Below are 57,202 nucleotides of genomic sequence, written 5' to 3'. Positions count from 1 at the left end.
CTTCCTCACGGTAGGAGGATGCCCGCCCGCCTCCTTCGGCCACGAGGATGGAATCGCCCTCGGCTTCGAGCCAGACGCGGATCGCCTCCGGGTCGAGATCGTCGATGCCGGCGTAGCCAATGGCGGCGAGGATGCGGCCCAGGTTGGGGTCGGAAGCAAAGAAGGCGGTCTTCACCAAAGGAGAATGGGCGATGGCGTAGGCGACCTTGCGGCATTCCTCGCGCGACGTTCCGCTCTCCACCCGCACCGTGATGAATTTGGTGGCCCCTTCGCCGTCGCGCACGATGGCCTGGGCGAGCCAGCGCGAGACTTCGATCACGGCGGCGCGCACCTTGCGGTAGTCTTCGTCGTCGCTCGCGGCGAGCTCGCGCGACATCGCCGCGCCGGTGGCGATCAACACGAAGGAATCGTTGGTGGAGGTGTCGCCATCGACGGTGATGGCATTGAACGATTCATCGGCCGCCTCGCGCACCAAGGCATCGAGCAAAGGTTTGGCGAGCTTGGCGTCGGTGGCGACGAATCCGAGCATGGTGGCCATGTTGGGGCGGATCATACCGGCGCCCTTGCTGATGCCGGTAATGGTGACGACGGTGCCGTCGGAGAGCCGCACCTGGCGCGAGCAGGCCTTGGGCACGGTGTCGGTGGTCATGATGGCGTAGGCGGCATCCAGCCAGGCGTCCGGGCGCAGGTTGGTGACGAGCGCCGGCAGCGCGGCCTCGATCTTCTCCACCGGCAGCGGCTCGAGAATGACGCCGGTGGAAAACGGCAGCACTTCCTGCGGCTCGACCCCCAGCACCTGCGATACGGCCTTGCAGGTGCGGTGCGCTGCCTCCAGCCCCTCGGCGCCGGTACCGGCGTTGGCCACCCCCGTATTGATGACGAGCGCACGGGGCGCGGCCTCGCCCGCCAGGTGTTCGCGGCAGACCTGCACCGGCGCGGCGCAGAAGCGGTTCTGCGTGAAGACGCCGGCCACGCGGCTGCCGGGGGCGAGCGAGATCACGGTGAGATCGCGCCGGCCGGCCTTGCGGATGCCGGCCTCGGCCACGCCGAGACGCACGCCGGCGACGGGGCGAAGGTCCTTGGGATCGGGGGCGGAGAGATTGACGGCCATCGCGGGACTCCGTTCAGCTCAATTTACCGTGACAATGTTTGTATTTCTTGCCGGAACCGCAGGGACAGGGATCGTTGCGGCCGACCTTGGGCAGCACATTGGTCTGCGGCCGCGCCTTGACGGCCGTCTCACCCCCCTCTTCGGCAGCACCGGGTTCGGCGTGGTGGTACTGCACTTGCTGCACTTCGGGAGGGCGTTCGACGACTTCTTCGACCGCGGCCTCGGTGCGCACCTGCACCGAAAGGAGGATACGGCTGACATCGCGCCGGATGGCGTCGAGCATGGCCTCGAAGAGCTCGAAGGCTTCACGCTTGTATTCTTGCTTCGGGTTCTTCTGCGCATAGCCCCGCAGATGGATGCCTTGACGCAGGTGATCGAGCGCCGAGAGGTGTTCGCGCCAGTGCGTGTCGATGCTCTGCAGCAGGATGCTGCGCTCGAACTGTTTCCAGGCTTGCGGATCGACGAGGATCGCCTTGGCCCGGTAAGACTCCTCGGCCGCGGCGAGGATGCGCTCGAGCAATTGCTCGTCGCTGAGCTCCGGTTCGGCTTCGAGCCACTGGCGCAGCGGCAACTGCAGGTTGAATTCGCCGGCGAGCGTCTGCTCCAGCCCGGCGAGATCCCACTGTTCTTCGACGCTGTCGGCCGGAACATAGGTACGGAAGGTATCGACGAGCACGCCGGCGCGCATGTCGGCGACGAGTTCGCTCACGTCCTCGGCATCGACCACTTCGTTTCGCTGGGCGTAGATGACCTTGCGCTGCTCGTTGGCGACGTCGTCGTATTCGAGCAGCTGCTTGCGGATGTCGAAGTTGTGCTGCTCGACGCGCCGCTGGGCCGATTCGAGCGAGCGCGTCACCATGGGATGCTCGATCGCCTCGCCCTCGGGCATCTTCAGGCGCACCATGATGGCGTTGAGCCGGTCGCCGGCGAAGATGCGCAGCAGTGGGTCTTCCAGCGAGAGGTAGAAGCGCGAGGAGCCGGGGTCGCCCTGGCGGCCGGCACGGCCACGCAGCTGGTTGTCGATGCGGCGCGATTCGTGCCGTTCGGTGCCGATGATGCGCAAGCCGCCGGCGGCGATCACCGCGTCGTGCGCTTTCTGCCAGTCGGCGCGCAGCGCCTCGATGCGCTTTTCCTTTTCCTCGTCGGAGAGCGAGGGGTCGTTCCGGATCTCCTCGATCTGCGGCGCGATGTTACCGCCGAGCACGATGTCGGTACCGCGGCCGGCCATGTTGGTGGCGATCGTCACCATGCCGGGGCGCCCCGCCTGGGCGATGATGTGCGCCTCGCGCTCGTGTTGCTTGGCGTTCAGGACCTGGTGCGGGATCTTCTCCTTGGTGAGGAGCTTGGAGAGGAACTCGTTGACCTCGATCGAGGTGGTGCCGACCAGCACGGGCTGGCCGCGCTCACGGCACTCCTTGATGTCCTCGATCACCGCCTGCCACTTCTCCTTGGCGGTACGATAGACGCGATCGTTCTCGTCGCGACGCACGAGCGGCCGGTTGGTGGGGATGATGACGGTCTCGAGGCCGTAGATCTGCTGAAATTCGTACGCCTCCGTGTCGGCCGTCCCCGTCATGCCCGCCAGCTTCTCGTACATGCGGAAGTAATTTTGGAAGGTGATGGAGGCGAGCGTCTGGTTCTCGGCCTGGATGCGCACGCCCTCCTTGGCCTCGATCGCCTGGTGCAGACCTTCCGACCAGCGCCGGCCGGGCATGAGCCGGCCGGTGAATTCGTCGACGATGATGACTTCATCGTCCTGCACCACGTAGTGCTGATCGCGGTGAAAGAGCGCATGCGCCCGTAGCGCCGCATAGAGGTGGTGCAGCAAGGTGATGTGGCGCGGATCGTAGAGATTGCCGCCCTCGGGCAGCAGACCCATGCGCATGAGGATACCCTCGACCTTTTCGTGCCCCTGCTCGGTGAGCAGCACCTGGCGCGCTTTGAGGTCGATGGTGTAATCCCCGGGCTCGAGCACTTCCTCGCCCTGCATCTTCTGCTCGGTGAGGAGCGGCACCACCTCGTTCATTTTCAGATAGAGGTCGGTGTTGTCCTCGGCCTGCCCCGAGATGATGAGGGGGGTGCGCGCCTCGTCGATGAGAATGGAGTCGACCTCGTCGACGATGGCGTAATGTAGCCCCCGCTGCACGCGATCGACCGGGGCGTAGACCATGTTGTCGCGCAGGTAGTCGAAGCCGAATTCGTTGTTCGTGCCGTAGGTGATGTCGGCCACGTAGGCTTCCTGCTTTTCGGTGTGCGACAGACCGGGGACGTTGCAGCCCACCGTCAACCCCAGGAAGCGGTAGATGCGCCCCATCCAATCGGAGTCGCGCCGGGCGAGGTAGTCGTTGACCGTGACGACGTGCACCCCTTTGCCCGTGATCGCGTTGAGGTAGGCCGGCAGCGTCGCCACCAGGGTCTTGCCCTCGCCGGTGCGCATCTCGGCGATCTTGCCCTCGTGCAGCACGATGCCGCCGATGAGCTGTACGTCGAAGTGGCGCATGCCATGCACGCGCTTGCCCGCCTCGCGCACCACGGCGAAGGCCTCGGGCAGCAAGGCATCGAGCGATTCGCCATTGGCATGGCGCTGTTTGAATTCCGCCGTCTTCGCGCGCAGGGCCTCGTCCGAGAGCGCGGCCACGCTCGGTTCGAGTTCGTTGATGCGGGCGACGGTGGCGCGGTAGCGCCGCAGCAGGCGGTCATTGCGGCTGCCGAAGAGTTTCTTGAGGACGCGGGTGATCATTACGTACGGTCGGCTTGTCGGAGCGAATGGTGAAGTTTATCATGCCCCATCGGACGAGGCACGGGAAAGGACGATGACACGGAAACTGGAAGAAGTCTTCCGTCTCAGCGAGGAACTGGAGCCGCTGCGTCATCATGCCATGACGTTACTTCGGCTTCAGGAAAAAATCGACCGTCTGCTGGAGAAGGAGTTCCAGGGACGCATGTTCGTCGCCAATCTGCGGGAAGATACCCTCTATTTGCACACGCCCTCGGCCCTCGCGGCAGCAAAACTGCGGAATCGGCTACCAAGCCTCATGGCGGCACTCGGGGATTCGGCCCCCATCACGGCGATCAAGCTGAAGGTACGTCCCGCCCCCCTTCCCGCCTCCGGCATGGCGGCCCCCCGACCGCCGCGAATGCGCACCCTAGGGTCAGGGGCGCGCGCGGCGATCGCCGGGCTGTGCGCGGAAATTCCGCCGGATTCGCCCCTGCGTCAGGCGCTGGAGCGGCTGCTCGAGCACGCGGCGATGGCGTCAGAGCAGGGGCAAAAGCGCGATGCGCTCGAGTATCAAGAGACCAAGATAGATGAGGACGATGCCGAGCGCAAGCCTCAGGATGCGTTTGGCGTACCGTAGCCAGCGTCGTTCGCCGCTCCAGAGATAAGCGGCAACGCAGACTCCGGCGCCGAGCAGAACGAAAACGAGGAGGAGACGGAATCCCAGCACGGCATGCGCTTACGCCGTCACGGCGCCGGCAGCGAACGCGGGCAGGAGAGACGGCGCCTCATCCTGTTCCAGGGTGGTGAGTTCCCAGGCACCGCGATCGGCCATGAGGGCGCGCAGGAGCTGATTGTTGAGCGCATGGCCGGATTTGTGGGCCACGTAGCGCGCGAGCAGCGGGTGCCCGGCGAGGTACAGGTCGCCGATGGCATCCAGTATCTTGTGCCGCACGAATTCGTCGGGGAACCGCAAGCCCTCGGGATTGAGGATGCGGTATTCGTCGAGCACGATGGCGTTGTCGAGGCTACCGCCTTGCGCCAGACCCATCTCCCGCAGCAGCTCCACTTCGTGGACGAACCCGAAGGTACGGGCCCGGGCCACGAAGCGCGGGTAGGCGTGCTCGGAGAAGTCCACCACGGCGCGGGTTTGCGAGGCGCTGATCGCCGGATGGTCGAAAGCGATGGAAAATTCGAGACGGAACCCGGCATGAGGCTCGAGACGGACCCATTTGTCGCCCTCACGCACTTCGACGGGGCGAAGAACGCGCACGAAACGACGCGGCGCTGGCTGGGCTTCGATCCCCGCCTCGAGCATCATCATGACGAACGGCGCGGCGCTGCCGTCCATGATGGGGATCTCGGGCCCATCGACGTCGATGTGCACGTTGTCGATTCCCAGCCCCGAGAGGGCCGACATGAGGTGCTCGATGGTGGCGATCTTCACGCCGTTGTGCTCGAGCCCGGTGCACAGGCGCGTCTCGCGCACCGCTTCGGGCGACGCGGGAATGGATACCGGCGGATCGAGATCGACGCGATGGAAGACGATACCGGTATCCGGCGCGGCCGGGCGCAGCCACAACTGCACTTTCTCACCGGAGTGCAGACCGACTCCGGTGACGTGCGCGATGGACTTGAGCGTGTGCTGGGAAATCATGCCAATCCAGTACGATCAGTCGTTCTGCTTGCGCAGGAAGGCGGGAATGTCGAGCCGGTCGAGCCCGGGCATGCGATCGGCGAGTGTGCTGCGGCGTCCACGCACGGAACGCTCCACCTGGGGCATGCCGCGTTGCGGGGCCTCGGCGCGCCCTGGCATGGATCCCATGGCGGCGGCACCGCCATAGGTTCCCGTGCCGCGAATCACTTCCATTTGAGGCTGTGGCCGCGAGGAACGCCCTGCCCCGAGGCCGGTCGCGACGACCGTGATGCGGATGCGGTCTTCCATCGTGTCGTCGAAGACGGCACCGTACTTGACGAACGCCTCGGGAGCGGCAAAAGCCTGCACGGTGCGCACGGCATCGCGCACTTCGGAGAGCTTGAGCGAACGGCTGGCAGTAATATTAATAAGGACGCACCGAGCGCCGGAGAGTTCCGTCCCTTCCAGCAGCGGACTCACAGCGGCCTGCTCGGCAGCGACACGCGCACGGTCGATGCCCGAGGCTTCGGCCGAACCCATCATGGCGCGGCCCATCTCACCCATGGCGGTGCGGACGTCCTGGAAGTCGACGTTGACCAGGCCGGGCACGTTGATGATCTCGGCGATACCGGCCACGGCGTTCTTGAGCACGTTGTCGGCGGCCTTGAAGCAGTCTTCGAAGCCGGCGTCGTCGCCGAAGACTTCGAGCAGGCGGTCGTTGAGCACGACGATGAGGGAATCGACGTGGCGTGTGAGCTCTTCGATGCCGCTTTCGGCGACGCGGTCGCGGTTTTCGAAATCGAACGGTTTGGTAACCACCGCCACGGTGAGGATGCCCATCTCCTTGGCGATTTCGGCGATGACCGGCGCGGCGCCGGTGCCCGTGCCGCCCCCCATGCCGGCGGTGAGGAAAGCCATGTGGGCGCCCTCGAGGGCCGCGACGATGCGATCGCGTGACTCCATCGCCGCTTCACGCCCGGCTTCCGGCTTCGAACCCGCCCCGAGTCCGGAAGAGCCGATCTGCACCTTGGTCGGTGCGAGGCAGCGCGTGAGCGCCTGGGCATCGGTATTGACGGCGACGAATTCGACTCCGCCGATGCCTTCGCGAATCATGTGGTCGACGGCGTTGCCACCCGCCCCCCCGATACCGAGCACTTTGATGACCGTGCCCTTGTGGGTGGTGTCGACCAGTTCTTCAATCCCTTTGACCGCCATGATGTTCTCCCGCTTTTGTCGTGCATTCTAACGTAAAGGAATCGTGGTTCAGAAATTTTCCCGGATCCATTGCCACACACGCCGCCACCACAGTCCATTGGCAACACGCCCTCCCCTGCCCGGGATCCCGCGCTGGGACTCTGCCGCCTCGAGTACGAGCCCGACGGCGGCGGCATACTCGGGGTCGGTCAGCCGCTCGCGCAAGCGACCACTGACGAGCGGTGCACCGAGCCGAGCCGGCATGCCCAAGACTTCCTCGGCCAGCTCGACCATGCCGCCGAGTTTGGCCGAACCGCCGGTGAGCACCACGCCGGAGGAGAGCATTTCTTCGTAGCCGCTGCGGCGCAGTTCTTGCTGGACCAGCTCGAAGATTTCTTCGGCGCGAGGGTGGATCACGTCCGCGAGCCGCTGGCGCGACAGTCGTCGCGACGGACGATCGCCCACCGGGGCGACTTCGATCATCTCTTCGGGATCGACCCAGTCGTGCCGTGCCGCCCCATGTTCGAGTTTGATCGTCTCCGCTTCCCCCGTGGGCGTGCGCAGCGCCATGGCGATGTCGTTGGTGATCATGTCGCCCGCCGCCGGTAAAACGGCCGTGTGCCGAATCGCCCCTTGCGTATAGACGGCGAGATCCGTGGTACCCGCACCGATGTCGATGACGCACACACCCAGGCTCTTTTCGTCTTCGGTGAGCACGGCGTGCGCCGCGGCGAGGGGCTGCAGGACGAGCCCGTCGATTTCCAGCCCGGCACGGCGCACGCACTTGATGATGTTTTGGGCGGAGGCTGCCGCCCCCGTGATGATGTGCACTTTGGCCATGAGCTTTACCCCGCTCATGCCGACAGGGTCTTTGATGCCACCCTGGCCGTCGATGATGAATTCCTGGGTGAGCAAGTGCAGCACCTGCTGTTCGGAAGGGATGGGCATGGCGCGGGCGACTTCGATCACCTTGACCACGTCCTCGCGCGTGATCTCGCTGCCCTTGACGGCGATCATCCCCTCGGCATTGGTGCACTGGATGTGGGCCCCTGAGATGCTAGCGTGCACGCGCGGGATGTCGCAGGCGGCCATGCGCTTGGCCTCGTCGACGGCTTGGGCGATCGCTGCCACGCTCGCTTCGATGTTGACCACGACGCCGCGTTTCATACCGGTCATCGGCGCCACACCGAGCCCGACCGGCTCGACGCCGCCGTCCTCGCGCAGGCGGGCAACGAGACACGTCACCTTGGACGTGCCGATGTCGAGCCCCACGAGCAGATCTCGATCTTCCCTCATTTTCTCTTCCCTTTAGAATCCGGCGGTGAAGGCGGCGCAATCATGCCCGCCGGGCCGGCGATCGCGAGCGCCTGCTGGTGGCGAAAATCGACGCGCACGGGGGTATAACCCAGCCGCTCGCGGATCGCATCCCATCGTTGGGCGAGCCAGGTGAGGCGCTGCTCGGCCTGCTGCAGTGAGTCGAGTCGCCCGAGCACGAATTCCGACCCTTGACTCAGGCGCACGACGTAGGAAAGCGTGTGCCCCACCTGGAGCACTTCCAGCCGGCCCAGCGGCTGCAGTACCCGGCTGAGCCCCTCGTAGGCTTCGAGCAAGGACTCTTCCTGACCCGAAGGACCGATGAGGCGAGGCAGATCGTCGGAGGGCGGCGTGGCGCTGAAGACGTGCCCGTTGGCATCGAGCAGCGAGAGCTCGCCGCTGGCGACGTCGATCCAGATCGCGATGGGACGATATTCGGCCAGGCTGACCACCAAGGAATCGGGCCAGACGCGACGCACGTCGGCGCGGCGCACCCAGGGCAGGTCTTCCAGTGCTCGGCGTAAGGCTCCGAGATCGACGTCGAAGAAGGTTTTTCCTTCCACCGCCCGCAACGCCGCATAGCGCAAGCGGTCGGAATCACTATGTTCGAGTTCGCCCTCGATGACCACGGTGCGAATCGACGGTACCCACTGCTCCCCCCAGTAAGACCATGCCGCGGCGGCAAAAAGGAGCAAAGCGAGCAGGCTGAGGCGCCGCGTCCAGCGGGCGAGCAAAAAGGGGTCACGCCACCAGCGTGCTCCCGGGGGCACGGGTGCAACGGAGGACTTGCGAGAGAAACGCTCAGAGCGGCTCATCGCAGCGCGCTTCCTCCAGGATACGCAGGCACAAGGACTCGAACTCGATGCCGAGCGCACGGGCAGCCAATGGCACGAGCGAATGCGAGGTCATGCCAGGGGCGGTATTCATCTCGAGGAGATAAGGCGATTCTCCCTCGAGCAGCAAATCGATGCGTCCCCAACCGCGGCAGCCGAGCGCGCGCGCCGAGCGCATCGTGAGCTCGGCCAGCCGCGCGGCGAGCGCCTCTGACAAAGGGGCGGGACACAGATAACGCGTCTCGTCGCTGAAATATTTGTTGTAATAGTCGTAACGACCCCGGGGGGCGACGATCTCGATGGCAGGCAGCGCTTGCTCACCCAAAAATCCGATCGTGATCTCACGTCCCGCCACGAAACGCTCGACGAGCACTTCACCGTCGAAACGCTTCGCCGCCCCCAAGGCTGGCCATAGTTCTTCTTCGCGGTCGACGCGCGTCGCCCCCATACTGGAGCCTTCGTGCACCGGTTTGACGAACACGGGGAGCGCGAGCGCCTCGAGCACCCGCCGCGACACCTCCCTGGGCCCAGCGGCAAAGTCTTCCTCGGTGAGCCGCAGCGCCGGCGGCGTGGGCAAACCCAACTGCTGCCACAAGAGCTTGGTGCGCCATTTGTCCATGGCCAGGGCGGACGCGAGTACGCCGCTGCCGGTGTAGGGAATGCGCAACCATTCGAGCGCGCCCTGGAGGGTACCGTCCTCACCGCCGCGGCCATGCAGCGCGACGAAGGCGCGGGCAAAACCTTCGCGTTTCAATTCGAAGAGATCGCGTTCTGCAGGATCGAACGGGTGCGCATCCACACCGGCACGACGCAATGCCTCGAGCACGGCGCCCCCCGACATCAAGGACACCTCGCGCTCGGCCGAACGCCCGCCCAAAAGGACCGCCACTTTGCCCAAATCGCTGCTCACGCCGCCCGCTCCTCGTTCGCCGCGCTCACCGTCGCGGCCGATTCCTGCACCAGAAGCGCCGGTAAACGGCCGATCGAGCCTGCCCCCATGGTCACGACCACGTCGCCGTCGCGCACCACCTGCGGCAGTACCGCCGGGACTTCATCGAGCCGCTCGACGAAGAACGGCTCGATCTTGCCGCGCAACCGCAGCGCCCGCGCGAGACTGCGGCCATCGGCCGCCGGGATCGCTTCCTCTCCAGCCGGATAGACCTCGAGCAGCACCAGGGCATCGACCTCGGAGAGCACGCGGACGAAATCCTCGAAGCAGTCGCGCGTGCGGCTGTAGCGGTGCGGCTGGAAAACGACCACCACGCGTCGTCCCGGGAAGGCGAGGCGTACCGCCTCCAGGGTGGCCCGCATCTCCACCGGATGATGTCCATAATCGTCGATGAGGGTATAGGCGCCGCGTACCGTACCGTCATCGCCGGAAATGGGCAGATCCCCGTAGCGCTGGAATCGCCGCCCCACCCCCTGGAATCCCGCCAGTGCACGCACGATCGCCTCATCGGGCACGTGCAGTTCGCTCGCCACGGCGATCGCCGCCAGCGCGTTGCGCACGTTGTGCAGACCGGAAAGATTGAGTTCGATCGGCAAACGTGTCTCGCGCCCGTTACGCCGCACGGCGGTAAACAACATCTTCCCGCGCTCGGCGCGCACGTCTTCGGCGCGCACCGCAGCCTCCGGGTTCAAGCCATAGCCCACCGTGGGGCGCTCGATCCGCGGCACGATGGATGCGACGTGCGGATCGTCCATGCAAAGTACGGCTACGCCCCAGAAAGGCAGGCGGTGCAGGAAATCGACGAAGGCGGTCTTGAGCCGCTCGAAATCATGCCCGTAGGTGGACATGTGATCAGCGTCGATGTTGGTGACCACCGCCATCACGGGCGAGAGATGCAGAAAGGAGGCATCCGACTCGTCGGCCTCGGCCACGAGGTATTCCCCCTGGCCCAGGCGGGCATTGCTGCCGGCAGCGATCAAGCGTCCGCCGATGACGAACGTCGGATCGAGCCCCCCTTCGGCGAGAAGGCTCGCCACCAGCGAGGTCGTCGTCGTCTTGCCGTGGGTGCCGGCGATCGCGATGCCCTGCTTGAAACGCATCAGCTCGGCGAGCATCTGGGCGCGCGGCACCACGGGAATGCCGGCCGCACGGGCGGCGAGCACTTCGGGGTTGTCCGCCGCCACCGCCGAGGAGACCACCACGGCGTCTGCCCCGGCGACGTGTTCGGCTGCATGCCCCACCATCACCCGCACGCCGAGCGCACGCAGGCGCGCGAGCGTGGCACTCTCGGCCAGATCCGAGCCGCTCACTTCGAACCCCAGGTGTGAGAGCACCTCGGCGATGCCGCTCATTCCCACCCCGCCGATGCCGACGAAGTGCACGCGTTTGACGCGGTGTTTCATGTCCTGTCCTTTGCCAATCGTTCGAGTTCGTCGGCGATCGTCACGGTCGCCTCGGGTCGGGCTAGCGCCCGGGCGGCGAGCGCCATCTGCCGGCAACGTTCACGGTCGAACCCCCGCAGCAGTTCGGCCAAGCGCTCGGGTGTGAGCTCGGATTGTGGCAGCAGCCGCGCCGCACCGCCTTCGACGAGAAAGCGTGCGTTCGCCGTTTGGTGATCGTCCACCGCATGAGGGAAAGGCACCAATATCGCCCCCACACCGACGGCGGCAAGCTCCGCCACCGTCATCGCCCCGGCGCGCGAGATGACCAAATCGGCCTCGGCCAAGGCGGCGCCCATGTCCTCGATGAAGGGCAGCAACCGCGCTTCCACGCCGTGGTGCGCATAAGCTTGCTCGAGCGCGGTGAAATGAGCACTACCCGACTGATGCGTCACCACGGGTCGCTCGTGCGGCGCCAACTGCGCGAGCGCCGCCGGCATCCCCTCGTTGAGCGCCTTGGCCCCAAGGCTGCCGCCCACCACCAGCACGCGCAAGGGCCCTTGGCGCCCGGCAAAGCGCGCCTCGGGCGGCGGCACGGTGAGGAGCTCACGGCGCACGGGGTTACCCACCCAGCGTCCGCCCGGCAGCGCTGCGGGAAACCCCGTGAGCGCGGCAGCGGCCAGACGCGACAGCACCCGGTTCGCCAGTCCCGCCACGGCGTTCTGCTCATGCACCACGAGCGGGATACCGCGCAGGCGTGCGGCCACCGCCCCGGGAAAGCTCACGTATCCGCCCATGCCAAGCACCACGTCCGGACGCACTGCTGCCAGCAGACGCAGGGCGCGCGCGATCGCCCCCGTCAAGGAAAACGGCAGCTTCAGTTTGCGCCCCATTCCCTTGCCGCGCAAGGCGCCGAAACCGAGCGAAACGAATTCGAATCCACGAGGCGGCACGAGCCGGGATTCCATTGCCCCCTCGTTGCCGAGCCAGACCACGCGCCAGCCGCGCTCGCGCAAGGATTCGGCTACCGCCAGCGCCGGAAAGATGTGCCCGCCGGTGCCGCCGGCCATCACGAGCGCGGTATGTGTGCTCATACCCGCACCCCTCGTCGCAGACAGCGCAGCTCCCAATCGGCCCGCAGCACCACCGCCATCGCCGCGAGGTTGGCGATGATACCCGAACCGCCATAGCTCATGAAGGGTAGCGTGAGCCCCTTGGTCGGCAATAGCCCCACATTCACCCCCATGTTGATGAGCGCCTGCACGCCGATCCACAGACCGATGCCGAACACCGCCAGACCGGAGAAATACTGCTCGACGCACACCAACCCCCGGCCGATGGTAAAGGTGCGCCAGATGACCACCGCGAAGAGCGCCACCACCGCGCATACCCCCACCCAGCCGAGTTCCTCGCCGACCACCGCGAGCAGGAAATCGGTGTGCGCCTCGGGCAGATAGAAGAGCTTCTCCACGCTGCCGCCCAAACCGACGCCGAACCACTCGCCACGGCCGAAGGCGATGAGCGCGTGCGTGAGCTGGTAGCCCTTGCCCAAGGGATCGGCCCACGGATCGAGAAAGGCGAAGAGGCGCTGGCGACGGTATTCGGAACTCAGGATCAAGCCGGCGAAGGCAAAGCCGGCGAGCACCATCAGCGCGAAGAAGATGCGCAGCCTCAGCCCTCCCAAGAACAGGACGCCGAAGGCGATGGCGCTGATCACGGCAAAAGCCCCGAAGTCCGGCTGCAGCAGCAGCAGCACGCCCACGAGCACCACGACGAAGGCAAGCGGCAGAAACCCGCGCCAGAAACTGGCCATGAAGCGCAGCTTGCGCACCGTGTAATCCGCGGCGTAGAAGGCGACGAAGAGTTTCATGAATTCGGAGGGCTGCAGATTGATCGGCCCCAGCGGGATCCAGCGCCGCGAACCATTGACCACTTTGCCGACCCCGGGCACCAGCACCAGCACCAGCATCGCCACGCCGAGCAGAAAGAGCCAAGGGGTGAGCGATTGCCACACCCGCATCGGCACCCGAAACGCCCCCCAGGCCACCGCGGCCCCCAGGAGGACGAACACCAGCTGGCGCACCAGGAAATAGCTCGCACTGCCGCCGGTGGCACGCGACTCGTCGGCAAAGGCGATGCTGGCCGAATAGACCATCACCAGACCGAAGAGCGTGAGCGCCGTCACCGCCCAGAAGAGCGCCAGATCGAATTCCCCGAAACGCGCCGGCGGCACCTGCCCTGCATGGCGCACCGCCGCCTCGGTGAACCGGTCGGGACCGCGCCCGAACCAACGGCGGATCAGCGCCGTAACCATCGCCCCCCCTCGTCCGGCAAGGACCGGATCGCCGCCAGGAACACTTCCGAGCGATGCGCATAATCGCGGAACATATCCAGGCTCGCGCACGCGGGCGAGAGCAGCACCACCTCGCCCGAACGGGCTGCCGCATCGGCCGCCTCGACGGCCTCGGGCAGCGCAGTGCAACGCCGCGTCGGCACGCCTGCTTGGGCAAAGGCGGTTTCCAGCGCCGGCGCATCGCGCCCGATCAGGAGCGCCAAACGTACCCGATCACGCGCCGCCTGCGCGAGCGGCACGAACGACTGCCCCTTGCCGTCGCCACCGGCGATCAGGATCACCGGCGCATCGAACCCTGCGAGCGCCGCGATCGTCGCCCCCACGTTGGTGCCTTTCGAATCGTCGACGAAACGCACCCCATCGGCGCGCACCGCCACCGTCTCGACCCGATGAGGCAATCCCTCGAACGAGGCAAATGCCTTGATCGCCGCCTCGGGCGCCACCCCAACCGCCTCGGCGAGCGCGAGCGCCGCCAGCGCATCGATCTCGTTGTGCCGCCCGGGCAGAGGCAAGGCCGAGCGGGGCGCGAGCCGCTGGCTGCCGCGCACGAACCAGCCCGATTCCAACCCGAAATCCGTCGCCGCGCCCGGCGCGTCGCTACCCACCGTCACGCGCCGCGGCGCGCTGCGGGCCATGTCGCGCACCAGCGCATCGTCGCGCACCACCACCGCCGTCTCCACGCCCTCATAGACGCGCGCCTTGAGGGCGGCATAGGCTTCGAGCGAGCCATGCCGGTCGAGGTGATCCTCGGTGACGTTCAACACGACCGCGGCATGCGCCGCGAACGGCCCGGCCGTCTCCAGCTGAAAGCTCGATACTTCCAGCACCCACACCTCCGGCCAGGGCAATCCTGCCTCCTCGCGCTCACGTGCGGCGGAGAGGATGGCCGGGGCGATGTTGCCAGCGGCGAGCGCATCGAGCCCGGCGTGCCGCAACAGATGCGCCGTGAGCGCCGTGGTCGTGGTCTTGCCGTTGGTGCCGGTCACCGCCACGAGACGCCCCGGACGACCGCGCGCCTGCCAGGCCTCGTAAAAGAGCGCCAGTTCCCCCTGAACGGGAATGCCGCGCGCCCGCGCCAGCCTGCACAGCGGCAATTCGGGCGACAGCCCCGGCGAGAGCCACACCCGTTCGACCCCCTCGAGCAGCGACGCCTCGAACGGCCGGCCCAGCACCAGGGATTCGGGCGGCAACAGGGCGCGCAAGCCGGCGGCAGCCGGCGGCTGTCCCCGCGTATCGGCGGCGCGCACGACGGCGCCGCGATGCACGAGCCAGCGCACCATCGCCTCACCGCTCAAACCGAGTCCCAGCACCAGATCCATCGCTACTCACCGCAGTTTCAAGGTGGAGAGCCCGAAGAGCACCAACATCAAGGTGACGATCCAGAAACGGATCACCACCTGAGTCTCTTTCCAGCCCCCCAGTTCGAAGTGGTGGTGCAGCGGCGCCATGCGCAGGATGCGCTTTCCTCCAGTCCATTTGAAGTAGCCCACCTGCAGCATCACCGACAGCGCCTCGGCGACGAACAGACCGCCCATGATGAAGAGCACCAGCTCCTGACGCACGATCACGGCGATGGTCCCCATGGCCGCGCCCAGGGCGAGCGCCCCCACGTCCCCCATGAACACCTGCGCCGGATGTGCGTTGAACCACAGGAAACCCAGTCCCGCGCCGCAGAGCGCCCCGCAGAAGACCGCGAGTTCCCCCGCGCCGGGCACGTAAGGCACGCCCAAGTAGCGGGCGAACACGGCGTGTCCTGCCACATAGGAGAAAATCGCCAGCGCGCCGGTCACCATCACGGCCGGCGTCACCGCCAGACCATCGAGTCCGTCGGTGAGATTGACCGCATGCCCCGTGCCGTTGATGACGAAATAGGAGAGCAGCACGAAACCGGCCGTACCCAGAGGGATCGCCACTTCCTTAAAAAACGGCACGATCAGCTGGGTCTGTACCGGCTCGGTGGCGGTGAGCCCCAGGTAGAGGCTCGCCGCGAGCGCGATCGCGGAAGTCCAGAAATATTTCCAGCGGCTGGGCAAACCTTTCGGGTCGCGCCGCACCACTTTGCGCCAGTCGTCGACCCAACCCACGATGCCAAAGCCGAGCGTGACGAGCCAGACGGTCCACACGTAGCGGTTGGTCAGATCCCCCCACAGCAGCACCGTCACCGATACGGCGAGCAGGATCAGAGCTCCGCCCATGGTCGGCGTGCCGGACTTCGCTAGATGCGTCTGCGGCCCGTCGGTACGCACCGTCTGCCCGATCTTTTTCGCCGCGAGCCAGCGGATCAGCCCCGGGCCCAGGGCGAAGGACACGAAAAGCGCCGTCATCGCCGCCAGCACCGTGCGCAGCGTGATGTAGCCGAAGACGTTGAACGCCCGGATGTCCTGCCCCAACCAAAGCGCGAGTTCCAGCAGCATCGAATCACCCTTGAAGCGCCGCGGCCTTGGCCGCGAGCGCGGAAACCACCCGTTCCATGCGCATGAAACGGGACCCTTTGATCAAAACGGCCGTCTCCGGTGAGAGATCCGGGCGCAGCCGCTGCACGAGCGCCTCCACATCGTCGAAGGACTCGGCCTGCCGTCCGAAGGCGCTGGCGGCCTCACGCGCGAGCGCTCCCAACGTGAAGAGCCGCCCGATACCCGCGGCACGGGCATGTGCGCCCAGTTCCGCGTGCAAACGCGGCGCCTCGGGACCGACTTCACCCATGTCTCCGAGCACGAGCAACTTGCGCGCATGCGGCAGCGCGGCGAGGACTTCGATCGCCGCGCGCATGGAGTCCGGATTGGCGTTGTAGGTATCGTCGATGAGCAGCGCCCCCTGTGCCCCGGCCAGCGGTTGCAGCCGCCCGGGCACAGGGACGAACGCGGCAAGCGCACTGGCCGCCGTTGCGAGCGGAACGTCCAGTGCCACGGCACAGGCCATCGCCGCAAGCGCGTTGTGCACGTTGTGCCGCCCCACCAGCGGCAGCGTGAATGCCGCCTCCTCTCCCGGCGCGCGCACCTGCACGCGCCAGCCCCAGGACAAGGGCTCGGCCGTGCCGCACACCTCGCCGCCGCGGCCAAAAGTGAGCACGCGGCGCCCTGCCGCCATCTCTCGCCACAAGGACGCATGAGGATCGTCGGCAGGAATGACCGCCGTCCCGTCGGACGCGAGGAAACGGTAGATCTGCCCTTTCTCGCGCGCCACGGTGTCGAGCGTACCAAACCCTTCGAGGTGGGCACGCTGCGCCGTGGTGACCACGGCGACGTCGGGACGGGCGATGGCGGCGAGCTCCGCCATCTCGCCGGGACGGTTGATGCCCAATTCGCACACCGCCGCGCGCTGCCGCGGTTCGAGTTCGAGGAGCGTGAGCGGCAGACCGATGTCGTTGTTGCGGTTGCCGCGCGTGGCCAGCACCGACTCCGCCCCGAAGTGCTTGCGCAAGATCGCCGCCGTCATCTCCTTGACAGTGGTCTTGCCGTTGCTGCCGGTGATGCCGACCAAACGCCCGGAGAAACACCCCCGCCACCCGGCCGCGAGCCGACCGAGCGCGCGGCGGGTATCCTCGACCAAGAGGAAATTCCCGACCGGCTGCCGTAACGCCCACCAGCGCCGTTCGACCAAGGCGGCAGCCGCCCCGGCAGCGAGCGCAGCGGCGACGAAATCGTGCCCGTCGAAACGCGCCCCGCGCAGGGCCACGAACAGCCTGCCCTCGAGCGGGGCGCGCGAGTCGATCTCGACACCCGTGATCGGCTGCCCCCCTTGCCCGAGGAGTTCGACCGACTCCCCCTGATCGGCGAGCAGGGCGGCAAGCTCTGCCAGCGTTGCGTTCACGGTAGCTCCGCGAAGAGATTGCGTTCGCGCCAGCGTGCCAGCGCCGCCTCGGCTTCGGCCTGATCACTGAAGGGGTGACGTATTCCGGCGATCTCTTGATAAGGTTCGTGCCCTTTGCCGGCGAGCAGAATCACGTCGTCGGCGCCGGCGGTCTCGATCGCGTGGGCGATGGCCTTGGCCCGGTCGGGCTCGACGAGGAGGTCGGTGCGTTCGATGCCGGAAAGGATATCGGCGATGATCGCCTCGGGCGGTTCGGAGCGGGGATTGTCGGAGGTCACGATCAAGCCGTCGGCCCGTGCCGCCACCGTGCCCATGAGCGGTCGCTTGCCCCGATCCCGGTCGCCGCCACAGCCGAAGACGACGATGAGCCGCCCGCCACGGGCGCGGGCCGTGGGCACCAGCGCCGAAATCACTTGTTCGAGGGCATCCGGCGTGTGGGCGTAATCGATCACCACCAAGGGCTCCGCCACGCCCCCGATCCATTGCATCCGCCCCGGCGGCGGCACCACGCGCCCCAGGGCCGCCGCGGCTCGCTCGAGCGCCACGCCGCGAGAGAGCAGCGCCCCCAGCACCAGCAGCGCATTACTGACATTGAAGGTGCCAAAGGCCGGCAAATGCATGGGCAGCATGCGATCCTCGAGCGCGACGGTCAAGCGCTGGCCGCTCGTGCCTTCGCGCGGCGGCTCCGCCAGCCACAAGGGGCGGACGCCCGGCAGCGCCGGCCGCGCCCGCAGGCTCACCGCCCAAGTCTCCAACCCGCGGGCAGCGCACTCGCGGGCGATCGCCTCGCCCACGGGGTCGTCCACGTCGATCACCGCCACGCGCAGTTCCGACCGCTCGAAAAGGCGCCGTTTGGCCGCCGCATAGGCTTCCATACTGCCGTGATAGTCGAGGTGATCGCGCGTGAGGTTGGTGAAGAGCGCCACATCGAAACGCACCCCCGCGACCCGATCCTGTACCAGACCGATGGAGGAAACCTCCATCACCGCCGCCTCGCAGCCGGCATCGACGAAGCGCCGCAGCCAGGCGTGGAGCTGAGGGGCCTCGGGCGTGGTGAATCCCAGGTCCTCCAAACGACCGATGCGCCCACAGCCGAGCGTGCCGATCACCCCGCAAGCGACCCCGAGCGACTCCAACGCTTGCGCGAGCCACTGGCTGGTGGTCGTCTTGCCATTGGTCCCGGTGACACCGGCCACCCACAAAGATTGCGAAGGGGCACCATAGACACGGTCGGCGATGAGCCCGGCGAGCCCGCGCAACCCCTCCACGGCAATCATGGGCACGACATTGGCCAATTCGGCCGGCGGGCTCCAGCCATCTCCCGCCTCGTAGAGCACGGCCTGCGCACCGGCGGCGAGCGCCTGAGCAAGGTAGTTTCTGCCGTCGGTCTTTTCACCCGGCCAGGCAAGGAACACGGTGCCCGGCACCACTTGCCGGGAATCCTGCGTCACTGCGTGCGGATAAATTCCCCGTCGATGCAGTTCCCACCAAATATCTTCGACGTTATGCATGACGTCCATGTCAACCTCGCGGCCGTTCGGCCGCCGCTACCGCCGGCCCTGGCACGTCCGGCGCCACGCCGAGCCCGGGCAACACCTGCCCGACGATCTCGGCGAACACCGGTGCCGCCACGATGCCGCCGTAATAGGATTTCACTTTGGGCTCGTCGATCATCACCGCCACCACCAATCTCGGCTGAGAGGCTGGAGCATAACCAACGAAGGAAGCGACGTATTTATCGACGTAGCGACCATTGTCGAGCTTGTGCGCCGTGCCCGTTTTGCCGGCAGTACGATATCCCCCAACGGCCGCTCGCCTCGCCGTCCCCCCTGCCTGCGTGACGAGCTCCATCATCGCCTTCACCTCCTGCGCCGTCTTGGGCGAGACGAGTCGGCGCTGTTCGGCAGGCGACGACGGCGTATCACGCCGCGTCAGGGACAAGGGTAGCATCACTCCGTCATTGGCGATCGCCTGGTAAGCGTGCGCCAATTGCAAGAGCGAAGTCGAAATGCCATGACCATAAGCCATGGTCGCCACCTCGATGGGTTTAAGGGAATTGGCCGGCAGCATGCGCCCCGGTGCCACGCCCGGCAGCGGCAGATCGGGGCGGACGCCGAAACCGAAAGCACGGTAGTGTTGCCAGATGTCCTTCGGATCGAGGCCGAGCGCGATCTTGGCCACCCCCACGTTGGAAGACTTCTGAATCACCTGAGACACCGTCAGCGCGCGATCTCCGACGTGTGAATCCTTGATCGTGTGGTTGCCCACCTGAAAAACGCCCCCTTGGATGTCGATGAGCGTATCCGGCCGGACCTTGCCGCGCTCCAAGGCCAAAGCAACCAAGACGGGTTTCATTACCGAGCCGGGCTCATAGATATCAGTGACCACGCGGTTACGCACCTCGCTCAAGTCGAGCCCCGTGCGGCGGTTGGGATTGTAGCTGGGCCAATTGGCGAGTGCCAGAATTTCGCCTGTGCGCACATCGATCACCACGGCCCCGCCAGCGCGCGCCTGATGCAATTCCACCGCCCGCTCGAGCGCGCGGTAGGCGATATGCTGGATACGCGCGTCGAGCGAGAGCACCACGTCACGCCCATCGCGGGGTTGCTGCAACCAAACAGAATCCTGGACCACGCGGCCATGTCGGTCTTGGATCACCAAGCGTTTGCCGGCCTCCCCCTGGAGCACGCCGTTCAGACTCGATTCCAGACCATCGATGCCATTGCCATCGACATCGACGAGCCCCACCAGCTGGGCGAACGCCTCGCCCTGAGGATAGAAACGCTGATACTCCTCGACCACGCCCACGCCCTCGAGGCCGAGCTGAGTCACCGGCTTGGCCTGATCCGGAGGCAATTGCCGTCGTAGATAGACGAATCGGCGCCCACCCTGACCGAGACGACGATCCAATTCATCCGCGCTCATACCCAAAGCACGCGCCAGCCGGGCGAAATCTTCGACCGGCCATTCACGTACTTTGGCCGGATCGGCCCAAATACTGGCCACGGGCGACGAATCAGCGAGGATCTGGCCATTGCGATCGAGCACGCGCCCGCGCATCGCCGGCACCTCGATCTGGCGCTCGTAGCGCGCCCCACCCTGCTGCTGCAGGAAATCACGCTGCACGCCCTGTAGATAGGCCGCTCGCACCACCAACGCCGCCAGCAAAGCAAGCAAAAATCCTGCCATGAGCCGCTGGCGCCATACCGGAACCGCCAGCACCAACATCGGGTTAAGCGCCGTCTTCTCCATCGCTAACGCTCCCACGGCACGATTTGGTCTGGACGTGGTGACGCCAGACCGAGTTTTTCCTGCGCCAGGCGCTGGATCCGATCCTGAGTCACCAAGGTGGCACGCTCCAGCTGTAGCTGACGCCACTCGATGTCCAGGCGCTCGCCACGCCGCGTTTGCGTCTCGAGCGCCAAGTAGCGCAGCCGCGCTTCGTGCTTGGCCTGGACCAGCATCACGCTGCTAGCCACCACCAAGCCGACGAGCATTGCCTCGAAACGCGTCATGAACGTCGCTCCGCCACCCGCATCACCGCACTGCGAGCACGCCGGTTACGGGCACATTCCGCTTCCGATGGCCGCAGCTTGCGTACCACCCACCGCAGTGGCGGCACCGGACGCTCGTCCTCGCGCACCGCCAACCCCGGCGGCAACGGCGGCGGAAAAGAATGCTCGCGCATGAAATGCTTCACGATCCGGTCTTCGAGCGAATGGAAACTGATCACCACCAAGCGCCCCCCCGGCCTCAAGCGTCCGATTGTCTGCGGCAGGGTCAACGAGATTTCTTCGAGCTCGCGATTGACGAAAATCCGAAGAGCTTGGAAGGTGCGCGTCGCTGGGTGCTGCCCCGGCTCGCGCGTACGCACCGTTTGCGCCACGATCTCGGCAAGTCGTCCCGTGCGTTCGATAGGCGCCCTTGCGCGCGCAGCGACAATCGCCTTTGCAACCGCATCAGCAAACCGTTCTTCGCCATAATTCTTTATCACCTCCTTGATTTCTTCGCGGCTCGCCCGCGCGAGCCAGCTCGACGCCGGCTCGCCGCTCGTCGGGTCCATGCGCATGTCGAGCGGCGCATCGAAACGGAAACTCATGCCACGCTCGGGGGCATCGAGCTGCGGCGAGGACACGCCCAAATCCAGCAAAATCCCGTCGACTTGCGCCACCCCCAACACATCGAGCTCCGCCCCCAGGCGTGAAAACGGTGCATGCACCAGGGTGAGCCTGGGCTCGTTCCACGTTCGCCCGAAAGCGATCGCCTCCGGATCGCGGTCGAAGGCGATCACCCGCCCTTGCGGCCCCAGCCGCTGCAAGATGGCCCGGGTATGCCCTCCCCGCCCGAAGGTGCCATCGACATAGATGCCGTCCGTGCGCAGTGCGAGCGCCTCCAGCGCCTCTTCGAGCAGTACAGGGACGTGCGCTTCGCTCATCACAGCACCACGCCCTCGAACGTCCTGGCCAGATCCTCGGCCGAGAGCGCCAGCATCGCTTCCTGCTGCGCCTGCCACCCTGCTTCGGACCACAGCTCGAAATGCGTTCCCTGGCCGACCAGCCACACGTTCTTCTCCAGCCCAGCCCATTGTCTGAGGGAAGCGACTACCGACACCCGCCCGGAGGTATCGAGCTCCTCTTCCTGGGCAAACCCCACGAGCAGGCGTTTCAGGGCGGCAGTACGCGGATCGAGCCCTGGCAAGGCCACGATGCGCTCACGGATGGGCGTCCACACCGCTTCGGGATAAACCAGCAGGCACTTGTGCGGATGCGCCGTCAGCACCAAAGGGCGCCCTTCGGGCGCCAACGCCTCGCGGAACCGCGTCGGAATGGCGATTCGCCCTTTGGCATCGAGACTGAGCGTGACCGCCCCTTGGAACACGTCGTTCATCCTTTTGCCCACGTCCCCACATTTTGCCACTTTTCTCCACCGAATCCCATTCCGGCAAAAAAGAGGACCCTCGCCATACAACGATGCCAAGCAAGACAAAGGGATAAAAAGAAAATAAAATCTAAGGTAATCAGAAAGATAGGAGCAGCCGGGGTTACGCCGACGCACGCACCCGGCAGCCATCGGCCAACAAATGATGGCGATGTATTTGTTACCGAATGTAACGAAGAAGTGGAAAGGGAAGTCTGCCGCTTAAGCCGGGTTCTGTCGCGCATCGTGCGATGCGGGGCAGTCATTCCTCTAGGCCCGCCGTTGCCGACGGGCTCGAGCAGCCAACCCGGGAGCGGCGCGAGCCACGCCATTGCTCCCCTATTCGGCCTTGCTCCGGATGGGGTTTACCGTGCCGCCTCCGTTGCCGGAGACGCGGTGGGCTCTTACCCGCGAGGCCGAAGCCCCGCGCCGGGTCTCCCCGGCCACCGTTTCACCCTTGCCTGATCCCTTGCGGGCCATCGGCGGTCTATTCTCTGTGGCACTTTCCGTCGCCTCACGGCGCCCGGCCGTTAGCCGGCATCCTGCTCTGTGGAGCCCGGACTTTCCTCTCCGCGCCCGAAGGCACGCAGCGACTGCCGGGCAGACTTCCCAATGCATGATACCGCAAGGCGCGGCCGAAGTTCCCTATGATGCAGGTTTGGGTGCCGGTTCGAAGACGAGGACCCCGTCGCGGTGACGAAACGTCCCGACCAGAGGCCCCAGCGCCTGCGGATCGGGCTGGTCCCACGATTGCAAGCGACAATCTTCGGTCGAGGCGAGGTACCAGCGCCCTCCCTGTTCGAGCGCCCACAGCAGATCTCCCGCCTCATAGACCTTCATCGGCGTCATCTCGGCACGATCGGATGCGACCGGATACTTGCGCTGACATTTCGGCAGACGCGAGACGACCACCGCCTGCTTCACCTCGCTCCAGGGGAAGGACTGCTGACGCTCGAGCACCAGCGCGTGATTCATCCCCTCGATGCGGTAGCTGATCGCCGCATCTTCGCAAGCGACCAAGCCCAAGGCGCACAGCGCCGCGATTGCCCCTCTCCTCCAGCGCATCACCCTCTCCTCATTCCACCATCCAGCCCATCGTCTCGCCCGCGCGCAGAGGCACCACCTCCTCAGCCTCGCCCAAGGGCACGGCTGCCGGCACCGCCCATGGCCGGCGCACCAGGGCGATGCGCTCGGTAGGCTCCGGCACGCCGTAGAACCGCGCGCCGAAGCGCGAGGCGAACCCTTCGAGTCGATCCAGGGCGCCGGCCGCCTCGAACACCTCGGCGTAGAGCGGCAGCGCGAGCGGCGCGGTGTAGCATCCGGCGCAGCCACAGGCCGATTCCTTCGCTCCACGCGGGTGTGGCGCCGAGTCGGTGCCGAGGAAGAATTTCGGCGAACCGCTCGTGGCCGCCTCTACCAGGGCCCGGCGGTGGCGCTCGCGCTTGAGGATCGGCAGACAGTAGAAATGCGGCCGGATGCCGCCGGCGAGCAGGGCATTGCGCTCGTAGCGCAGATGATGCGCGGTGAGGGTAGCGGCCACCGTCTCAGGCGCCTCGCGCACGAAGGCCACGCCTTCGGCGGTCGTCACGTGCTCGAGCACGATCTTCAAGCCGGGGAAACGCGCCACCAGCGGCGCGAGCACTCGCTCGACGAACACCGCCTCGCGATCGAAGATGTCTACTTCGGGATCGACCACTTCGCCGTGCACGCACAACACCAGGCCGCGTTCCTGCATCCGCTCGAGCACGGGATAGATCCGCTCGATGCAGCGCACGCCCGCATCCGAGTTCGTGGTCGCTCCGGCCGGATAGAGCTTGGCCGCGAGCACGACGCCGCTCGCCGCGGCACGGTCGATTTCCTGCGGCGGCATCGCCTCGGTGAGATAGAGCGTCATCCACGGCACGAAGTCGGCCGCTCTTCCCCCGGCCGCGCGCGCCGCCGCCAGGATGTCCGCGCGATAGGCGAGCGCCGCCGCGGTCGTCGTCACCGGCGGCTTGAGGTTGGGCATGATGAGCGCCTGGGCGAAGACTGCCGCGCTCGCCGGCACCACCGCGCGCATCGCCGCGCCCTGCCGCACGTGCAAATGCCAGTCGGCGGGACGCAATAAGTCGATCCGATCCATTCTTTCTCCTTCAGGGACGCTCATTCGTCATTCTCCTGCCCTGCGGCGAGCCCCTGGGCATAGAGCCGGTTCTTGGAGGCGCCGGTCAATTCCGCCGCGAGCCGCACCGCCTCTCCGAACGGCACTCCGACCCCGGTCAGGCGCGCGAGCACCCGCCGCCCCGTTTCCTCGCGCACGGCCTGCACATCGCCCGGCCCCAGGATGAGGACGAACTCACCTCGCATGCGCTCGGCGCGCTCCTCGAGCCAATCGGGCATCTGCGCGAGCGGCAGGCGCACCGTCTCCTCGAAGCGCTTGGTGAGCTCGCGCGCGAGGAAGAGCTCGCGCGCCCCGCCCAGCACCTCCAGCATGTCGGCCACGCTCCCGCGCACGCGGTGCGGCGCCTCGTAGCATGCCACCGGCACCTCCTCGGTCGCCAGCAAAGCCAGGAGTTTGCGCCGCGCCGCCTGCTTCGGCGGCAGAAACCCGATGAAGCGAAACCCCGGCTCGACGAAGCCCGCCACCGACAGCGCCGCGATCACGGCGCTGGGCCCCGGTATCGGCACCACCGCGAAGCCGGCTGCGCGCACGGCAGCCACGATGCGCGCGCCTGGATCGCAGATGCCGGGCGTGCCCGCATCGGAAATCAGCGCCACGTGCTCGCCGCGCGCCAGCCGCGCCACGATCGCCTGCGCGGCAGCCTGCTCGTTGTGCTCGTGCGCCGGCACCATCGGCGTGTGTATGCCCCAAGCATCGAGCAATCTCTGGCTGTGGCGCGTGTCCTCGGCCGCGATACAATCGACTCCGGCGAGCACCGCGCGGGCGCGCGGGCTCAGATCGGCCAGATTCCCCAAGGGGGTAGCCACCACATAGAGGGCCGGTTCGGCCCGGCGCCATACGCCTTCCGCCATTCCTTCCGGATCCATCGCCTCCGCCCATGACACGAAAACCCGATTCTGCGCCAAACCCCCTCGCCGCCACAAGCACCCGCGCCGTCGGCACCGCGTACGAGGCGCTCGCCGCCGCCTGGCTCGAACGCCAAGGCGTGCGTCTGCTCGCGCGCAACGCCACCAGCCGCCGCGGCGAGATCGACCTCATCGGGCTGCACCAAGACACACTCGTCTTCTTCGAAGTACGCCACCGCCGGCGCAGCGATTACGGCAGCGCCGCCGAGAGCGTCACCCCTGCCAAGCAGCGCCGCATCCTCGCTGCCGCCCGCTACTGGCTCAACGGTCCCGTCGGGCGGCGCCATGCGGCCCGCCCCTGCCGCTTCGACGTGCTCGCCTTCGACGGCGAGGCCCAAGTCCCCCAATGGATCCAGGGGGCGTTCGATCTCGGCGTAACCTGGTGAGCGACGCGCCATGTTAGACTAAATCGATGGATCTCATCGAACATCTCACCGAACCTTTCCTCTTCCAGTCCGCCCTCTTGCAGGAGACGGCCCCGGTGCTCGCTGCCCCGTGCGCGGCGGCCGCCGAAATCTTGGCCCAGAGCCTGCTGCAGAGCGGCCGCATCCTCGTCTGGGCGAGCGGCCCGGAACGCGCACTCGCCGAACTCTTCCTCCACCGCCTGTGGCACGGGCTCGACCGCGAGCGCCCGCCGGTGGCGGCGCTGCGGCTCGAAGGCGAAGGAGAAGCGGCGCTGCGCGTCTTCACGGCGTTGGCGCAGCCGGGTGATGCGCTCGTGCTGCTCTTCGCCCGCCCGAGTCCGACCGCCACGGCGCTGCGCGAGGCCGCCCACGAAAACGGGATCGCGCTCGTCGCGCTCGGCACCGACGGCGACGGCCAATGGTTCGGCGGTCTCGCCGGTAGCGACGTCCCCCTGGAACTGCCGGAACTTCCGCCGTCGCGCCACGGGGAACTCATGCTCTTTACCCTCGATCTTCTCGTCGAAGCCCTCGACGCCGTCCTTCTCGGAGACTTCGCATGACCCGCACGTCCCTGCGCTCCACCCTCGCCTTGCTCGTGCTCGCCACCGCGTCGACCCTGCCGCTTTCCGGCTGCTTTCCTCTCATGGCGGGCGGCGCCGCCGTCACCGCGTCGGTGGCCTCCGACCGGCGCACCACCGGTGCCATCGTCGACGACGAAGCGATCGAATGGAAAGTCGGTGACAAGATCGCCCGGCAGCTGGGCGATCGTGTTCACATCAACGTGACGTCCTACAACCGCATCGTGCTGCTCACGGGCGAAGCCCCTCGCGAGGAAGACCGGGCACTGGCCGAGCAGCTCGCGCGTGAAACGGAGAACGTGCGCGACGTGGTCAACGAAATCCAGATCGCCAGCCCCAGCTCACTGGGCTCGCGCGCGAGCGATTCGAGCATCACGGCGCAAGTCAAGGCCCGCTTCGTCAACCAGAGCAACGGCGCCTTTGCCGCCAACCATGTCAAGGTGGTGACCGAGAACGGTGTCGTCTATCTCATGGGATTGGTGACGCGGCGTGAAGCCGACGCTGCCACCCACATCGCCCGCACCACCAGCGGTGTGCGCAAGGTCGTGCGCGTCTTCGAGTACATCCCCGAGGAAGAAGCCCGCCGGCTCGACCGCCAGGGCGCCGAACCCAAGGGTACCTCGAAAAACTCCTCCACCACTGGCCCCTGATAAAATTCCCACGTCCTGATTCGAGATAAGCCCGAACCATGACGCGCCGCACCGCCATCCAGTTCGACCTCCTCTTTACCGCGGAAGGGCATCGCGCCAAGCTCGATCGCTTGGATGATCCCCTGCAGGAGATGGAACCGGTGATCGACTTTGCGACGCTGGCGACAAAAGTGGGGAACCTCAAACTGGAACTCTCCATAAAGACACGACGCAATCGTCCGGGACTTGACGCGTAGGTTTGCACACGTTTTTGAGAGGAACGAATCATGCAACCTATACATACTCGGCGAGGCGCGAGGGTGTCCGCGCGCTCTGTAACCCCTTCTCTCGATCTCGCAAAGCTCGTAGAGCTGCTTTGTAAGGCGTTGGCTTCCTCGGCAGGATTTCTCTGCATGCAAGGGGCGAAGCTCCACATCGACACGCGCGCGCCTCTATACGCACTCGTCACTTCGGAGGACTTCAAAGGCGCGTTTGCGCCTGGCGAGCAGACGGGGTTCATCCGCGATATGGACATCCCGGGAAGGGGCATGGCCGCGCGGATCGGAGGCCGCCTGCTGCACTCGACAGACAGCAGCACCTCCAAAGCGATCGAGAAGCTACAGTCCATCGTGGCTGCAAAATTGGATGCTGCCTTGTCGGGCGCAGAGATCGAGACGCTTGCATTGGGGTCTACGGAAGAATGGATCGAGATGCTTGCGCGATCCATAGGGGAGCAGGTGCCGCAGCTTCCCTCAGTCGCCTCGATGGTTCCCATCGTGTTCGCCTCGAGTGAGCGCCGCGCGCAGGAGCGAAGCAAGGACATCGGCAGAGTCCTCACGGCCATCGAGACGGTCGATGGCCGCGACGGGCTGGAGATGATGCTCAAGGGCATCGAGAACAAGCTACGAAAGGACGGCTTGGACGACGATGAGATCGAGGAAACACTCGACTGTATCCGCGCTCAACGCAATCGCCCAGGTAGCCTCATCCGTGAGTTCATCGACTTTCTGGACGACGATGCACTTGCCCGTGTGCGTCTTCAGGTCACCATGCGCATCATGGAGGCCCTGGCAACCCAGTCGGCAAGCGAGGGGTTCAAAGAGTACGTGCGCCGCGTCACACAGTGCTACGAGATCTTTGGCAGCCCAAAGGGCGAAGCCTTGCTCCTCGATGCGGCAACCGTCTTTGGCCAGGCCAACAACTCTGACTTCTCTGAGCACCTGCGCAAAGCGCTTTTCTACAACTGCCTGTCTGTATGGCCGGAGTGGTCGGCCCAGCTCTTCGAGACACGGACCGAGCCGAATCAAGGGTTTGCCACCGTGCGCGAGGTGTCGTACCGATTTCGCGTGAACGGCAACAATCCTGAAACCGGAAAGTCTGCGTTCGACACGCGCATGGCGCGTTTGAGGCAGAATCTGGTCTCCGAGGTCGATCCAAACAAGAGGGTCAAGCGAGACCTCGCGGAACTCCTCTTCCTGCACCTGGTAATCCCGAAGTCGCTCGCCAAGCCAGACACGCTCGACGTGCTCGCAGAGGCGAAGCAATTCGCTTCTCGCCTACGAATCGACCCCAGAGCCACGATCGAGAAGACGCTGGCCGAACTGGCGTCACGCAGCCATGTCGTCGATGGACTGGCCGATGAACTCATCATGGTATTGAAGACACGCTCGGGCAAGGTGATCGGCCTGGCGAACGCAGCCGCCGACAAATTCCGTGTCTTTCTGCACAGAGATATCGTCAACTGGGATGCCATCGAATCGATTACCCCGAACACCGACATCTTGGTCAAGTCGGAGACCGGCGAGAACTCAGTGGCCTGGTTCGGCCACTTGAGCGTTTCCGCAGAGGAGATCGTCCCGGGAAGCCTTGCTTCGTATTCGGTCAAGACGCAGCTTCAGGAGCGGGCCTTGGTCGCGACAAGTACAGGGACCCGTCTGGCCATGAAGCGCGACCTGTCCGCTGCGTTGCTCCCCGTGCGATTCATTCCAGTGCGTTGGGACAAGGGAAGTCAGACCACCGTCCCCGACCTTTGGGATGACAAGCCCTTCGAGGCGGGTGTCGGGGTCGATCTTCAGTACGACCTGTCCTTGCTGAAGCTGCGCGTCACCGATCAAGACCCAGATGAGGAGCGAGCATTGAGGGAGCAACTTCGTGCCGCCTCGGTGACTGCATTTACCTTGCTCGCCTACGTGACCTTGTATGAGGTTCAGCGCCGTTTGCGGGCTCGCCTACCAGAGGCCGGCATCACCATGCTGCGACTACAGCACACCGGACGTCAGGCCGATCGTGAAGCGGATGCCCATGATGGCAATACCGCCGTCTACGCCGCAAGTCATGCCATAGAGATGGCTTTGGCGCGGGAGGGTTTTGTCAAGGTGCAGGGCGTCACGACGCAGGCCGACAGCAGCACCCTACGGTGGAAGAGAAGAGGGGCGCTTCACGCACTGCTCGGCGGCCAGAAGCTGCGCTTCCCTCTCGAGGGGGCGCTCGACAAGGTGGCCCTGGTGGCCTACGTGACCCGTCCTTGCGACTCCCACCCGGCGCACGCCGACGCGGACGGGCACATCTTCCTTAGTTGCACCTACGTCGCGCAGCGCGACCAAAACGGTGCCACCTTGAAGACACTCTACATGCACCAACGCCTCGTCGAAAGTCGCAAGGAATTCAGGACCCCACAGCCCATCCTGGAGGAAATCGCGCGGCTGCGCCAGATGGGGTTCAGGCACGTGATGCTGCTCTCCCAGCACTTCGGAAACCGGCATATCGGTCGGGCCGCAGAGCGTCACGCGCCCCATGGCACGCTGGAATTCCTGGACGAGGTAGTGAAGCGCTTTCCGGATGTCTACCTTTACCCCCTGCGACGCGACGTATTTCCTGCCACTCGCCTGCGCAAGCGCGACAACGGCGAGAGCGGATTCGAGGTGCTGAGTTTCAAGGACCATCAGAAGATGTACGAGTCCATGAGTGAGGCCGTGCTACGCAGCGTCATGCCCGTCTATACCTTCGCCACATTGGCCGTCGTTGGCGACGAAGACAGCAGACCGCAGTCGGGTTTCTGCACGTATTTCTTCGATGTCGAACAGCGCATCACCGACGTGGAAATGCGCGAAACCGTGCGCCAGAACATCCTCGGCATTGGTAACGAGGCAGCCGAAGTCCGCAAATCGCTCATCAGCGTACTGCGAGCCGTGCATTTCATGGAGAGCGAAAAAGCGCCAACCAAGGCAAGTCCCGTCCTGATGCCCGTCCTCGACCCGTACGGTTGGGCCAACCCCGTCAAACGGTCCGCCGCGGGAGAAATCGAGGTGATGACTCGCCGTCGAGCAGGCTCGGTGTTCCTGTCGCTGCCAGCCGTCCTTGCACACGTCACCAAGGTCCTTCACAAGGAGAGCGAATGACCGAGCTGAGTTTTCATCGGCAGGCGGTTCTCTGGGGGCAGGCGTATGAGGTTCTGGTGAAGCGCGGGGTGCTTGCCTGCCTCATCGAGCAAGGTCTCATCGAGCGCAATCGACCCGGGCTGGAGCGCTGGCGCACGATCAGGCTGCTGGACGTGTCGAGGACCTTGGCCAAGGAACTGAACCTTCTCGACGAGGGGGCGCGAGAAGTCATCAAGGCAGGCGTTCGCCAACTGGCTCTGACTGCGTACGGTGTCGGGTACACGGCAACCCGTGAGTACCTGAAAGCCATCAGGAAGCACTTTGCCAAGAAACCCGAAGCTCTGAGGGTCAAAGCACTCTGGTGCCCCCTGATGCTCCCGGGCGAATCCACGCCGCGTGCTGGAATTCGGGAAGCATTCTACGGAGAGATGGGACTCACCGGCATCGTAGACCCAGCCTGGTCGCGCAAAGGGCAGCCCGCGAACGCAGACTTCCTGCTGTGGCTCGCCGCGCCCAACGAGGACTACCTGCTGGTGCAGGAGTATTCCTATGACATGCCCGGTAACTTGGGCGACTTCCGCAGACAGGATGCGCACCTCGATGAGCTGCTCCGGCATCGCCGAATCGTCGATTCGCGTAGCGTGTTTGCGCGCGTGGCCGCAGAAGTGAGCGGCGAAGCGTTCGAGCTCTCCGAAGACATCCAGAACTATCTCGGTGCGCTCACGAGCGAGGACAAGCCGCTCTACAAGCTCTGCCAGGCCTGCTCGTACGCGGAGACCACGGTCGCCCTTCTGCGCTCCCGTGGGTTACTCGATCGACCCTGTCACGCCCGTGCACTGGCCATCACGCCCAATGGGCTGGAGAGCCTGAGCGCGACGTTCGGAATCGATGAAGGAGCCGATCCGCGTCGTTCATTGATGGCCCAGATGGCCTCGGCCTACCGGAACACCGAAAAACTCGCCGACGGCGACGAGGACGGGCTGGTGGAACTCATCGAGCGTGTGTTCAAGGGCGTAGTGATGAAACTGCCCAAGGAGCTCCGGTCCGGCATGAAGGCGCTGCGCTCGATGCCGCAGCCGGGAGAAGACTACGTATTCGAATTCGACGAGCAGGTCAAAGGGTTCCATAACCCGACCGACGGGTTGACGTTGGACGAAGCCTTGGCGCTGGTCGACGAGCGCCCCGAGCTGCAACGGTATTTCGGGGGATCCGTAAAGCACGCCGTGGGCACGGTCATGCAGGAGATCATGGAATCGAGGGAAAAGATCTCGCTGCGTGACGTGCACGCGGCTTCCATCGTCGCCGCGATGCGCTGCGCAAGGCCGGGCAGGCTAAACGTCATTGCCCTCGAGGGTAATCCCGGCATTGGAAAAACGACCGCCTTGCGATCTTACCTCAGCAAGAAGCAAGACGGGTTTCTGTTCCTGTACGTGAGCCCGCGGGTCGTCATCAACCGGGAAGTCACCCATGGCATGGCCCGTCACGAGGGCCTGCCAACGGGCATCCTAACGGTCACGACCAACGCTGCGCTCATCTCGGCAGCAAAGCGCTGGCACGACGAACAGGTGAAACGGGGACTCGACACCCCGCGCCACATCGACGGAGCCGTGGTGGCCGACGGGGTGCCGAACCTGATCAAGCCCAAGGGAGCCATCCTGGTGCTCGATCCAGAGCAAGAGCAGGAAATCGACACCCATCATGCCTCCACTCGTCTGCTCAAGGACACGCTGTCCGAGCACGAAGATCTCGTCAAGGATCGCACACTCATCGGTGTATTGAGAGGGATGGCCGAGATATCGAGGACGCTTCTCGAGGAGAACCCCGACGTCAACCGCTTGGTGCTCACGGCAGCCTTGCAAGGATTGCGCGATCGAGACAACGCCAAGACCACCATCGACGCCTTGTCCAGCCTCTTCGTCAATAAGGCCTCTACCGCAGCCGGTATCGCAGAACGAAGGGGTTTTGCCAAACGGATGCCAACGATCGTGGTCATGGTCGATGAGCTTGCCGGCGATGGCGCGGGGGCCCGTTTCGTTCATGCCATCGCCACGTGGCTTCAGCGTGAATTCATCGACTGCTTCGAGGACGAACCCTGTCCGTTTACGGTCTCGCTCGTCATCTCCGATGCGTCTTTGGGTAACGAGGTGGTGCTCGACAGTTACCTCAACGCCGGTGAGCGTGCCCCGGACAAGGTGCTGGTCTCGAAGTCTGCGGGGCGTCTTCCCTTCAGGTTGGCGGCAACGAAGGTCAAGGTGGGAACGGGCAGGCGCGACACGCTGCACGTCATGACCAACAGCTTTCCGGCAAGCAACCTGTACTTGCACTACCGGGTTCAGTTGTCGGCCGTAAAACTGGGGATGAGCACCAAAGAAAAGAGCTTCGGCAAGCCCCAGACCCCACGCGAAGCCATCCGAACCGCCGCGGGAGAGGCGATGCTCGCAGGCGCAGTCCGTCAGATTCTCAAGGCGTTGCAGGCCAATGCGCGTCAAGTCATCTACTTCGCCCAAGACAAGCTCTTCCTGCGGCAATTGCGTAACACGCTGGTAGAAGAGCACAAAGAAGACGGTCTGAACCTCGAAAACGTCCAGATCCTGGACTCGTCGGTGCCAGGTTTCCGCCGTCGAGAGCTCGTCGACCCCAAGGTGCGCGACACCGTGAAAGTGTTCCTCATGACCTCATCGGGCGCGCGCGGGGTGTCTTTTCCTTTGACCGACTGGATCATCGCGAGTGTACCGCGATTCAACATCGAGGCGGCACTGATGGAAATTGCCCAGCTCATTTACCGGGGGCGGGGCATGTATACGGACGAGACGGGGGCCCAAGTATCCGGGGACCGGGTACCACGGCACCTGGTCATGCTGGTGGATGACTACGTGGTCTGCGACGGGGAAATGGACAAGCGGCAGTGGCTGCGTCAGTCCCTGGACCTGATGACCCTGTTGGTCATGCTGCGCTCGAGCATCTACACGCGGATCACGGGCGATGCCGGTCTCAGGCAACCCCTTGCGCTGGTTCCCGTGGGGGCGGTCGGCACGGAGGAACTCATCAGCCTCATGTCGCAGCACGTCGCCGAATTCGTGCGCGAGGCGGATATTTTCATGGCATCGAACACCAATCGGCATCTCATCGCTCTGGCCGCACGTGCAAGGGACAATGTGGCAGAACTCTTCTCTCACGCGCGCCTCAATGGCGTCGCCAAACGGGACGCGGACGGTCGCTCGATGGTCAAGGCGGACTATGTGGAACGACTTCTTCGGGTAGCGGCCAACCCGGTTGGCTCACTGCTGACGGCTGCCGTAGAAGGCACCAGCATCCCCGATCACATGTATTTTTCGGGGCCGGTCGTGGTCGAGTCCTGGGAAGGCTTCGAGAAGCAGGAAGTCTTTGCGTTCGAGGGGCATGAGACTCAGCTCACGAACGCAAGTCGCGCACTCATTGGTCAGCTCTACGAGATCGATCAGTCGAAAGAGTTTCCACCTGCCATGCGCAATGCCGCGCAGAGCTTGCTACGACTGCTGCAGCGCAACCAGCACGACGCGGCCAACGAGTTTCGTACGCTCAAGGATCTCAAATCCCCGAACACCTGGGTCGCCATCCCGGCGGGATACTATTTCTTTGTGCACGCTGAAACGCGGCAGGAAGGAGAGACGTTTTTCCTGGAAGACCAGCCACTTTGGCAGGAAGCGCTTGGGAATACGCTGAATGCGGGATCGGCCATCATCCCGCCGCTGCCCCGCTACGAGTCGTTCCCTTGGGCTGCGGCGGTTGGCCGGGTCAGTCCGCTGAAGTTGGATCTCGTTTTCGACGACCGTTACTTCATGGCCTCGAACGAGCTGAACCTGCTCAATACCCTGTTGTTAGCCAAGACATCCGATGACGAGTTGACCGAGTAAAAACAGCACGCAATCGTGCAGGACATGACACCTACCGTCGATCCAAACTCGAATGTTTACGGCGGCGGGAGAAAAAACTTGATAAATTAAAATGTTATGAATTTCGGTCGAACAAGAGATCAAGGTTCAATAGATCACCGGCGCCGCCTCCAGGCTGCGCCAGAGGATCCACGTCGCCGCCGTGCGCCACGGACGCCAGCGCTCGCCGGCCTCGAGCCACACCCGCCGCGGCGCCTTCTCCGGCAGACCCGCATGGCGCACGAGCGCCCGGCGCAGCCCCAGGTCGTCGATCGGCCACACGTCCGGCCGCCACAGGTGGAAAATGAGAAACATCTCCGCCGTCCACCGCCCTATCCCGCGCACGGCGATCAGTGTGCGCACGATCGTCTCGTCGTCCATCTCCCGCCAGCACCGGGGGTCGAGCCGCCCGGCGGCAAAATGCTCCGCCAGATCGACGAGCCAAGACGCCTTCGCGCCGGATAGGCCCGCTTCGCGCAGGCGTGCTGCTCCCGCCTGGAGCACGGTCTGCGGCGAGACCGATCCCACCCCCTCCTCCAGCCGTTCCCAGACCCGACGTGCGGCTTTCACCGACAGCTGCTGCCCGACGATCGCCCGGGCGAGCGTGGTAAATGCATCGCCCGAGGACGTCACGGCCGGCGGCCTCGCCTGCAGGATCAAGGGCGCGAGCTCGGCATCACGGGTCACGAGCGCCGCGCAGGCTTCTTCCCACCATGCAGGGGCCATTCCCTCTTCGCTCATGATGCTCCCTCGCGCGCGGCGAGCGCAGTGAGCAACCGCTCGTGGATGCCCTCGAACCCACCGTTGCTCATCACGAGGATGGCATCACCCGGGCGCGCTTGTGCCACGATCCCGGCCACGAACGCCTCGATCTCCTCGCCCACCGTCACCCGTTCACCGAGTGGTGCCAGCGCCTCACGGGCGTCCCAGCTCAACCCTTTGGCGTAGCAATGCACGAGATCCGCCCCGGCGAGCGCCTCGGGCAAGGCCGCGCGCATCACGCCCAGTTTCATCGTGTTCGAGCGCGGCTCGAAGACCGCGATCAAACGCCCCGACACGCGCGGACGCAGCGCGGCGATCGTCTCGCGGATCGCCGTGGGATGATGGGCGAAATCGTCATAGACCGCCACGCCTGCCACGACCCCGCGCCGCTCCAGCCGCCGACGCACGCCGCGGAATTCGGCCAGTGCCGCGAGCCCATCCTGCGGGCGTACCCCGACGTGGCGCGCCGCGGCAAGCGCCGCGAGCGCATCGAGCGCGTTGTGCCGCCCCGGCACCGGCAGCGCGATCTCGCCCAGCGGGCGCCCCTCGAGAAAGAACTCGGCCGAAGCGCCGTCTTCCGCGACCGCCACCGTCCATTCCGCCTCCGGTCCCGGCATCGGGCCGAAGCGCTCCACCTGCGACCAGCAGCCGCGGGCAAGCACCCGTTCGAGCGCCGGTTCGCCGGCGAGCGCCACGATGCGCCCCGAGCGCGGCATCGTGCGCACCAGATGGTGGAACTGCGTCTCGATCGCTGCCAGATCGGGGTAGATGTCCGCGTGGTCGAACTCCAGGTTGTTGAGAATTGCCGTGCGCGGCCGATAATGCACGAACTTCGCCCGCTTGTCGCAAAACGCCGTGTCATACTCGTCGGCCTCGATCACGAAGAACGGCCCCGCCCCCAGCTGCGACGAACGGGCGAAATTTCCCGGCACTCCCCCGATGAGAAAACCCGGCGCGAGCCCGTTCGCTTCGAGGATCCAGGCAAGCATCGAACTCGTGGTCGTCTTGCCGTGCGTGCCCGCCACCGCCAGCGTCCAGCGGCCGGGCAGAATGTGCTCGGCCAGCCACTGCGGCCCGGAGACGTAGGGCAGACCCCGGTCGAGGATCTCCTCGAGCAGAGGATTGCCCCGCGAGATGGCGTTGCCCACCACGAACACCTCCGCGGGCAGATTCGCCTGCCCCGCCTCGTATCCCTCGATCCAATCGATCCCCTCGGCCTCGAGCAGCTCGGACATGGGCGGATACACGTTCGCATCACAGCCGCTGACCTCGTGCCCGGCCTGCCGCGCCAAAAGCGCGAGGCTGCCCATGAAGGTGCCTCCGATCCCCAACACATGGATACGCATCGCTCGTTTCATCCTGCTCGGAAAAACGTCGATGGTAAAATGCCCTCCGATCCCGCACAACCCGTGGAACACCCGATGCCCACCAATCGTACCTTCGAATCGCTCGACGCCCGCGAAGAGATCGCCGAGCTCGCCGCGCGGCTCATCTACGATGAAGGCATCCGCGACTATGCGCTCGCCAAGCGCAAGGCCGTCAAGCAGCTCGGGTTGTCGCCGCGTACCATGCTGCCGACCAACGAGGCGATCGAGGAGGCGCTCGCGCGCCGCGCCGCCGAATACCAGGACGAGGACGACGCCGAACGGCTCGAGCGCATGCGCCGCGCTGCGGCCGAAGTGATGCGCTGGCTCGAACCCTGGAGCACCTACCTCGTGGGCCACGTGCTCGAGGGCACCGCCGGGCCGCTGTCGGTCGTCGACCTCGACCTCTACGCCGAGAGCGCCAAGGAGGTCGAGATCTTCCTGCTCAACCACCCCTGGCTGCGTTTTGACGTCCATACCCCGCGCGCCGGTGGCGCCAAAGAACCCGAGACGATCTTCGAGTTCGACTGGCACGGCGTGCCGGTGAGCCTGCGCATCTGGCCTCTGGCGAGCGAGCGCAACCTCAAACGCAGCGAACACCGGGCGCGGCTGCCGGCCGTCCTCGCCTTGCTCGAACCGCCCACTTCCCTGTCTCCGGCCACCCCATGACGATGGCACCCAGCGATCGGGAGGAGACGCCTCCTCCCTCCCGACGACGCCGGCGGCTGCTCGCCGCACTCGCTGCCTTGGGTCTGGGCGGCGCGCTCTTGTGGCTCGCCCGGCCCCGGGTCGACCCGGCGGCGCACGCAGCGCTCTCCCGCCTCGTCTACACCAAGCTGCAAGAGCCCGACGGCACCCCCAGGCGCATCGCCGAAGACTGGCGCGAGCGCGTGCGGGTGATCAATTTCTGGGCCACGTGGTGTCCTCCCTGCCGCGCCGAGCTGCCGCTGCTCGCCGCCGCTAGCCGCGCATGGAAGGAAGAGGAGGTACAATTCCTCGGCCTCGCGCTCGACGACAAAGAGGCCGTGCGCCGCTATCTCGAACACACCCCCTTGCCCTATCCCGTCCTCCTCGCTCCACCCTCGCTCCTCGATCTCACCGTCCCCCTGGGCAACCGCCGCCGTGTCCTGCCTTTCACCCTCGTGATCGACCCCGAGGATGAACAGGTCGCCGCCCACGTCGGCCCCGTGACCAAGGAAAAACTCGACGGCTGGATCAAGGCTGCCCTCGCTACCGGGACTACACCCCCCTGATTCCGGCAACATCTCCTTGCACCATTCGGGGAACGCCTCCTCTGGCACATGCTATGATGAAATGAGATTTCCCACTCTAGGAGACAGCCATGCCCCTTTCGTTGCGACACCTTTTTCTGTCGTTCTTCTTGTGCTTCGGCGTGAGCCTCGCCCATGCCCAGGGAACGGCCTCGTGCCCCGACTGCGGCGTCGTCGATTCGATTCACGTCGTCAAACGCGACTCCCCGGGCGTACTCGGAGCGGTGGCGGGCGGTGTGGCCGGCGGCCTCGTCGGGCATCAAATCGGTTCGGGCAAAGGCAAGACGGCAGCGACCGTCGTCGGCGTGGTGGGTGGTGCGCTCGCCGGTCGCGAGATCCAACGCCGCCTGCAATCGGACGAAGAATACGAGATCGTCGTGCGCATGGACGATGGAACCTACCGTTCCGTACGTACCGACCAAACCCCCACGGTCCGGTCCGGCCAGAAGGTTCGCGTCATCGGCAATACGGTCGTGCCGCGCTGACCGGCCTCCTGCGCGTGCCCGCCGGTAGATTTTGTCGGCGATTTGCGGCAAACTTCGGGTTTCGACCACGAAACCCGGAGCGGGCACGATGCAAGATCCGTCCTCCGGCACCGATGAAGTACCGGTGCCGCGCATTCTCGTCCTTCACGGCCCCAATCTCAACCTGCTCGGCGTGCGCGAACCCGAAATCTACGGGCACACCACCCTCTCCGACATTCACGCCCGGCTCGAAGCGCGGGCGCAAGCCGCCGGCGCCCGCCTCGAATCCTTTCAGAGCAACCACGAAGGCGAGCTCGTCGACCGCATCCAGGCGGCGATGGAAGAAGGCGTAGACTTCATCCTCATCAATCCCGGCGCCTACACGCACACCAGTGTGGCGCTGCGCGATGCGTTCGCCGCCGTGAGCATTCCCTTCATCGAAGTGCACCTCTCCAACATCCACGCCCGGGAGCCCTTCCGGCGCCATTCTTACCTTTCCGATCGGGCCGTCGGCGTCATCTGCGGCCTGGGCGCCCATGGTTATGAAGCGGCGCTCGAGTATGCCCTGCGTGTTTTGGGCACTTCCTCCTGAATTCCTTCCCTTTCGACGCGGAAACCCCCATGGACCTGCGCAAAATCAAGAAACTCATCGACCTCGTACAAGAATCGGGCATCGCCGAACTCGAAATCACCGAAGGCGAAGAAAAGGTTCGCATCGCCAAACACCCACCCACCAACGTCACCATGCCCGCGCCTGCCGGCCCTACCGTCGTCGCCTCTCCCGTGCCGGTGGCCCCGCAGGCCGTCGCCGCCGCCACCGAGCCCACCGCAGCCGCCGAGGCGGCGCTGCCGGCCGGACACATCGTCAAATCCCCCATGGTCGGCACTTTCTACCGCGCCCCCTCGCCCACCGCGCCGCCCTTCGTCGAAGTGGGCAGCAAGGTCAAACCGGGCGACCGGCTGTGCATCATCGAAGCGATGAAGCTCATGAACGAGATCGAATCCGACGTGGCCGGGACCGTCACCGCCATTCTGGTGGAGAACGGTGAGCCGGTCGAATATGGTCAGCCGCTCTTCGTGATCTCCTGAAGGAACTCGTCCCGATGCAAGCCCCCCCTTTCAAGAAAGTGCTGATCGCCAACCGTGGCGAGATCGCGCTGCGCATTTTGCGCGCCTGCCGCGAGCTGGGGATCCGCACCGTGGCCGTGCATTCCGAGGCCGATCGCGAGGCGAAGAACGTACTGCTCGCCGACGAATCCGTCTGTATCGGCCCGGCCCCCTCGAGCCAAAGCTATCTCAACATCCCGGCCATCATCGCCGCGGCCGAGGTCACCGACGCCGAGGCGATCCATCCCGGCTACGGTTTTCTCTCGGAGAACGCCGACTTCGCCCAGCGGGTCGAAGCCTCAGGATTCGTCTTCATCGGCCCACGGCCAGAGACCATCCGCCTCATGGGTGACAAGGTGAGCGCCAAGGCGGCAATGAAAGAAGCCGGCGTGCCCTGCGTGCCCGGCTCCGAGGGAGCGCTCCCCGAGGATCCCGATACCATCCTTGCGCTCGCGCGACGCATCGGCTACCCCGTCATCATCAAGGCGGCTGGCGGCGGCGGCGGACGCGGCATGCGCGTGGTGCACACCGAGGCGGCGCTTCTGAACGCCGTGGCCATGACGAAAGCCGAGGCGCAGGCCGCCTTCGGCAATCCCACCGTCTATCTCGAGAAATACCTCGAACGCCCGCGCCACATCGAGATCCAGGTACTCGCCGACGAGCATGGCCACGCCGTGTGGCTGGGCGAGCGCGACTGCTCCATGCAGCGCCGCCACCAGAAAATCCTGGAAGAGGCTCCGGCACCGGGAATCGACCGCAAGAAGATCGCCGCACTCGGCGAGCGCTGCGTCGATGCCTGCCGGCGCATCGGCTACCGCGGTGCCGGCACCTTCGAATTCCTTTACGAGAACGGCGAGTTCTACTTCATCGAGATGAACACCCGTATCCAGGTCGAACATCCCGTCACCGAGATGATCACGGGCATCGACCTGGTGCAAGCGCAGATCCGGGTGGCCGCCGGCGAAAAGCTCTGGTTCCGCCAGAAAGACATCACCCTGCAGGGTCACGCCATCGAATGCCGCATCAACGCCGAAGACCCCTACAAATTCACCCCCAGCCCCGGGCTCATCACCCACTGGCACCCGCCTGGCGGCCCGGGCGTGCGGGTCGATTCGCACATTTACACCGGCTATCGCGTACCGCCGCACTACGATTCGCTCATCGGCAAGCTGATCGCGCACGCCGATACGCGCGAGCGTGCCATCGCCAAAATGCGCGGCGCCTTGCAGGAGCTCGTCATCGACGGCATCCACACCAATGCCCCGCTGCACTTCGAGCTGATGAACGACGGCCCCTTTCGCGAGGGAGGCGTCTCGATCCACTACCTCGAACAATGGCTCGAAGCACGGCGCACCGCGGCGGAGCGCAGCCGATGAATCCCGCAGAACGGCCGCGCTGGCTCAACGTCCGCCTCATCGCCCCGGCCGAGCTCGCCGAGCGGCTCTCGGAAGCCTTGCTCACGCGCGGGGCCCTTTCGGTCGGGATCGAAGATGCGGACGCCGGCACGCCGGCCGAGCGGCCACAGTTCGGCGAACCAGGGCTACACCCCGAACGCCTGTGGGATCGCTCGGTGGTACTCGCGCTCTTCGAAGCCGAAGCCGACTGGCGCGCGAGCCTCGCGGCCGCCGCGCACAGCATCGGCATGACAGAACTGCCAGAACTCCGAGTGGAGCCGCTCGCCGACGCCGACTGGGTGCGGCTCACCCAGAGCCAGTTCGAACCCATTTCCATCGACGGCCGACTGTGGATCGTTCCCTCGTGGCACGAACCGCCCGATCCTAGCGCGATCACCCTCACCCTCGATCCCGGGCTCGCCTTCGGCACCGGCTCCCACCCGACCACCCGCCTGTGTCTGCGCTGGTTGCTCGACCACGTGCGCCCGGGCGACACGGTACTCGACTACGGCTGCGGCTCCGGCATCCTCGCCATCGCCGCGGCCAAACTGGGCGCGGCGCGGGTGGTTGGCGTCGACATCGACGACAAGGCGCTCGAGGCCGCCCGCTATAATGCCGAACGCAACGGCGTCGCGCTGGAGCTGCACCACGCGCGGGAGCTGCCGCCCGGCACTTTCGATCGGGTCGTGGCCAATATCCTCACCAAACCGCTGTGCGTGCTTGCGCCGATCATCGCCCAGGCCGTGCGCCCCGGCGGGGAACTCGCCCTTTCCGGCATCCTCGCCGAACAAGCGGAGGAAGTCGTGGCCGCCTACGCCCCGTGGATCGCGCTCACCTTGGGCGCCGAAGACGAAGGCTGGATCCGCCTCGAAGGAATTCGCTCCGCATGAACGCCCTGCGCCGTGTCCGCTGCCCTCATTGCCAGACCGTTTTCCGCGTCGATCCGGCCAAGCTCGAACGCTCCCACGGATGGGCGCGCTGCGGCCACTGTTTCGAGCCGTTCGACACCGCCCGCCATGCCCTCGATGCCGCAGCCGAACCCGCCCAACGGCTCGACTTCGATCGCCTGCTGCACACCCCCGCGCCGCCCGCGCCCGAAACCAACGCGGCGACGCTGCCCGAACTCGACCAGCCGACCGTTTTTAGCCCTGCATGGGAAGCCTCTCCTGCCATCGGCTCCCCGCCAACCGAGCGAGCGCCCGAATCCGCGGCATCTGCAAACGAATCACGTCACCCCCTGGGCGAGGGACAGGTGCCAAATTTTTCGGACGAGCCGCTGTTGAGCGAACCGCCGCTCGTGCCCACGACTTTCCCTTTCGAACAACGATCCCAACGTCCTTCAACGCTCGCGCTGCTTGCCGCATTGCTCCTGCTCCTTGCGGCGCTCGCGCAAGTCGCCTATCTCTGGCGCCAGGAATGGATTCAGCTCTTTCCGCAGACATTCTCCTACTGGGAACGAGCCTGCCAAGAATTGGGCTGCACCGTCTCCCCGCCCGTCAACCTGCAGCAACTCGTGCTGGAGCATTCCGAGCTCATCCGCGAGCCCGCACCGGGGCGCTGGACGCTCACGTTCGCGCTGCGCAACCGCGCTACCTACCCCCTGCCTTGGCCCACCATGGAACTCACTCTGAGCGATGCCATCGGTCGGGCGCTCCTACGCCGTCAGCTTACCCCTAAGGAATGGGGTGCGACGGGCCCCTACTTCCCGCCCGGAGAGCGGGTAGAGCGCACCCTCGCCCTGGAAACCTTCGAAGCCGGCATCGTCGGCTACGAACTCAAACCGGTCTACCCGGTGACACTCAACGAGCCACCCGAGTCGTCCCCCCGTCGTTGACCACCCGCACCCGCTCGCCGACACGAAATCCTTCACCCTGATCTTCCTGCACCACCGCGATCACGCGGCCATTTTCGAGGCGTACCGTCACCTCGACCCCCGGTTTGCGTGTCACCGCCTCTTCCAGCGCGGCCCCCGCAAGGCCACCGGCCACCGCCCCCACCGTCGCCCCCACGATCTCTCCGCGACCACCCCCGACGCCGCTACCGGCCACGCCGCCAACGACGGCTCCGGCCCCAGCCCCCAAGGGCGACTTCGTCCCCTCCAACTGCACGGGACGGACTGCCTCGACCACGCCGTACTGCACGGTCATCATCCGGCGTGCCTCCGCCCGGCTGTAAGTTCCGCCACCGAGATCCGAGGCGCAGCCGCTCACCGCCAACATGGCCGCCAAACACAGCGGCCCGGCGAACACGAGAAATCCATTTTTCATTCCCATGGCCAATCCTCCTGATACGTTTCCTGATAACGTCGCACCAGCTCTTCGCGGCGAAGCGTGTAATTCTGCGCCCCGCGCGAGGCGACCTTGATCGCCCCGAGCACGGCCCCCAAGCGCACCGCCCGGATCCAATCACTGCCCGAAGCCACCGCATGGAGGAGTCCCGCGCGGAAGGCGTCGCCGCAGCCGGTCGGATCGACCACCGCGTCGGGGCGCACCGGCGGCACCTCGAAGCGCTCTCCCTCGACGAAGACCCAGGCGCCCTGCGCGCCTCGCGTCACGACAAAGGCTTTCACCCGCGAGGCCAAGGCCACCAGCGACAAACCCGTCCGCGTCTCCATGAGCTGCGCCTCATAATCATTGACGGCGCAGACCTGCGCCGGTTCCAGGCATTGCAACAACTGCTTGCCCGAAAAGAGCGGTAAGGCCTGCCCCGGATCGAAGGCGAAGGGGACTCCGGCCTCGGCGAGCGCCGCACAATGCGTGAGCATCCCCTGCAATCCATCGGGCGCGACGATGGCCCACTGCCCGCCCATTTTCCCCGCCACCGGATTGCGATGCGACGAAGCCATCGCCCCCGGATGAAAGGCGGTGATCTGGTTGTCATCGAGGTCGGTGGTGATGAAGGCTTGCGCCGTGTATTCCCCCGGCAGTACGGCGATCCCCTCACGCGAGATCCCCATCGCCTCGAGCCGGTTGAAATACGGCTGCGCGTCCTCCCCCATGGTAGCCACGATCACCGGCTCGGAACCCAGCTGTTTCAAACCATAGGCGATGTTGCCGGCGCAGCCGCCGAATTCGCGCCGCAGCTGCGGCACGGTGAAGGCCACGTTCAACATATGGATCTTGTCCGGCAGGATGTGCTCGCGGAAACGATCCTCGAACACCATGATCGTGTCGTAAGCCATCGACCCGCACACCACGATACGTGCCATCGCCGCTCCCTTCATCCTCGTCGCCGGAAGGAGGCGATTATACGGCAGCGACATGGTTGCAGGCGGCCCACCATCAGGGCACCACCAAAACCCTCGTGAGCCCTCACCGGGCAAAGCCGATGCACACCCTGAACGACGTTGCCATATAGTCGCACCATCGACCATTCGCGATGCCCGTTTTCCGCTACCATGCGCCGATCACTCCCACGAACCGGCGACCCCCATGCCTCGTCCCGTTTCCCGACCGATCCGCGCGCTGCGTCTCGCCCGCCTAGCCCTGCATCTCGCCCTTGGACTCGCCACCATCGCCTTGTGCTTTCCCTTCGCCGATGCCGCCCGCCGCGCCCGATTGCGGCGGCGCTGGTCGCAGCGCCTCGTCGCCCTGTGCGGCATCGAGGTTGAGCAGAATGGCGAGTTCGCCACCGGCGCCTTGCTCGCCCTCAACCACGTCTCCTGGATAGACGTCTTCGTCGTCCTCTCGCAGGTCGACGCCGCCTTCATCGCCAAGGCGGAAGTGCGCCGCTGGCCCTTCATCGGCTGGCTCGCAGCACGCAACGGAACCATTTTCCTGCGACGCGGCAGCCGTGGACACGCCGCCGCGCTCGCCCGTGCGCTCGTAGCGCATCTGCGGCAAGGGCAGAACGTAGCCATCTTCCCGGAGGGGACCACCACCGATGGCCTGTCGCTGCACCCCTTCCATGCCGCACTGCTGCAACCGGCGATCGACGCCGGCGCCCCGGTCCAAGCCGTGGCGATCCGCTACTACGATGCCAACGGTCGGCGCACCACCGCCGCAGCCTTCTACGGCCGGATGACGCTCATGCAATCGCTGTGGCGCATCGTGCGCGAACCGCGGCTGCGTGTGCGGCTCGACGTCTCGCCGCCCTTCTTCACCCGCGGCGCCGATCGCAAGGTGCTCGCCCACACCCTCGAAGCCTGGGTGCGCGAGCGCGTGACGGAAGACCTCAGGGGCCCTTCACCGTAAAGACCGCCCCATCCTCCAGCCGCACCGCCGTGAGCAGCCCTCCATAGACGCAACCCGTATCGATGCCGAGCACCCCATCGCCGGCGTAAAACCCCAGTGCCGACCAATGACCGAACACCACCTGCACGCCCAGCGGCACCCGCTGCGGCCAGCGAAACCACGGCACCGTGCCTTTGGGCGCCCGCTCCGGCGGCCCTTTCGCCTCCAGCTCCAGGGCCCCATGGCGCAGCGACACGAAGCGCATACGCGTAAAGGCGTTGACGATATAGCGCAGGCGATCCAGCCCCTCCAGATCATCACGCCAACGCGTCGGCCGGTCTCCCTTGAGCCGCAGCAACCATCCGACATCGCCCCGTAATGCCTCCTCCACTTCGCGCGCGCACGCCGCCGCCCGTGCCAGCGACCAGACAGGGCTCACGCCGGCGTGCGCCATCGCGTAGCCGAGCGCTTCGTCCACCACCAGCAGCGACCGCCTCCGCAGCCAGTCGAGCAGTTCGTCGCGATCCGGCGCCGCGAGCACCGCATCCAGGGTGTCATCGCGCGCGCGTTTGGGGTAACCAGCCGCCCGCATCAAGAGATACAGATCGTGGTTGCCGAGCACCAATTCGACCGAATCCGGCGGCAGCGAGCGCACGAAGCGCAGCACTTCCAGCGACTGCGGTCCGCGATTGACCAGATCGCCCACCAGCCACAGCCGGTCGTGCGGCGGTACAAAGCCGATCACTTCGAGCAGACGCTGCAGTGCCGCGTAGCACCCCTGCACGTCGCCGATCGCATAAGTCGCCATCCTGCGCCATCCCCCTTTCTTTTCCGCGACTTGGGCGCATCGCCGCCGGACTTGCTAAACTAACACCATTGCCCACTTTTTTGCGACGTCGCCCGTGTCCCTACGTTATCACATCTACGATGCCCTCTGGCGGCTCGCCTGGCCGTGGCTGCGGCTGCGGCATTGGCTGCGGCATCGCGACCGACCAGACGTGTCGCGCCGCTGGCGCGAACGCCTGGGGCATGTCGCCTTACCCGACGACGGCCGCGATACCCTCTGGATCCACGCCGTCTCGGTAGGCGAGACGCGTGCGGCTCATCCCCTGGTGCGGGCGCTGCGCCGCCGCTACCCACGGCTGCGCTTGCTCGTCACGCACATGACCCCTACCGGTCTGGAGACCGGCCATCGGCTCTGGGCCCACGATCCCGCCATCGTGCAAGCCTATGCCCCTTATGATCATAGCCGTTGGGTACGCCGTTTCCTCGAAGGCGCGCGCCCGAGGCTGGGGATCGTGATGGAGACCGAGATCTGGCCCAATTGGCTGCGGCAGGCCAAGCGGCAGGGCGTGCCGCTCGTGCTCGCCAACGCCCGGCTGTCGGAGCGTTCCTTTCGCCGCTATCGCCGTTTCCGCTGGTTATTGCCGCTCGAGTGGGACGCCTTCGTCCAAGTCGGTGCGCAGAGCGCGGCCGATGCGCAACGTTTGCGCGCGCTCGGACTCTCCCGCATCGCCGTCACCGGCAATCTCAAATTCGACTGGAGCCCCGAGCCGTCGGCGATCGCGCTGGCGCAGACGTGGCGCGAGGCCATCGGCCCCCGCCCCGTCGTCGTGCTCGCCAGTAGCCGTGAAGGCGAAGAAGCCCGGTTCCTGCGTGCCTGGGAAGGGTTACGGCAGGAATGGGCCGAACGGGAAGATTTCCTTTTCCATGAGCCGCCGCTCCTGGTGATCGTGCCGCGCCACCCCGAGCGGTTCGACGAAGTCGCCCGCCTCATCGAGCGCCATGGTTTACGCTATCGCCGCCGCAGCGCCTCCTTGCCCCATCCCGAAGACGACGTCTGGCTCGGCGACAGCATGGGCGAACTCTATGCCTATTACGCGCTTGCCGACGTGGCCATCATTGGCGGCAGCTGGGAACGCTACGGTGGGCAGAATCCGCTGGAGGCGCTCGCCGCCGGCACTCCGCCCATCGTCGGCCCCCACACGGAGAATTTCGCCGACGTGGTCGCCCAGGGGGTGGCGGCTCAGGCCATCGCCCAGGTACGTAGCCCCCAGGAAGCGATCGAACTCGCGCAGCTGTGGATCGAACAGCCCGACGAGCGCGCCGCGGTGATCGCCAACGGCGCCATTTTCCTCGCTGCGCATCGTGGTGCCACAGCACGCACGCTCGCGCTGCTCACGCCTTGGCTCGAGCGTGAATCCGGCCCCGAGCGGCGCAACAGCATCGACGGTCCGGTCACTCCTCGACCAGAAGCGCATTGACTGCGGCCAGGTCCTCTTCCGAAAGTCGTCCCACCGCCGCTTTGAGACGAATCTGCCACAGCAGCGTGTCGTAGCGTGCCCGCGAAAGCCGGGTGCGGGCATCGGCCACCTGCGCCATGGCATTCAACACATCCACGTTGATACGTACCCCCACTTCATAGCCCAGTTTGGTGGAGGCAAGGTTCGACAGGGACGATTGCAGCGCCGCCTCCAACGCCCTCACCTGTGCCAGCCCACTCGTCAGTCCGAGATAGGCTTGTCGGGCGCTCAACACCGCCTGCCGCTTGGCGTATTCCTCGTCCTGCTCCGCCTTGGTGAGTAGAGCCGCTCCTTCGCGCACCTGCGACTGGATCGCGCCGCCGGCGTAGAGCGGTACCGTCAGCTGCACGCCGATTTGCGAGGACTCTACCGTCTCGGTGTGTAGCGGCGGGAAACGCGACAGATCCTTCGATTTGCCGTATTGCGCCACCACGTCCACGCTGGGCAGATGGCCGGCACGGCGCCGCTGGACTTCGCGCTGGGCGATCTCGCGGTTGACCATTGCCTGTTGCACCTGGAAGTTGTCCTTCTCCGCTGCCTGCACCCAGGGTTCCATTTGGGCCGGGTCGGGGCCGCGCAGTTTGGCGTCCGGCCGCAAGCGGGCATACTTCGCCGGCAGATCGACGACGATGGCGGCCAAGGCTTGCTGCGCCACATCGAGCTGGTTCTGGGCCGCGATCAGCTGGGCATCGGCCAGGTCGAAACGCGATTGAGCCTCGTCGACATCGACGATGGTAACGGTGCCGACTTCGAAACTCTTTTTGGCATATTGCAGTTGCTCGCCGGCTGCGCGGCGCAGCTCGTCGGCCGCATCCACCGCCTCTTGCGCCGCGACCACGTCGAAATAGGCCTGAGCGAGGCGCACCGCCACGTCTTGCTGCGCCTGAGCCCATTGCAGGTCGCTGAAGGCCGTCTGCAGCTCGCCCTGCTTGGCCGCCTCCCAGTTCTGCAGACGAAAGAGCGGCTGGGTGAGTCGCACCGTCCATTGGTGCGAACCATAATCCATGTCGATCGCACTGGCGTCCAAATGATTGTGCAAGGCGTTGGCATCGAGCGCCACGTTGGGCAGCAGCAGCGCCCGTCCCTGCACGGTCTTCTCCTGGCCGGCCATCATCGAAGCACGGGCCGCCGCGTAGCTCGGATCCTGCACCAGGGCCTGCCGGTAGAGTGCGAGCAGGTCGGCCGCCTGCGCGGCAGTGGCACCGAACAGCGCCAAGCCGGCCATCAGCCCCGCTCGCTGCAGCAGGCCGCGAACGGCGCCGCGTCTTCGCCTCTGTACCCTGCTCATACCAGCGCCGGTGCCACCGGTTGCGGCACACGCAGCATCGGCACCACCGTCTCGAACAGATCCTCGTAGCGCACCTTGCCCGGCTCGGAACAGGTGTAGAGCCGGCCGTGCATGAGATGCGCATCACCGACGAAAGCGAAGAGCCGTCCGCCGGCCTTGAGGGCATCGAGCAGGAAACGCGGCACGTGTGGCACTCCGCCCGAGAGCACGATCACATCGAAGGGGCCTGGCGCTGCCAGCGCCTTGAGGCCGTCACCGGTGATCACTTCGACGTTGTCGAAGCCCTCGGCCTCGAGGTTCGCCTGGGCGCGCGTGGCGAGTTCCGGCACGATCTCGACGCTGTGCACCCATTGCCCCAGATGGGCGAGGCAGGCCGCGAAATAGCCCGAACCCGCACCGATTTCGAGCGCGACCTCGCTTTTCTGCAGCTGCACCGCCTGCAGCACCTTGCCTTCGATCACCGGCCGCAGCATCCGCTCGCCGAAACCCAGCGGGATTTCCACCTCGGCAAAGGCCAACGTCCGGTAGGGCTCCGGCACGAACTGCTCGCGCCGCACCGTCATCAGCGCCTCCAGCACCCGCTGATCGAACACTTCCCAGGTGCGTACCTGTTGCTCCACCATGTTGAATCGCGCCCGCTCGAAATCCATACTCATGCCCCCTACGACCGGAAAATGAAACGATTTTTTGATTCTAGCCCATTTTGCGCTGCGGCAGACGGTACCACAGCGCATAGAGCGCCGGCACGAAACACAAAGTGATGAGCGTGCCTGCCATCACGCCGCCGATCAAGACGTAGGCGAGCGGCCCCCAGAATGTGTCGGTCGCGAGCGGCACGAAAGCGAGTACCGCCGCCAGGGCCGTGAGCAGCACCGGCCGCGTGCGCCGCACCGCCGCCTCCACCACCGCCTCGATCGCCGTCATGCCCGCCTCGAGGTTGTCGCGCACTTGTTGGGTGAGGATGAGCGTGTTGCGCATCAAGATCCCCGCCAGACCGATGAGACCGAGTAGGGCGACGAAACCGAAAGGTTTGCCGAAGACGAGCAGCGCCGTCGCCGCTCCGATCACGCCCAGCGGGGCGGTAGCCACGGTCATGAAGGTGCCGGCAAACTCGCGCATCTGCAGCATGATGAGGATGAGCATCACCGCCACCATCACCGGCTGCAGTTTCTGGATGGATGCATCGGCCTTGCGCGACTGCTCCACCGTGCCCCCCACCTCGAGACGGTATCCGGGCGGCAGTGCCGCGCGCAGCGGCGCGAGCGCTTCCCACAGCGCCTCGGTCACGTCCACCGCCTGCGCCCCTTCGAGTTCGCCCTGCACCGCGACGAAACGCTCCCGATCCATGCGCTTGTAGCGCACTTCCTCGTGGCGCACTTCGAGCCGCCCCACCTGCCCCAGCGGCACGCGGGCGCCGTCGAGGGTACGCAGCTCGAGGCCTTCGAGCCGCGCCGGGTCGCGCACCGCCGCCTCGCCGCGCACGAGCAGCGTCACGGTGCGGATGTCGCGCCGCACCTCGGTCACCGGGATGCCGTTCAAAGCGAACTGCAGCTGCCGCGCCACTTCCCGCGGCGTCAAGCCCATGGCCCGCAGGCGCTCGGCCGGCGCCTCCAGCACCAATGCCGGCGCGCGCTCGTTCCACTCCAGATGCGCGTCGCGCACGTGAGGATTCCTTGCCATCACCGCGCGCACCTCCTCACCCAGACGGCGCAGCACCTCGAGATCCGGCCCCACCACCCGAAACGCCACTGGCCAGGGCACCGGCGGACCATAGAGAAGGCGGTGCACGCGGATGCGCGCCTCGGCAAATTCCCCTGCCTGCCGGTGCTGCTCCAAGAGCGCGATCACTTTCTCGCGCGCTTCCACCCCCTGGGTCACGACCACGATCTTGGCAAAAGCCGGATCGGGCTCCTCGGGGTTGGCCGAGATGAAGAAGCGCGGCGCCCCGCGACCGACATAGGCCGACACCGAACGCACCTCTGGCAAGGGCGCGAGGATCGCCTCGATGCGCCGTGCCACCTCGTCGGTGCGTTCGATGGCCGAGCCCGCCGGCAGCCAGATCGACACCAACACCTCCGGCCGATCCGAACTGGGAAAGAACTGCTTCTGCACCGGCCCGACCATGGCGGCCACCCCCAGTGCGAGCAAGCCGAGCGTCGCCGTCACCACCGTCTTGCGCCGGTCCACGCACCAGGCGATCACCGCGCGCCAGCGGCGGTAGGCCGGGGAATCGTACACCCCATGCCCGGCCTCGCGCTTGCGGTAGGACGGCAGCAGTTTCACGCCCAGATAAGGCGTGAAAACCACCGCCACGAACCAGGAAATCACCAGGGCGTAGCCGAGCACCCAGAAGATGTTCCCGGCGTATTCCCCCACGCCGGAGCGGGCAAAGCCGATGGGCAGGAATCCTGCCACCGTCACCAGCGTGCCGAAGAGCATGGGCTTGGCCGTCACGTTCCAGGCATGGCCGGCCGCCGCGATCCGGTCCCAGCCTTCTTCGAGCTTGACGATCATCATCTCGATGGCGATGATGGCATCGTCGACCAGCAAGCCCAGGGCGAGGATCAGGGCGCCGAGCGAGACGCGGTCGAGGTCGATCCCGCTCCAGCGCATCGCAAGAAAGGTGAGCCCCAGCGTCACCGGAATGGCCACGGCCACCACCACCCCGGCGCGCCAGCCCAAGGTGAGGAAAGTCACCCCCATCACCACCGCCACCGCCACGAGGAACTTCACCTGGAAGAGATCGACGGCGTGCGCGATCGCCTCGGCCTGGTTGGTGAGCACGGAGAGCGTCATGCCGGCCGGCAAGCGGGCCTTTTCTTCGGCCACGAAGCGCGCGAGCCGCTTGCCCAGCTCGAGGCCGTTTTCCCCGCGCTGCATCACCACGCCAAGAAGGATCGCTTCCTCGCCGTGGGCCCGCACCAGGAACGAAGGCGGATCCTCCACGCCCAAGCTGACTTTACCCAACTCCCCCACCGTGAGGATGCGTCCACCCACACGCAAGGGAACCGCCGCGATGCGCTCCACTTGCGACAGATCCGCGGGGGCGAGCCGCACGTACACCCGTGGCCCCGCGGTATCGATGAATCCCGCCGGCACCAGCGCGTTGTTCGCGTCGATCGCATCGAACACCGCCTGCGGCGTCAATCCCAGCTGGATGAGGCGGTCGAGGTCGAGTTCAAGGAAGATCTGCTCGGGTCGCTCACCGATGAGCAGCGCTTTCTGCACGCCGGGCACGCGGGCGAGCCGGTCGCGCAACGCCTCGGCCTCCCGCACCAGGTCCCACGGCGGCAAGCCGGGCGCCGTCAGCGCCATCAGGCTGAAATAGACGTCGGAGAAATCGTCGTTGACGATGGGGCCGATCACCCCTTTGGGCAGCGTCGGCCCCTCGTCCCACATGCGCTTGCGCACTTCGTAGAACAGCCGGCCGATCTCGCGCTGCGGCACGTACTCCTCGAACTCCACCTGGATGTCGACCCGCCCCGGCTGCACCGTCGTCGTCAAGCGGTAGAGATATTCCAGCTCCTGCAGCCGCTTCTCCAGGCGGTTCGCCACCTGCTCTTCCATCTGCTGCGCCGTGGCTCCCGGCCACAACGCCGACACCATGAGGATGCGCACGGTAAACGCCGGATCCTCCGCCCGCCCCAGGCCGAGGAAGGCATACAGCCCCGCGAGCGCCGAGAGGATCAAAAAGAAGAGCGTGACGGCGCGCTCGCGCACGGCAAGCGCCGAGAGATTGGGAAAACTCACGGCGCGCGCTCCTCGACCCGCATTCCCTCGCGCAGCACGTGGGTGCCGAAAGCCACCACATGATCGCCGGCCTGCAGCGGCCCGCGCACGCGCGCCGTGGCGTTGTCGACCGCCAGCACCTCCACCGGCACCGCCTCGAGGCGTCCCTCGCGCACCCGCCACACCCGCGCTCCAGCGCCACGCTCGTCGATCGCCCCCACCGGCACTTCCCAGCCCTCCACCGGCGGCTGGGGCAGGCGCACCTGTACCACGCTGCCCAGCGGCGGCGGCTCGGAGGCGAGCAGGCGATAGCGCGCCCGGAAGGTGCGCGACACCGGGTCGGCTGCTCCGCTCACCTCGCGCAGTTCGAGCGGTATCGCCGAACCCTCGGGCAGAACGGCCTCGCCGCGCGGAGGTGGCTGCCGGCCGAATCGCTCCGGCAAAGCCACCTCCACCTCCCGTTCTCCTTTTTGCGCGAGCGTGGCTACCGGCTGCCCCGCCGCTACCACCTGCCCCGGCTCGGCGCTCCACTCCATCAGCACGCCGTCGGCAGGAGCGCGCAATTCGGTATAACCCAAAGCGTTACGCGCCTGCCGTTCCTGGGCTTGCGCCGCTTCGAGCTGTGAGCGCGCAGCCTCGAGCTGCGTACGCACTCGATCGAGCGCCTGCTCACCGACGAAGTGCTGCGCCGCCAGACGCTCGGTGCGCGCGAGCTCGTTCTGCGCCAGACGCCACTGCGCCTCGGCCGCACGCACCGCCGCTTGTGCCGCCTCGAGCTGGGCGAGCACGTCCTTGGGGTCTAGCCGGGCCAGCACCTGCCCCGACTGGACCGACGCCCCCGCATCGACCAACCGCGCCACGATGCGCCCGCCCACCTGGAAGGCGAGCGGCGATTCGTAGCGCGCCCGCACCGTGCCGGAGAGCACCAGCGGCGCGGGCTCCGCCGCACGCACCGGCGCCGTGCGCACCACCACCGGCTGCTCCTGCTGCGGCGCTGGTGTCTCCTGCCGCCCGCAGCCGGCAAGCAGCACACAGGCTGCCACCATCCATCCCCATCGCCGCACCCGATTTCTCCCCCTCGCTCAGGCAAAAAAGAGCGCGCGCAAAGCGGCCCCGGGATCGGGCGCGCGCATGAAGGCCTCGCCCACGAGAAAGGTCTGCACGCCGCGCGCGCGCACGGCCGCCACGTCCGCGGGCGCACCGATACCCGATTCCGTCACCACGATCCGGTCCTGCGGAATGCGCGGCAACAGCGCCCAGGTGGTCTCCAGCGACACCTCGAAGGTGCGCAAATTCCGGTTGTTGATGCCCACGAGCCGCACGGGTAGCGCGAGCGCGCGCTCGAGCTCGTCCGCGTCGTGCACTTCCACCAGCACGTCCAGCCCCAGCTCCCGGGCGAGCAGCGCGAGCTCGCGCAGCGCCGCATCGTCGAGCGCCGCCACGATCAGGAGCACCGCGTCGGCTCCCATCGCACAGGCTTCCCACACCTGCCAAGCGTCGACGAGAAAATCCTTGCGCAGCGCCGGCAAGGTACAGGCCGCCCTCGCCGCCGCGAGATATTCCGGTGCCCCCTGAAAAAACTCCCGGTCGGTGAGCACGGAGAGGCAGGCCGCACCGGCGGATTCATAAGCACGGGCAATGGCGGCCGGGTCGAACTCGGGCCGGATCACCCCTTTCGAGGGGCTCGCTTTCTTGATCTCGGCGATCACCGCGGGCTCGCCGGCTGCGAGCTTGCGCTCGATGGCGGCGACGAAACCGCGCGGCGAATCGCGTTCGAGCCGCGCCCGCGCCGCCGCCTCCAGCTCGGCGAGCGACCGGGTCGCGCGCGCCGCGGCCACCTCTTCCCGCTTGCGCGCGAGGATGCGCTGCAATACGTCGCTCATCGCCCAGCCTCCGACGCGAACCGGCGCGTGGCGGCAACGAACTCGTCGACCTTGGCCCGCGCCGCGCCCGAATCGATTGCCTCGCGGGCGCGCTCGATGCCCTCGGCAATCGAAGGAACGACGTTGGCCGCATAGAGCGCCGCCCCGGCGTTCAAGAGCACGATGTCGCGCGCCGGCCCCTGCTCGCCTTCCAGCACTGCGAGCAGCCGCGCCCGCGATTCCTGCGCATCCTTTACCATGAGATTGCGGCTCGAGGCCATCGGCAGGCCGAAATCCTCCGGATGGATACGGTACTCGGTGATCTCGCCATCTTTCAATTCGCCCACGAGCGTATCCGCGCCCAGCGTCACTTCGTCGAGCCCGTCGAGCCCGTGCACCACCAGCACGTGCCTGGCACCGAGCCGTTGCATCACGCGCACCAGGATCCCCACCAGATCGGGGTGGAATACGCCCAGCAGTGAATTCGGCGCCCCGGCCGGGTTGGTGAGCGGCCCCAGGATGTTGAAGATGGTGCGCACGCCCATCTCGCGACGCACCGCCGCCACGTTCTTCATCGCGCTGTGGTGCGCCGGCGCGAACATGAATCCCACCCCCACCTCGGTGATGCAGCGCGCCACCGCCTCGGGCGGCAACTCGATCACCGCCCCCAGCGCCTCGAATACGTCGGCGCTGCCGGACTTGGACGACACCGAGCGGTTGCCGTGCTTGGCCACCTTGCCCCCCGCGGCGGCGATCACGAACGCGCTCGTGGTCGACACGTTGAACGTGTGCGAGGAGTCGCCCCCCGTGCCGACCACGTCCAGGAGATAATCGTGCGGCGGCGGCACTTCCACCTTGAGCGCGAGCTCGCGCATCACCTGCGCCGCGGCGGTGATCTCGCCCACCGTCTCCTTCTTCACGCGCAGCCCCGTGAGGATCGCCGCCATCATCACCGGCGAGACTTCACCCGCCATGATCTGGCGCATCAGATCCAGCATCTCGTCGTAGAAAATCTCGCGCAGCTCGATCGTGCGCTGCAACGCCTCCCGCGGCGTGATCTTCGTTCCCACTTGTCGCTCCTTTCGCAAAATTTACCTTTACGCCGGCTGCGGTGCGTGCTGGCGCAGGAAATTGGCCAGCATCTCGTGCCCGTGCCGCGTCAGGATCGATTCCGGGTGAAACTGCACCCCTTCCACCGGCAGCGTGCGATGACGCAAGCCCATGATCTCGCCGTCCTCGGTCCAAGCCGTCACCTCCAGGCACTCGGGCAGCGACTCGCGCTCCACCGCAAGCGAATGGTAGCGCGTGCATTCCACCGGATTGGGCAGCCCCTCGAACACTCCCTCGCCGCGATGGAACACGGGCGAAGTCTTGCCGTGCATCAAGCGCTTGGCATGGACGATCCTGCCACCGAACGCCGCCCCGATCGCCTGATGCCCCAGGCACACGCCAAAGATGGGAATTTCACCGGCAAAGCGCTCGATCACCTCCACCGAGATCCCCGCCTCGCGCGGCGAACACGGCCCGGGCGAGATCACCAGGTACTCCGGGCGCCAAGCCGCGATCTGCGCCGCTGTCACCTCGTCGTTGCGCACCACTTTCACCCGAGCCCCGAGCTCGCCGAAGTACTGCGCCAGATTCCACGTGAAACTGTCGTAATTGTCGATCAACAGCAACATATCGCATCCATCCTTTTGTTTTGTATGGACATTGTTCCAGAAAGCCAGCCTCGATACCCGCTCAGATACCCGCTATTTCTTTTGATGCCCTCGCGCCGATGCTCTGGAACCGGGTGCCCGACAATTGCTATTGTCACCTATGTCGCCCACGGCTCAAACCATCTCGTCGCCCGCACCGCTTGCCGCTATCCCCGCCGCTCGATGCCTGCCCCACTTGGCGCCGTCAGCGTTCCTGTGGTGGCCACAGCCGCCAGCACCAGCGCATCGCCGCCGTGGGGTTGTGGTGCAGTCAGTCGGCGCCGTAGGGGTTCAAGCGTCCAGCGCCTGCACCAGCAGCCCGCCGCCCTATCGAGCGCCTGGCGCCGTGCTAGCTGCTCCGCGCGTCCGGCAATCCAAGACGCCAGTTTGCACAGTTGCATATGCGCCAACCGCGCGCCCTGGCGCGATTCCGCGGGTTTGCGCACCCGCACCCCCGCCAATCCCCCAGGGCCCCCCGCAGCGCCGCCATAGCGCCGCTGTAGGCCGTTTTTCGTGGTGTGCCAGTAGGGTAGCTTGCCCCGCGCCAGAAAAACGGCACAGAAAGCCGCTACGCAAGCCGTTTTCGTTCTGGCGTGGGGTTGTGGCATTCCTCCAAGGTGCGCGGGGTGGCGCCGCCGGGTGCGCGTGGCCGTGCTCGAGCTTTCCTGCCGCCCCGCCGCAAGCGCTACGCTTAACCAGGCGAAAGCGTTACGCTAAAGGCATTCATGCCGTTAGCTTATTCAAGTCACAGGATTGAAAAACTGCCGACCATCGCGGATGGCATCACCCTAACCATGGAACCCGTCGGAGTACCTTTTGCCGCCGCCTGGCGTGGCCGTGAAGCGTGCTTACCGCCGCCGTAAGCGCACTTCACGGGAGGGAGTGATCAAGGCCTTGGCAGGGGATCGCCAAACGCCTGGCGCGCCGCTCGTAGTGCCGCGCGTGATTCCTCGGTGGCCTCGAACGATTGCGCCGCCGCCTGCCGCTCGGCCTCTTGGCGTGGCAAGCCGCCGTCGAATTCGGCCACGGCCGCGCGCTCTTCCCAATCGCGGAATCGCTCCAGGTAGTAATGCCGCGCCGTCGAATCCTCGGCCGCCGCCGCCAGCACCTTGGCGATGGTCGCCGGGTCGGTCTCGCCGATCAGCTCGAGCCAGCGCCGAATGCGGGTGCGCTCGTCCTCGAGCAACGGCCGTTCCGGTGGCGTTTTCCCTGGCACGTACGCCGCCGCCTCCACCGCGCCCGTCTCGGCGTGCAGCACCTCTTCGCGCGTCTTGGCGGGGGAAAAGGCGATGACGCGCTCGGTGCCGTCGATGTAGCGAATGCGCCAAGTGGTGGCGCGTTCTCCACCTCCTTGCAAATTCGTGGTTGGAAGGTTTGCTACTGCTACAGTTGCTACACTTGCTACGCTTGGCGGTTCAACCACCCGCGCTTGCGTGCTTTGCGCCTCCTCATGTGTAGCAACTGTAGCAAGTGTAGCAAGGGGGGTATCTCTCACACCCCTTTTTTCGGGTACAGTCCTTGCCTCATGTGTAGCAACTGTAGCAAGTGTAGCAAGGGGGGTATCTCTCACACCCCTTTTTTCGGGTACAGTCCTTGCCTCATGTGTAGCAAC

Annotated in this window: 51 protein-coding genes and 1 other RNA gene (1 of these 52 cut by a window edge); 17 read left to right on the top strand and 35 right to left on the bottom strand. The window is 66.0% G+C overall.

Annotated elements, in window-relative coordinates; translation table 11 throughout:
* A protein-coding gene (argJ, locus tag H607_RS0106805) for a bifunctional glutamate N-acetyltransferase/amino-acid acetyltransferase ArgJ (protein WP_028874810.1) crosses the window boundary here: on the bottom strand, positions 1–1,111 show its 5' portion. 134 nt of this gene lie to the left of the window's left edge; 1,111 of the gene's 1,245 nt are visible here — the first part of the coding sequence; the start codon lies at positions 1,109–1,111; its stop codon lies off the left edge, out of view.
* A 13-nt stretch (positions 1,112–1,124) separates the two neighbouring features.
* Positions 1,125–3,851 (bottom strand): preprotein translocase subunit SecA, encoded by a 2,727-nt coding sequence (secA, locus tag H607_RS0106800; protein ID WP_028874809.1) that lies wholly within the window; start codon positions 3,849–3,851, stop codon positions 1,125–1,127.
* A 73-nt stretch (positions 3,852–3,924) separates the two neighbouring features.
* Between secA and H607_RS12895 the strand changes: the two genes are divergently transcribed.
* Positions 3,925–4,467 (top strand): DciA family protein, encoded by a 543-nt coding sequence (locus H607_RS12895; protein WP_051240734.1) that lies wholly within the window; start codon positions 3,925–3,927, stop codon positions 4,465–4,467.
* Positions 4,468–4,566: 99 nt separating this feature from the next.
* Here H607_RS12895 and lpxC read toward each other — a convergent pair whose 3' ends face one another.
* The 20 genes from lpxC to rsmI all read right to left on the bottom strand — a co-directional run bounded on the left by lpxC (position 4,567) and on the right by rsmI (position 25,239).
* Positions 4,567–5,484: a UDP-3-O-acyl-N-acetylglucosamine deacetylase gene (lpxC, locus tag H607_RS0106790; protein ID WP_028874808.1), complete on the bottom strand. Its 918-nt coding sequence runs from the start codon at positions 5,482–5,484 to the stop codon at positions 4,567–4,569.
* Positions 5,485–5,499: 15 nt separating this feature from the next.
* Positions 5,500–6,678 carry a cell division protein FtsZ gene (ftsZ, locus tag H607_RS0106785; RefSeq protein ID WP_211218502.1) on the bottom strand — a complete coding sequence of 393 codons (1,179 nt, stop codon included), beginning with the start codon at positions 6,676–6,678 and terminating at the stop codon, positions 5,500–5,502.
* Between the two features lie 48 nt (positions 6,679–6,726).
* Complete coding sequence (ftsA, locus tag H607_RS0106780; protein ID WP_037989911.1) at positions 6,727–7,953, bottom strand: cell division protein FtsA; 1,227 nt, start codon at positions 7,951–7,953, stop codon at positions 6,727–6,729.
* Entirely contained in the window at positions 7,950–8,786 is an 837-nt protein-coding gene (locus tag H607_RS12890) for a cell division protein FtsQ/DivIB (protein ID WP_051240733.1), read from the bottom strand. The genes ftsA and H607_RS12890 overlap by 4 nt, the downstream gene beginning before the upstream one ends.
* A complete protein-coding gene (locus H607_RS0106770; RefSeq protein WP_028874805.1) occupies positions 8,773–9,714 on the bottom strand; it encodes a D-alanine--D-alanine ligase in 942 nt (313 codons plus the stop codon). Before H607_RS0106770 ends, H607_RS12890 begins: the two co-directional genes overlap by 14 nt.
* The gene (gene murC / locus H607_RS0106765; RefSeq protein WP_028874804.1) at positions 9,711–11,156 is read right to left on the bottom strand and encodes a UDP-N-acetylmuramate--L-alanine ligase; all 1,446 of its coding nucleotides are present in this window, start codon (positions 11,154–11,156) and stop codon (positions 9,711–9,713) included. Before murC ends, H607_RS0106770 begins: the two co-directional genes overlap by 4 nt.
* Positions 11,153–12,226, bottom strand: coding sequence for an undecaprenyldiphospho-muramoylpentapeptide beta-N-acetylglucosaminyltransferase (gene murG, locus H607_RS0106760; protein WP_028874803.1), 1,074 nt, complete (start codon positions 12,224–12,226; stop codon positions 11,153–11,155). Before murG ends, murC begins: the two co-directional genes overlap by 4 nt.
* Positions 12,223–13,446, bottom strand: coding sequence for a putative lipid II flippase FtsW (gene ftsW / locus H607_RS0106755; protein ID WP_028874802.1), 1,224 nt, complete (start codon positions 13,444–13,446; stop codon positions 12,223–12,225). Before ftsW ends, murG begins: the two co-directional genes overlap by 4 nt.
* Positions 13,431–14,804 carry a UDP-N-acetylmuramoyl-L-alanine--D-glutamate ligase gene (gene murD, locus H607_RS12060; protein WP_037989906.1) on the bottom strand — a complete coding sequence of 458 codons (1,374 nt, stop codon included), beginning with the start codon at positions 14,802–14,804 and terminating at the stop codon, positions 13,431–13,433. Before murD ends, ftsW begins: the two co-directional genes overlap by 16 nt.
* A 6-nt stretch (positions 14,805–14,810) precedes the next feature.
* Positions 14,811–15,899, bottom strand: a complete 1,089-nt coding sequence (mraY, locus tag H607_RS0106745; RefSeq protein ID WP_028874801.1) for a phospho-N-acetylmuramoyl-pentapeptide-transferase — start codon at positions 15,897–15,899, stop codon at positions 14,811–14,813.
* 4 nt (positions 15,900–15,903) lie between these two features.
* Positions 15,904–17,295 carry a UDP-N-acetylmuramoyl-tripeptide--D-alanyl-D-alanine ligase gene (locus H607_RS0106740; protein WP_028874800.1) on the bottom strand — a complete coding sequence of 464 codons (1,392 nt, stop codon included), beginning with the start codon at positions 17,293–17,295 and terminating at the stop codon, positions 15,904–15,906.
* A complete protein-coding gene (locus H607_RS0106735) occupies positions 17,292–18,815 on the bottom strand; it encodes a UDP-N-acetylmuramoyl-L-alanyl-D-glutamate--2,6-diaminopimelate ligase (RefSeq protein ID WP_211218501.1) in 1,524 nt (507 codons plus the stop codon). The genes H607_RS0106740 and H607_RS0106735 overlap by 4 nt, the downstream gene beginning before the upstream one ends.
* Position 18,816: 1 nt before the next feature.
* Positions 18,817–20,547 carry a peptidoglycan D,D-transpeptidase FtsI family protein gene (locus H607_RS0106730; RefSeq protein ID WP_028874798.1) on the bottom strand — a complete coding sequence of 577 codons (1,731 nt, stop codon included), beginning with the start codon at positions 20,545–20,547 and terminating at the stop codon, positions 18,817–18,819.
* A gap of 2 nt (positions 20,548–20,549) precedes the next feature.
* Positions 20,550–20,810 (bottom strand): cell division protein FtsL, encoded by a 261-nt coding sequence (gene ftsL, locus H607_RS0106725; protein ID WP_028874797.1) that lies wholly within the window; start codon positions 20,808–20,810, stop codon positions 20,550–20,552.
* The gene (gene rsmH, locus H607_RS0106720) at positions 20,807–21,730 is read right to left on the bottom strand and encodes a 16S rRNA (cytosine(1402)-N(4))-methyltransferase RsmH (protein WP_028874796.1); all 924 of its coding nucleotides are present in this window, start codon (positions 21,728–21,730) and stop codon (positions 20,807–20,809) included. The genes ftsL and rsmH overlap by 4 nt, the downstream gene beginning before the upstream one ends.
* A complete protein-coding gene (mraZ, locus tag H607_RS0106715) occupies positions 21,730–22,173 on the bottom strand; it encodes a division/cell wall cluster transcriptional repressor MraZ (protein WP_028874795.1) in 444 nt (147 codons plus the stop codon). Before mraZ ends, rsmH begins: the two co-directional genes overlap by 1 nt.
* A 245-nt stretch (positions 22,174–22,418) precedes the next feature.
* Positions 22,419–22,821, bottom strand: an RNA gene (rnpB, locus tag H607_RS12905) — RNase P RNA component class A.
* A gap of 36 nt (positions 22,822–22,857) precedes the next feature.
* Complete coding sequence (locus H607_RS0106710; protein WP_037989902.1) at positions 22,858–23,277, bottom strand: hypothetical protein; 420 nt, start codon at positions 23,275–23,277, stop codon at positions 22,858–22,860.
* A 10-nt stretch (positions 23,278–23,287) separates the two neighbouring features.
* Positions 23,288–24,334, bottom strand: coding sequence for a dihydroorotase (pyrC, locus tag H607_RS0106705; RefSeq protein WP_028874793.1), 1,047 nt, complete (start codon positions 24,332–24,334; stop codon positions 23,288–23,290).
* A gap of 20 nt (positions 24,335–24,354) precedes the next feature.
* Complete coding sequence (gene rsmI, locus H607_RS0106700; RefSeq protein WP_169393594.1) at positions 24,355–25,239, bottom strand: 16S rRNA (cytidine(1402)-2'-O)-methyltransferase; 885 nt, start codon at positions 25,237–25,239, stop codon at positions 24,355–24,357.
* 11 nt (positions 25,240–25,250) lie between these two features.
* On the opposite strand from rsmI, the gene H607_RS0106695 reads away from it, so the two are divergent.
* The 6 genes from H607_RS0106695 to H607_RS0106670 all read left to right on the top strand — a co-directional run bounded on the left by H607_RS0106695 (position 25,251) and on the right by H607_RS0106670 (position 34,159).
* A complete protein-coding gene (locus H607_RS0106695; RefSeq protein ID WP_028874791.1) occupies positions 25,251–25,664 on the top strand; it encodes a YraN family protein in 414 nt (137 codons plus the stop codon).
* Positions 25,665–25,690: 26 nt separating this feature from the next.
* The gene (locus H607_RS0106690; protein WP_028874790.1) at positions 25,691–26,242 is read left to right on the top strand and encodes a phosphoheptose isomerase family protein; all 552 of its coding nucleotides are present in this window, start codon (positions 25,691–25,693) and stop codon (positions 26,240–26,242) included.
* Positions 26,239–26,910 carry a BON domain-containing protein gene (locus H607_RS0106685; protein ID WP_028874789.1) on the top strand — a complete coding sequence of 224 codons (672 nt, stop codon included), beginning with the start codon at positions 26,239–26,241 and terminating at the stop codon, positions 26,908–26,910. Before H607_RS0106690 ends, H607_RS0106685 begins: the two co-directional genes overlap by 4 nt.
* 38 nt (positions 26,911–26,948) lie before the next feature.
* Positions 26,949–27,146, top strand: a complete 198-nt coding sequence (locus H607_RS0106680) for a hypothetical protein (protein ID WP_028874788.1) — start codon at positions 26,949–26,951, stop codon at positions 27,144–27,146.
* Between the two features lie 156 nt (positions 27,147–27,302).
* Positions 27,303–30,287, top strand: coding sequence for a hypothetical protein (locus tag H607_RS0106675; protein WP_028874787.1), 2,985 nt, complete (start codon positions 27,303–27,305; stop codon positions 30,285–30,287).
* Positions 30,284–34,159, top strand: a complete 3,876-nt coding sequence (locus H607_RS0106670) for a hypothetical protein (RefSeq protein ID WP_028874786.1) — start codon at positions 30,284–30,286, stop codon at positions 34,157–34,159. The genes H607_RS0106675 and H607_RS0106670 overlap by 4 nt, the downstream gene beginning before the upstream one ends.
* A gap of 126 nt (positions 34,160–34,285) precedes the next feature.
* Here the strand turns inward: H607_RS0106670 and H607_RS0106665 are convergent, their stop codons facing one another.
* Together H607_RS0106665 and mpl are read right to left on the bottom strand one after the other, a co-directional pair.
* The gene (locus H607_RS0106665; RefSeq protein WP_028874785.1) at positions 34,286–34,918 is read right to left on the bottom strand and encodes a DNA-3-methyladenine glycosylase family protein; all 633 of its coding nucleotides are present in this window, start codon (positions 34,916–34,918) and stop codon (positions 34,286–34,288) included.
* A complete protein-coding gene (mpl, locus tag H607_RS0106660; protein ID WP_028874784.1) occupies positions 34,915–36,285 on the bottom strand; it encodes a UDP-N-acetylmuramate:L-alanyl-gamma-D-glutamyl-meso-diaminopimelate ligase in 1,371 nt (456 codons plus the stop codon). The genes H607_RS0106665 and mpl overlap by 4 nt, the downstream gene beginning before the upstream one ends.
* Before the next feature lie 75 nt (positions 36,286–36,360).
* On the opposite strand from mpl, the gene H607_RS0106655 reads away from it, so the two are divergent.
* From H607_RS0106655 to H607_RS0106620, 8 genes are all read left to right on the top strand, one after another.
* Positions 36,361–36,972 carry a hypothetical protein gene (locus tag H607_RS0106655; protein WP_028874783.1) on the top strand — a complete coding sequence of 204 codons (612 nt, stop codon included), beginning with the start codon at positions 36,361–36,363 and terminating at the stop codon, positions 36,970–36,972.
* Complete coding sequence (locus H607_RS12055) at positions 36,969–37,556, top strand: TlpA family protein disulfide reductase (RefSeq protein ID WP_051240732.1); 588 nt, start codon at positions 36,969–36,971, stop codon at positions 37,554–37,556. The genes H607_RS0106655 and H607_RS12055 overlap by 4 nt, the downstream gene beginning before the upstream one ends.
* A gap of 89 nt (positions 37,557–37,645) precedes the next feature.
* Entirely contained in the window at positions 37,646–38,059 is a 414-nt protein-coding gene (locus H607_RS12050; RefSeq protein WP_051240731.1) for an outer membrane lipoprotein, read from the top strand.
* Between the two features lie 88 nt (positions 38,060–38,147).
* Positions 38,148–38,630: a type II 3-dehydroquinate dehydratase gene (aroQ, locus tag H607_RS12045; RefSeq protein ID WP_037989899.1), complete on the top strand. Its 483-nt coding sequence runs from the start codon at positions 38,148–38,150 to the stop codon at positions 38,628–38,630.
* Positions 38,631–38,659: 29 nt separating this feature from the next.
* A complete protein-coding gene (gene accB, locus H607_RS0106635; RefSeq protein ID WP_028874782.1) occupies positions 38,660–39,127 on the top strand; it encodes an acetyl-CoA carboxylase biotin carboxyl carrier protein in 468 nt (155 codons plus the stop codon).
* Between the two features lie 14 nt (positions 39,128–39,141).
* Positions 39,142–40,521: an acetyl-CoA carboxylase biotin carboxylase subunit gene (gene accC / locus H607_RS13525; protein ID WP_037989897.1), complete on the top strand. Its 1,380-nt coding sequence runs from the start codon at positions 39,142–39,144 to the stop codon at positions 40,519–40,521.
* Positions 40,518–41,429: a 50S ribosomal protein L11 methyltransferase gene (prmA, locus tag H607_RS0106625; RefSeq protein WP_028874780.1), complete on the top strand. Its 912-nt coding sequence runs from the start codon at positions 40,518–40,520 to the stop codon at positions 41,427–41,429. Before accC ends, prmA begins: the two co-directional genes overlap by 4 nt.
* On the top strand, positions 41,426–42,373 hold the full coding sequence (locus H607_RS0106620; protein WP_028874779.1) for a DUF3426 domain-containing protein: 948 nt from the start codon (positions 41,426–41,428) through the stop codon (positions 42,371–42,373). Before prmA ends, H607_RS0106620 begins: the two co-directional genes overlap by 4 nt.
* On the opposite strand, the gene H607_RS0106615 is transcribed toward H607_RS0106620, so the two are convergent.
* Both H607_RS0106615 and H607_RS0106610 read right to left on the bottom strand, forming a co-directional pair.
* Positions 42,339–42,806: a membrane protein gene (locus H607_RS0106615; protein WP_028874778.1), complete on the bottom strand. Its 468-nt coding sequence runs from the start codon at positions 42,804–42,806 to the stop codon at positions 42,339–42,341. The genes H607_RS0106620 and H607_RS0106615 overlap by 35 nt on opposite strands.
* A complete protein-coding gene (locus H607_RS0106610; RefSeq protein ID WP_037989895.1) occupies positions 42,803–43,747 on the bottom strand; it encodes a carbohydrate kinase family protein in 945 nt (314 codons plus the stop codon). The genes H607_RS0106615 and H607_RS0106610 overlap by 4 nt, the downstream gene beginning before the upstream one ends.
* Before the next feature lie 223 nt (positions 43,748–43,970).
* On the opposite strand from H607_RS0106610, the gene H607_RS12040 reads away from it, so the two are divergent.
* Complete coding sequence (locus H607_RS12040; protein ID WP_051240730.1) at positions 43,971–44,732, top strand: lysophospholipid acyltransferase family protein; 762 nt, start codon at positions 43,971–43,973, stop codon at positions 44,730–44,732.
* On the opposite strand, the gene H607_RS0106600 is transcribed toward H607_RS12040, so the two are convergent.
* Entirely contained in the window at positions 44,713–45,519 is an 807-nt protein-coding gene (locus H607_RS0106600) for a symmetrical bis(5'-nucleosyl)-tetraphosphatase (RefSeq protein ID WP_028874776.1), read from the bottom strand. The genes H607_RS12040 and H607_RS0106600 overlap by 20 nt on opposite strands.
* Before the next feature lie 94 nt (positions 45,520–45,613).
* Here H607_RS0106600 and H607_RS12035 point away from each other — a divergent pair, with 94 nt between their 5' ends.
* Positions 45,614–46,975 (top strand): 3-deoxy-D-manno-octulosonic acid transferase, encoded by a 1,362-nt coding sequence (locus H607_RS12035; protein ID WP_051240729.1) that lies wholly within the window; start codon positions 45,614–45,616, stop codon positions 46,973–46,975.
* On the opposite strand, the gene H607_RS0106590 is transcribed toward H607_RS12035, so the two are convergent.
* The 8 genes from H607_RS0106590 to H607_RS0106555 all read right to left on the bottom strand — a co-directional run bounded on the left by H607_RS0106590 (position 46,950) and on the right by H607_RS0106555 (position 56,947).
* A complete protein-coding gene (locus tag H607_RS0106590) occupies positions 46,950–48,302 on the bottom strand; it encodes a TolC family outer membrane protein (protein WP_211218498.1) in 1,353 nt (450 codons plus the stop codon). The genes H607_RS12035 and H607_RS0106590 overlap by 26 nt on opposite strands.
* Complete coding sequence (locus tag H607_RS0106585) at positions 48,299–48,952, bottom strand: methyltransferase domain-containing protein (protein ID WP_028874774.1); 654 nt, start codon at positions 48,950–48,952, stop codon at positions 48,299–48,301. The genes H607_RS0106590 and H607_RS0106585 overlap by 4 nt, the downstream gene beginning before the upstream one ends.
* 43 nt (positions 48,953–48,995) lie before the next feature.
* Complete coding sequence (locus H607_RS0106580) at positions 48,996–52,052, bottom strand: efflux RND transporter permease subunit (protein ID WP_028874773.1); 3,057 nt, start codon at positions 52,050–52,052, stop codon at positions 48,996–48,998.
* Complete coding sequence (locus H607_RS0106575) at positions 52,049–53,077, bottom strand: efflux RND transporter periplasmic adaptor subunit (RefSeq protein ID WP_028874772.1); 1,029 nt, start codon at positions 53,075–53,077, stop codon at positions 52,049–52,051. The genes H607_RS0106580 and H607_RS0106575 overlap by 4 nt, the downstream gene beginning before the upstream one ends.
* Positions 53,078–53,113: 36 nt before the next feature.
* On the bottom strand, positions 53,114–53,914 hold the full coding sequence (gene trpC, locus H607_RS0106570; RefSeq protein WP_028874771.1) for an indole-3-glycerol phosphate synthase TrpC: 801 nt from the start codon (positions 53,912–53,914) through the stop codon (positions 53,114–53,116).
* Entirely contained in the window at positions 53,911–54,963 is a 1,053-nt protein-coding gene (gene trpD, locus H607_RS0106565; protein ID WP_037989891.1) for an anthranilate phosphoribosyltransferase, read from the bottom strand. Before trpD ends, trpC begins: the two co-directional genes overlap by 4 nt.
* Positions 54,964–54,990: 27 nt before the next feature.
* Positions 54,991–55,572 (bottom strand): anthranilate synthase component II, encoded by a 582-nt coding sequence (locus H607_RS0106560; protein WP_028874769.1) that lies wholly within the window; start codon positions 55,570–55,572, stop codon positions 54,991–54,993.
* Positions 55,573–56,476: 904 nt separating this feature from the next.
* Positions 56,477–56,947, bottom strand: a complete 471-nt coding sequence (locus tag H607_RS0106555; RefSeq protein ID WP_028874768.1) for a hypothetical protein — start codon at positions 56,945–56,947, stop codon at positions 56,477–56,479.
* Between the last annotated feature and the right edge of the window lie 255 nt (positions 56,948–57,202).

Origin of the sequence: Tepidiphilus margaritifer DSM 15129, from assembly GCF_000425565.1 — a bacterium.
GTDB lineage: Bacteria > Pseudomonadota > Gammaproteobacteria > Burkholderiales > Rhodocyclaceae > Tepidiphilus > Tepidiphilus margaritifer.
The sequence above is the reverse complement of the archived record's forward strand: the minus strand, read 5'-3'. Positions and strand labels throughout refer to the sequence as shown.

Bases quoted from the DNA above. Each gene is read 5' to 3' on its own strand.
- H607_RS0106610 (WP_037989895.1), bottom strand. From the start codon at position 43,747: ATGGCACGTATCGTGGTGTGCGGGTCGATGGCTTACGACACGATCATG.
- H607_RS0106615 (WP_028874778.1), bottom strand. From the start codon at position 42,806: ATGAAAAATGGATTTCTCGTGTTCGCCGGGCCGCTGTGTTTGGCGGCC.
- H607_RS12040 (WP_051240730.1), top strand. From the start codon at position 43,971: ATGCCTCGTCCCGTTTCCCGACCGATCCGCGCGCTGCGTCTCGCCCGC.
- trpC (WP_028874771.1), bottom strand. From the start codon at position 53,914: ATGAGCGACGTATTGCAGCGCATCCTCGCGCGCAAGCGGGAAGAGGTG.
- lpxC (WP_028874808.1), bottom strand. From the start codon at position 5,484: ATGATTTCCCAGCACACGCTCAAGTCCATCGCGCACGTCACCGGAGTC.
- H607_RS12890 (WP_051240733.1), bottom strand. From the start codon at position 8,786: ATGAGCCGCTCTGAGCGTTTCTCTCGCAAGTCCTCCGTTGCACCCGTG.
- murD (WP_037989906.1), bottom strand. From the start codon at position 14,804: ATGGATCTGGTGCTGGGACTCGGTTTGAGCGGTGAGGCGATGGTGCGC.
- aroQ (WP_037989899.1), top strand. From the start codon at position 38,148: ATGCAAGATCCGTCCTCCGGCACCGATGAAGTACCGGTGCCGCGCATT.
- H607_RS0106695 (WP_028874791.1), top strand. From the start codon at position 25,251: ATGACACGAAAACCCGATTCTGCGCCAAACCCCCTCGCCGCCACAAGC.
- H607_RS0106670 (WP_028874786.1), top strand. From the start codon at position 30,284: ATGACCGAGCTGAGTTTTCATCGGCAGGCGGTTCTCTGGGGGCAGGCG.
- H607_RS0106590 (WP_211218498.1), bottom strand. From the start codon at position 48,302: ATGAGCAGGGTACAGAGGCGAAGACGCGGCGCCGTTCGCGGCCTGCTG.
- ftsA (WP_037989911.1), bottom strand. From the start codon at position 7,953: ATGAGGGAAGATCGAGATCTGCTCGTGGGGCTCGACATCGGCACGTCC.
- rsmI (WP_169393594.1), bottom strand. From the start codon at position 25,239: ATGGATCCGGAAGGAATGGCGGAAGGCGTATGGCGCCGGGCCGAACCG.
- murG (WP_028874803.1), bottom strand. From the start codon at position 12,226: ATGAGCACACATACCGCGCTCGTGATGGCCGGCGGCACCGGCGGGCAC.
- H607_RS0106600 (WP_028874776.1), bottom strand. From the start codon at position 45,519: ATGGCGACTTATGCGATCGGCGACGTGCAGGGGTGCTACGCGGCACTG.
- H607_RS0106675 (WP_028874787.1), top strand. From the start codon at position 27,303: ATGCAAGGGGCGAAGCTCCACATCGACACGCGCGCGCCTCTATACGCA.
- secA (WP_028874809.1), bottom strand. From the start codon at position 3,851: ATGATCACCCGCGTCCTCAAGAAACTCTTCGGCAGCCGCAATGACCGC.
- H607_RS0106690 (WP_028874790.1), top strand. From the start codon at position 25,691: ATGGATCTCATCGAACATCTCACCGAACCTTTCCTCTTCCAGTCCGCC.
- H607_RS0106655 (WP_028874783.1), top strand. From the start codon at position 36,361: ATGCCCACCAATCGTACCTTCGAATCGCTCGACGCCCGCGAAGAGATC.
- H607_RS12895 (WP_051240734.1), top strand. From the start codon at position 3,925: ATGACACGGAAACTGGAAGAAGTCTTCCGTCTCAGCGAGGAACTGGAG.
- mraY (WP_028874801.1), bottom strand. From the start codon at position 15,899: ATGCTGCTGGAACTCGCGCTTTGGTTGGGGCAGGACATCCGGGCGTTC.
- H607_RS0106585 (WP_028874774.1), bottom strand. From the start codon at position 48,952: ATGGATTTCGAGCGGGCGCGATTCAACATGGTGGAGCAACAGGTACGC.
- ftsL (WP_028874797.1), bottom strand. From the start codon at position 20,810: ATGACGCGTTTCGAGGCAATGCTCGTCGGCTTGGTGGTGGCTAGCAGC.
- pyrC (WP_028874793.1), bottom strand. From the start codon at position 24,334: ATGGATCGGATCGACTTATTGCGTCCCGCCGACTGGCATTTGCACGTG.
- H607_RS0106620 (WP_028874779.1), top strand. From the start codon at position 41,426: ATGAACGCCCTGCGCCGTGTCCGCTGCCCTCATTGCCAGACCGTTTTC.
- accB (WP_028874782.1), top strand. From the start codon at position 38,660: ATGGACCTGCGCAAAATCAAGAAACTCATCGACCTCGTACAAGAATCG.
- H607_RS0106710 (WP_037989902.1), bottom strand. From the start codon at position 23,277: ATGCGCTGGAGGAGAGGGGCAATCGCGGCGCTGTGCGCCTTGGGCTTG.
- H607_RS12055 (WP_051240732.1), top strand. From the start codon at position 36,969: ATGACGATGGCACCCAGCGATCGGGAGGAGACGCCTCCTCCCTCCCGA.
- H607_RS0106680 (WP_028874788.1), top strand. From the start codon at position 26,949: ATGACGCGCCGCACCGCCATCCAGTTCGACCTCCTCTTTACCGCGGAA.
- accC (WP_037989897.1), top strand. From the start codon at position 39,142: ATGCAAGCCCCCCCTTTCAAGAAAGTGCTGATCGCCAACCGTGGCGAG.
- prmA (WP_028874780.1), top strand. From the start codon at position 40,518: ATGAATCCCGCAGAACGGCCGCGCTGGCTCAACGTCCGCCTCATCGCC.
- ftsZ (WP_211218502.1), bottom strand. From the start codon at position 6,678: ATGGCGGTCAAAGGGATTGAAGAACTGGTCGACACCACCCACAAGGGC.
- murC (WP_028874804.1), bottom strand. From the start codon at position 11,156: ATGAAACACCGCGTCAAACGCGTGCACTTCGTCGGCATCGGCGGGGTG.
- rsmH (WP_028874796.1), bottom strand. From the start codon at position 21,730: ATGAGCGAAGCGCACGTCCCTGTACTGCTCGAAGAGGCGCTGGAGGCG.
- H607_RS0106665 (WP_028874785.1), bottom strand. From the start codon at position 34,918: ATGAGCGAAGAGGGAATGGCCCCTGCATGGTGGGAAGAAGCCTGCGCG.
- H607_RS0106575 (WP_028874772.1), bottom strand. From the start codon at position 53,077: ATGGTGGCAGCCTGTGTGCTGCTTGCCGGCTGCGGGCGGCAGGAGACA.
- H607_RS0106735 (WP_211218501.1), bottom strand. From the start codon at position 18,815: ATGGACGTCATGCATAACGTCGAAGATATTTGGTGGGAACTGCATCGA.
- H607_RS0106685 (WP_028874789.1), top strand. From the start codon at position 26,239: ATGACCCGCACGTCCCTGCGCTCCACCCTCGCCTTGCTCGTGCTCGCC.
- mpl (WP_028874784.1), bottom strand. From the start codon at position 36,285: ATGCGTATCCATGTGTTGGGGATCGGAGGCACCTTCATGGGCAGCCTC.
- H607_RS0106560 (WP_028874769.1), bottom strand. From the start codon at position 55,572: ATGTTGCTGTTGATCGACAATTACGACAGTTTCACGTGGAATCTGGCG.
- H607_RS0106730 (WP_028874798.1), bottom strand. From the start codon at position 20,547: ATGGAGAAGACGGCGCTTAACCCGATGTTGGTGCTGGCGGTTCCGGTA.
- H607_RS12050 (WP_051240731.1), top strand. From the start codon at position 37,646: ATGCCCCTTTCGTTGCGACACCTTTTTCTGTCGTTCTTCTTGTGCTTC.
- ftsW (WP_028874802.1), bottom strand. From the start codon at position 13,446: ATGGTTACGGCGCTGATCCGCCGTTGGTTCGGGCGCGGTCCCGACCGG.